At 68.2% G+C, this 57,671-nt stretch carries 47 protein-coding genes and 3 pseudogenes (1 of these 50 running past the window's edge); 34 read left to right on the top strand and 16 right to left on the bottom strand.

Features of this window, described 5'->3' with window-relative positions; genetic code table 11:
- The 4 genes from ADL25_RS30925 to ADL25_RS30910 all read left to right on the top strand — a co-directional run.
- Nucleotides 1-187, top strand: the final stretch of a protein-coding gene (locus ADL25_RS30925) for a maleylacetate reductase (RefSeq protein WP_059131183.1). Its footprint begins 947 nt before the window's first position; only the last 187 of its 1,134 coding nucleotides appear in the window; its start codon lies off the left edge, out of view; it ends in the stop codon at nucleotides 185-187.
- Complete coding sequence (locus tag ADL25_RS30920) at nucleotides 180-1,049, top strand: dioxygenase (protein ID WP_059131182.1); 870 nt, start codon at nucleotides 180-182, stop codon at nucleotides 1,047-1,049. The genes ADL25_RS30925 and ADL25_RS30920 overlap by 8 nt, the downstream gene beginning before the upstream one ends.
- A gap of 442 nt (nucleotides 1,050-1,491) precedes the next feature.
- Complete coding sequence (locus ADL25_RS30915) at nucleotides 1,492-1,980, top strand: flavin reductase family protein (RefSeq protein WP_059131181.1); 489 nt, start codon at nucleotides 1,492-1,494, stop codon at nucleotides 1,978-1,980.
- Between the two features lie 137 nt (nucleotides 1,981-2,117).
- On the top strand, nucleotides 2,118-4,337 hold the full coding sequence (locus ADL25_RS30910) for a helix-turn-helix transcriptional regulator (protein ID WP_159045042.1): 2,220 nt from the start codon (nucleotides 2,118-2,120) through the stop codon (nucleotides 4,335-4,337).
- A 560-nt stretch (nucleotides 4,338-4,897) separates the two neighbouring features.
- Here ADL25_RS30910 and ADL25_RS30905 read toward each other — a convergent pair.
- The gene (locus ADL25_RS30905) at nucleotides 4,898-6,424 is read right to left on the bottom strand and encodes a 4-hydroxyphenylacetate 3-hydroxylase family protein (protein ID WP_059131179.1); all 1,527 of its coding nucleotides are present in this window, start codon (nucleotides 6,422-6,424) and stop codon (nucleotides 4,898-4,900) included.
- Between the two features lie 160 nt (nucleotides 6,425-6,584).
- Between ADL25_RS30905 and ADL25_RS30900 the strand changes: the two genes are divergently transcribed.
- The 7 genes from ADL25_RS30900 to ADL25_RS49230 all read left to right on the top strand — a co-directional run bounded on the left by ADL25_RS30900 (nucleotide 6,585) and on the right by ADL25_RS49230 (nucleotide 12,866).
- Nucleotides 6,585-9,437: a helix-turn-helix transcriptional regulator gene (locus tag ADL25_RS30900; RefSeq protein WP_159045041.1), complete on the top strand. Its 2,853-nt coding sequence runs from the start codon at nucleotides 6,585-6,587 to the stop codon at nucleotides 9,435-9,437.
- Nucleotides 9,438-9,733: 296 nt separating this feature from the next.
- Nucleotides 9,734-10,018: a hypothetical protein gene (locus tag ADL25_RS30895; RefSeq protein ID WP_147318069.1), complete on the top strand. Its 285-nt coding sequence runs from the start codon at nucleotides 9,734-9,736 to the stop codon at nucleotides 10,016-10,018.
- 247 nt (nucleotides 10,019-10,265) lie between these two features.
- Nucleotides 10,266-10,487, top strand: coding sequence for a hypothetical protein (locus ADL25_RS30890; RefSeq protein ID WP_059131176.1), 222 nt, complete (start codon nucleotides 10,266-10,268; stop codon nucleotides 10,485-10,487).
- A 24-nt stretch (nucleotides 10,488-10,511) separates the two neighbouring features.
- Complete coding sequence (locus ADL25_RS30885) at nucleotides 10,512-11,102, top strand: malonic semialdehyde reductase (RefSeq protein ID WP_059131175.1); 591 nt, start codon at nucleotides 10,512-10,514, stop codon at nucleotides 11,100-11,102.
- A gap of 89 nt (nucleotides 11,103-11,191) precedes the next feature.
- Nucleotides 11,192-11,356 carry a hypothetical protein gene (locus ADL25_RS49235; protein ID WP_159045040.1) on the top strand — a complete coding sequence of 55 codons (165 nt, stop codon included), beginning with the start codon at nucleotides 11,192-11,194 and terminating at the stop codon, nucleotides 11,354-11,356.
- 644 nt (nucleotides 11,357-12,000) lie between these two features.
- Entirely contained in the window at nucleotides 12,001-12,693 is a 693-nt protein-coding gene (locus ADL25_RS30875) for a class I SAM-dependent methyltransferase (protein ID WP_059131173.1), read from the top strand.
- The gene (locus tag ADL25_RS49230) at nucleotides 12,690-12,866 is read left to right on the top strand and encodes a hypothetical protein (RefSeq protein WP_159045039.1); all 177 of its coding nucleotides are present in this window, start codon (nucleotides 12,690-12,692) and stop codon (nucleotides 12,864-12,866) included. Before ADL25_RS30875 ends, ADL25_RS49230 begins: the two co-directional genes overlap by 4 nt.
- A 68-nt stretch (nucleotides 12,867-12,934) precedes the next feature.
- Here the strand turns inward: ADL25_RS49230 and ADL25_RS30870 are convergent, their stop codons facing one another.
- Nucleotides 12,935-14,293 carry a hypothetical protein gene (locus ADL25_RS30870; RefSeq protein WP_234381104.1) on the bottom strand — a complete coding sequence of 453 codons (1,359 nt, stop codon included), beginning with the start codon at nucleotides 14,291-14,293 and terminating at the stop codon, nucleotides 12,935-12,937.
- 554 nt (nucleotides 14,294-14,847) lie between these two features.
- On the opposite strand from ADL25_RS30870, the gene ADL25_RS30865 reads away from it, so the two are divergent.
- Both ADL25_RS30865 and ADL25_RS30860 read left to right on the top strand, forming a co-directional pair.
- Nucleotides 14,848-15,867, top strand: coding sequence for a GlxA family transcriptional regulator (locus tag ADL25_RS30865; RefSeq protein ID WP_059131172.1), 1,020 nt, complete (start codon nucleotides 14,848-14,850; stop codon nucleotides 15,865-15,867).
- Nucleotides 15,868-16,236: 369 nt separating this feature from the next.
- On the top strand, nucleotides 16,237-17,667 hold the full coding sequence (locus ADL25_RS30860) for an MFS transporter (protein WP_059131171.1): 1,431 nt from the start codon (nucleotides 16,237-16,239) through the stop codon (nucleotides 17,665-17,667).
- A 484-nt stretch (nucleotides 17,668-18,151) separates the two neighbouring features.
- Here the strand turns inward: ADL25_RS30860 and ADL25_RS30855 are convergent.
- Nucleotides 18,152-20,770: pseudogene (locus tag ADL25_RS30855) on the bottom strand (multifunctional oxoglutarate decarboxylase/oxoglutarate dehydrogenase thiamine pyrophosphate-binding subunit/dihydrolipoyllysine-residue succinyltransferase subunit); the annotation flags it as partial.
- 9 nt (nucleotides 20,771-20,779) lie between these two features.
- A pseudogene (locus ADL25_RS50825) lies at nucleotides 20,780-20,908 on the bottom strand (hypothetical protein); the annotation flags it as partial.
- Between the two features lie 566 nt (nucleotides 20,909-21,474).
- Between ADL25_RS50825 and ADL25_RS30850 the strand changes: the two are divergent.
- Nucleotides 21,475-21,924, top strand: a complete 450-nt coding sequence (locus ADL25_RS30850) for a DUF6884 domain-containing protein (RefSeq protein WP_059131170.1) — start codon at nucleotides 21,475-21,477, stop codon at nucleotides 21,922-21,924.
- 200 nt (nucleotides 21,925-22,124) lie between these two features.
- Here the strand turns inward: ADL25_RS30850 and ADL25_RS30845 are convergent, their stop codons facing one another.
- From ADL25_RS30845 to ADL25_RS30815, 7 genes are all read right to left on the bottom strand, one after another.
- Entirely contained in the window at nucleotides 22,125-22,439 is a 315-nt protein-coding gene (locus tag ADL25_RS30845) for a hypothetical protein (RefSeq protein ID WP_059131169.1), read from the bottom strand.
- 196 nt (nucleotides 22,440-22,635) lie between these two features.
- Nucleotides 22,636-24,036 (bottom strand): carboxypeptidase regulatory-like domain-containing protein, encoded by a 1,401-nt coding sequence (locus tag ADL25_RS30840; RefSeq protein ID WP_234381103.1) that lies wholly within the window; start codon nucleotides 24,034-24,036, stop codon nucleotides 22,636-22,638.
- Between the two features lie 198 nt (nucleotides 24,037-24,234).
- The gene (locus tag ADL25_RS30835) at nucleotides 24,235-25,245 is read right to left on the bottom strand and encodes an ABC transporter permease (protein ID WP_059131184.1); all 1,011 of its coding nucleotides are present in this window, start codon (nucleotides 25,243-25,245) and stop codon (nucleotides 24,235-24,237) included.
- 23 nt (nucleotides 25,246-25,268) lie between these two features.
- On the bottom strand, nucleotides 25,269-26,231 hold the full coding sequence (locus ADL25_RS30830; RefSeq protein ID WP_059131168.1) for an ABC transporter permease: 963 nt from the start codon (nucleotides 26,229-26,231) through the stop codon (nucleotides 25,269-25,271).
- Nucleotides 26,224-27,741 carry a sugar ABC transporter ATP-binding protein gene (locus ADL25_RS30825; protein WP_199839231.1) on the bottom strand — a complete coding sequence of 506 codons (1,518 nt, stop codon included), beginning with the start codon at nucleotides 27,739-27,741 and terminating at the stop codon, nucleotides 26,224-26,226. Before ADL25_RS30825 ends, ADL25_RS30830 begins: the two co-directional genes overlap by 8 nt.
- Nucleotide 27,742: 1 nt before the next feature.
- Nucleotides 27,743-28,840 (bottom strand): ABC transporter substrate-binding protein, encoded by a 1,098-nt coding sequence (locus ADL25_RS30820; RefSeq protein ID WP_059131166.1) that lies wholly within the window; start codon nucleotides 28,838-28,840, stop codon nucleotides 27,743-27,745.
- A 164-nt stretch (nucleotides 28,841-29,004) separates the two neighbouring features.
- A complete protein-coding gene (locus tag ADL25_RS30815) occupies nucleotides 29,005-30,018 on the bottom strand; it encodes a LacI family DNA-binding transcriptional regulator (protein ID WP_059131165.1) in 1,014 nt (337 codons plus the stop codon).
- Nucleotides 30,019-30,175: 157 nt separating this feature from the next.
- On the opposite strand from ADL25_RS30815, the gene ADL25_RS30810 reads away from it, so the two are divergent.
- On the top strand, nucleotides 30,176-32,791 hold the full coding sequence (locus tag ADL25_RS30810) for a glycoside hydrolase family 2 (protein WP_059131164.1): 2,616 nt from the start codon (nucleotides 30,176-30,178) through the stop codon (nucleotides 32,789-32,791).
- A gap of 233 nt (nucleotides 32,792-33,024) precedes the next feature.
- On the opposite strand, the gene ADL25_RS30805 is transcribed toward ADL25_RS30810, so the two are convergent.
- Nucleotides 33,025-33,807, bottom strand: coding sequence for an alpha/beta hydrolase (locus ADL25_RS30805; protein ID WP_059131163.1), 783 nt, complete (start codon nucleotides 33,805-33,807; stop codon nucleotides 33,025-33,027).
- Between the two features lie 250 nt (nucleotides 33,808-34,057).
- Complete coding sequence (locus tag ADL25_RS30800; protein WP_059131162.1) at nucleotides 34,058-34,756, bottom strand: 2-phosphosulfolactate phosphatase; 699 nt, start codon at nucleotides 34,754-34,756, stop codon at nucleotides 34,058-34,060.
- Nucleotides 34,757-34,968: 212 nt separating this feature from the next.
- On the opposite strand from ADL25_RS30800, the gene ADL25_RS30795 reads away from it, so the two are divergent.
- The 5 genes from ADL25_RS30795 to ADL25_RS30775 all read left to right on the top strand — a co-directional run bounded on the left by ADL25_RS30795 (nucleotide 34,969) and on the right by ADL25_RS30775 (nucleotide 40,604).
- Nucleotides 34,969-35,826: a hypothetical protein gene (locus ADL25_RS30795; protein ID WP_147318070.1), complete on the top strand. Its 858-nt coding sequence runs from the start codon at nucleotides 34,969-34,971 to the stop codon at nucleotides 35,824-35,826.
- A 515-nt stretch (nucleotides 35,827-36,341) separates the two neighbouring features.
- Nucleotides 36,342-37,061 carry a GntR family transcriptional regulator gene (locus ADL25_RS30790; protein ID WP_059131160.1) on the top strand — a complete coding sequence of 240 codons (720 nt, stop codon included), beginning with the start codon at nucleotides 36,342-36,344 and terminating at the stop codon, nucleotides 37,059-37,061.
- The gene (locus ADL25_RS30785; RefSeq protein WP_059131159.1) at nucleotides 37,058-38,050 is read left to right on the top strand and encodes an ADP-ribosylglycohydrolase family protein; all 993 of its coding nucleotides are present in this window, start codon (nucleotides 37,058-37,060) and stop codon (nucleotides 38,048-38,050) included. Before ADL25_RS30790 ends, ADL25_RS30785 begins: the two co-directional genes overlap by 4 nt.
- Before the next feature lie 110 nt (nucleotides 38,051-38,160).
- A complete protein-coding gene (locus ADL25_RS30780) occupies nucleotides 38,161-39,639 on the top strand; it encodes a purine-cytosine permease family protein (RefSeq protein ID WP_059131158.1) in 1,479 nt (492 codons plus the stop codon).
- Complete coding sequence (locus ADL25_RS30775; protein WP_059131157.1) at nucleotides 39,636-40,604, top strand: PfkB family carbohydrate kinase; 969 nt, start codon at nucleotides 39,636-39,638, stop codon at nucleotides 40,602-40,604. The genes ADL25_RS30780 and ADL25_RS30775 overlap by 4 nt, the downstream gene beginning before the upstream one ends.
- Nucleotides 40,605-40,762: 158 nt before the next feature.
- On the opposite strand, the pseudogene ADL25_RS30770 reads toward ADL25_RS30775, so the two are convergent.
- Nucleotides 40,763-41,444: pseudogene (locus ADL25_RS30770) on the bottom strand (DNA alkylation repair protein).
- 354 nt (nucleotides 41,445-41,798) lie between these two features.
- Complete coding sequence (locus tag ADL25_RS30765) at nucleotides 41,799-42,416, bottom strand: CGNR zinc finger domain-containing protein (RefSeq protein ID WP_059131156.1); 618 nt, start codon at nucleotides 42,414-42,416, stop codon at nucleotides 41,799-41,801.
- Nucleotides 42,417-42,717: 301 nt separating this feature from the next.
- On the opposite strand from ADL25_RS30765, the gene ADL25_RS30760 reads away from it, so the two are divergent.
- The gene (locus ADL25_RS30760) at nucleotides 42,718-43,443 is read left to right on the top strand and encodes an SDR family oxidoreductase (protein ID WP_059131155.1); all 726 of its coding nucleotides are present in this window, start codon (nucleotides 42,718-42,720) and stop codon (nucleotides 43,441-43,443) included.
- A 317-nt stretch (nucleotides 43,444-43,760) separates the two neighbouring features.
- Nucleotides 43,761-44,714 (top strand): GNAT family N-acetyltransferase, encoded by a 954-nt coding sequence (locus ADL25_RS30755; protein WP_059131154.1) that lies wholly within the window; start codon nucleotides 43,761-43,763, stop codon nucleotides 44,712-44,714.
- A gap of 52 nt (nucleotides 44,715-44,766) precedes the next feature.
- Here ADL25_RS30755 and ADL25_RS30750 read toward each other — a convergent pair whose 3' ends face one another.
- On the bottom strand, nucleotides 44,767-45,273 hold the full coding sequence (locus tag ADL25_RS30750) for a cupin domain-containing protein (protein ID WP_059131153.1): 507 nt from the start codon (nucleotides 45,271-45,273) through the stop codon (nucleotides 44,767-44,769).
- A gap of 138 nt (nucleotides 45,274-45,411) precedes the next feature.
- On the opposite strand from ADL25_RS30750, the gene ADL25_RS30745 reads away from it, so the two are divergent.
- The 12 genes from ADL25_RS30745 to ADL25_RS30690 all read left to right on the top strand — a co-directional run.
- Nucleotides 45,412-45,846, top strand: coding sequence for an RrF2 family transcriptional regulator (locus tag ADL25_RS30745; protein ID WP_059131152.1), 435 nt, complete (start codon nucleotides 45,412-45,414; stop codon nucleotides 45,844-45,846).
- Complete coding sequence (locus tag ADL25_RS30740) at nucleotides 45,843-46,745, top strand: DsbA family oxidoreductase (RefSeq protein WP_059131151.1); 903 nt, start codon at nucleotides 45,843-45,845, stop codon at nucleotides 46,743-46,745. The genes ADL25_RS30745 and ADL25_RS30740 overlap by 4 nt, the downstream gene beginning before the upstream one ends.
- Nucleotides 46,746-47,238: 493 nt before the next feature.
- Entirely contained in the window at nucleotides 47,239-48,795 is a 1,557-nt protein-coding gene (locus ADL25_RS30735) for an ABC transporter substrate-binding protein (RefSeq protein WP_059131150.1), read from the top strand.
- Nucleotides 48,796-48,826: 31 nt separating this feature from the next.
- Nucleotides 48,827-49,855 carry an ABC transporter permease gene (locus tag ADL25_RS30730; protein ID WP_059131149.1) on the top strand — a complete coding sequence of 343 codons (1,029 nt, stop codon included), beginning with the start codon at nucleotides 48,827-48,829 and terminating at the stop codon, nucleotides 49,853-49,855.
- Nucleotides 49,856-49,857: 2 nt separating this feature from the next.
- Entirely contained in the window at nucleotides 49,858-50,748 is an 891-nt protein-coding gene (locus ADL25_RS30725) for an ABC transporter permease (RefSeq protein ID WP_059131148.1), read from the top strand.
- The gene (locus tag ADL25_RS30720) at nucleotides 50,745-51,614 is read left to right on the top strand and encodes an ABC transporter ATP-binding protein (protein ID WP_059131147.1); all 870 of its coding nucleotides are present in this window, start codon (nucleotides 50,745-50,747) and stop codon (nucleotides 51,612-51,614) included. Before ADL25_RS30725 ends, ADL25_RS30720 begins: the two co-directional genes overlap by 4 nt.
- Nucleotides 51,611-52,480, top strand: coding sequence for an ABC transporter ATP-binding protein (locus ADL25_RS30715; RefSeq protein WP_059131146.1), 870 nt, complete (start codon nucleotides 51,611-51,613; stop codon nucleotides 52,478-52,480). The genes ADL25_RS30720 and ADL25_RS30715 overlap by 4 nt, the downstream gene beginning before the upstream one ends.
- 24 nt (nucleotides 52,481-52,504) lie before the next feature.
- On the top strand, nucleotides 52,505-53,845 hold the full coding sequence (locus ADL25_RS30710) for an NtaA/DmoA family FMN-dependent monooxygenase (RefSeq protein WP_059131145.1): 1,341 nt from the start codon (nucleotides 52,505-52,507) through the stop codon (nucleotides 53,843-53,845).
- 271 nt (nucleotides 53,846-54,116) lie between these two features.
- On the top strand, nucleotides 54,117-55,145 hold the full coding sequence (locus ADL25_RS30705; RefSeq protein WP_059131144.1) for an LLM class flavin-dependent oxidoreductase: 1,029 nt from the start codon (nucleotides 54,117-54,119) through the stop codon (nucleotides 55,143-55,145).
- 1 nt (nucleotide 55,146) lies between these two features.
- Nucleotides 55,147-55,914, top strand: a complete 768-nt coding sequence (locus ADL25_RS30700) for an alpha/beta hydrolase (protein WP_059131143.1) — start codon at nucleotides 55,147-55,149, stop codon at nucleotides 55,912-55,914.
- A 106-nt stretch (nucleotides 55,915-56,020) separates the two neighbouring features.
- On the top strand, nucleotides 56,021-56,578 hold the full coding sequence (gene ssuE / locus ADL25_RS30695; protein WP_059131142.1) for an NADPH-dependent FMN reductase: 558 nt from the start codon (nucleotides 56,021-56,023) through the stop codon (nucleotides 56,576-56,578).
- Between the two features lie 481 nt (nucleotides 56,579-57,059).
- Nucleotides 57,060-57,671, top strand: a 612-nt coding sequence (locus tag ADL25_RS30690; RefSeq protein WP_420711382.1) for a coiled-coil domain-containing protein, incomplete at its 3' end; no start/stop codon positions are given.

Here is a 57,671-nt window from a genome sequence, read left to right as displayed (position 1 = left end):
GCAGGCGGCCGAACTCATCGTGCGGGACGGCTACTGGAATCCGCGTCCAGTGGATCGGACCGCTGTCCACGCCTTCTTGGCCCGAGCCTGGGCCGGAGAGACGCCGTCGACGTCATCCGGTGCCCAACACTCTCTTGCCGACTCCGCCACCGGACACTCAATCACCACAGGAGCGCGCCATGCGTGATCTGACCAGTGACACCATCACCGAGGCCGTGATCTCGACCATGGGGGACACCAAGGACCCCCGCGTCGCTGAGATCCTGGAATCCCTGGTGCGGCACCTGCATTCCTTCGTCCGTGAAGTCGGGCTCACAGAGGACGAGTGGGTCCAGGGGGTGGACTTCCTGACACGCACCGGGCACAAGTGCACGCCCACGCGCCAGGAGTTCATCCTGCTGTCCGACGTGCTGGGCGTCACCATGCTGGTGGACGCCCTGAGCAATCGACGCCCGGCCGAATCCACGCAGAACAGCGTCCTGGGCCCCTTCTTCAGGGAGGACAGGCCACGGTACGACGAGGCCGCCGATATCTCCGGGGGTCTCCCCGGCACTCCGCTGTTCTTCGAGGGACGCGTCGTGGACCGTGAGGGGGCGCCGGTGACCGCCGCCGCGGTGGACGTCTGGCACAGCGACGCGGACGGCCACTACGACGTCGATGTACCCGGTCAAGTCGGCCCGGCCATGCGCGCGCTGTTCCGGACCGATGAGACTGGGCACTTCAGTTTCCGGTCCATCCGCCCGAACAGCTACCCGATCCCCGGTGACGGCCCGGTCGGCGAACTCATGAGCGCGACCAGCAGGTCGCTCATGCGTCCCGCCCACGTGCATCTGATGATCGACGCCCCGGGATTCGAGCGTGTGACGAGCATGCTGTTCCCCTCCGACGACCCCTACCTGGACAACGACCCGGTTTTCGGAGTGAAGGAGTCGCTGATCGAGTCCTATGGCAGCTACCCGGCTGACACCGGCCCTTGCCGCGGGCTTACCGACGAGCCGTACACCCTGCTGCGTCACACCTTCGTCCTCGAACCTCTCCACATGGGCTGAGTGCGCCTGCCGGCGCGGTGCAGTCGGCTGCGTCCGAGCGTCATGAAGAAGCCTGCAACGGCACTGTCCATGGACTTGAGAAGGTTGGTCGACGACCGCAGCGGTGAGCCGCCGGCAGGTGTGAACCCCCCCGGCCCAGGACGCGTCGGCTCGGGCATCGGCGATCGGCGTTGCGTTCTTCGCCCCAGGCACCAGGGCCCGGTTCGGCACCGGTGTCATCAAGGTCCCGCTCTGGGACGACCCGAAACTCCGCCTCGTACTCGGCGCAGCGCGATACGTGCGCCACGCGTGCGACGACCTCGCGGACATCATGAGCCCCGCCTTCTTGCCCTGCCCGAACGACATGCCCGCCGATGTATCCAGCGGGACGGTGAGTGCACCCGTTCACCCGGTCTTCCGTGCAACAAGCCACGGCATTCCCGACTTTCAAGGAGGTCCTCCGATGACCGAAACCTTTGACATGGCAGTCGACTTCCGAGCCACGATGAGCCGGCTCGCCACGGGCGTCAGCGTGATCACCACGCGCTCCGGGAGCACACCCATCGGCATGACGGCGAGCGCCGTGTCCGCACTGTCCCTGGACCCTCTCCAGTTGCTTGTCTGTATCGGCAATCACCTGTACACGCGGACCGCGATCGCGGAGCACGGCCGCTTCGCCGTGAACGTACTCGGTGAGGACAGCGAGCACCTGGCGCGGAACTTCGCCGCCTCCAAGCCGGACAAGTTCGCAGGAGTCGAGACCGTCGACGACCATGGCGTGCCGGTGTTGAAGGACGCCATCGCGGCTGTCGTGTGCGACGTCGCGGAGGCGATCCCGGGGGGTGATCACACCATCTTCGTGGGTGAGGTCCGCTATTGCGTGCACAAGGTGGAGTGCCGGCCGTTGCTCCACTTCGCGGGTGGCTTCAGCATGTTGCAGGCTCCGCAGTAGTCCTCGTGGCAGCGGTCCGAACAAGGCCGCTGCGGGAACCGTGACCGGCCCGCCACCGCCCCCGATGTCAGGCTCATGAGAGACGAGCCATGGACGTCGGGGGCGCCGACCGTCTCGACGACTTCTCGGAGAGTGCCATGACGAGCTTCGTTCCGACATTCAAGCTGCATCCTCCGGCGCAGCCTCCGCACCTGCTGTCACGCCCGCGTCTGCTGCGTCGGCTCGACGCGGTGAGGGAGCCGGTGGTGGTGGTCTCCGCCCCGGCCGGTGCCGGGAAAACGGTACTCCTGACCGAGTGGTCGCGCGGTCTTGCGGCTCGCGGGGAATGTGCCTGGCTCAGCCTGGACGCGTACGACAACGCCCCGGGCCGGCTTTGGAACGGCATCTTGCGAGCAGTGCACCACGCACGTCCGAAACTGGCCGCCGGTCTTGACGGTGACGGGTGGACGGTCGACGCATGGCTGGAGGAGATCCTGCCGAGCCTGGTGACCGGGCCGGACCGGGAGGGACCGCTCACGCTCGTCCTCGACGGACTGGAAGCCATCACGGACGCCGACGCGGTAGGTGGTCTGGCGGACTTCCTGACCAGGGTTCCCGACGGCTTCCGCATCGTTCTGTCGACCCGCCACATCCCAGGACGGCCACTGCCGACCCTGCGTGCCCGGGGGCTGGTCGCCGAGATCGACCAGCACGATCTGGCCTTCACTTCCGAGGAAGCACAGGCAGTGCTCACCGACCTGCTCGGATCCTCTCCGACCCTGGACACGTCCAACGCGTTGTACGAAGCCACCGAGGGGTGGGCGGCGGGGGTGTGCATCATGGGACGCAGCCTCGCGCGTTCGGCGAACGAAGGGGAAGCGGAAGGAAAGTTGGCCCACGGCAGGCAAGCGGTCTCCGAGTATCTGGCCACCGAGGTCCTCTATCGGCTGACCACTGAGCAGCGTCGATTCCTGCTGCGCACGAGTGTGCTCGACGAGCTCACTTCCGGGCCGTGCCAGGCCCTCGCCGGGGAGCATGCGGGCGTACTGCTGCGCGAGCTGGCGCGGACCGTGCAGCTGCTCGAGCCCGTCGCCGCCGATCCCCCGGCGTACCGGCATCACCCGGCACTGTCTTCGCTGCTGTCCGACATCCTCACGTCCGAAGGGTCGGACAGCGTCGCGGATCTGCACCGGGCAGCGGCCAAGTGGTACACCCAGCAAGGGGAGACGACTGCGGCGGTGCGGCACTGGACGCGAGGTGGCGACGAGACGGCCGCGGCCGCATCCATTCTCGACGCCTGGGAGAAGGCGATCGCAGCGGGCGGCGGGGCAGAGGTCTCGCATTGGCTGGACCTCCTGTCACCGCGCACGGTCGCCGTCGACGCGAGACTGTGCGTCGTGGCGGCGATGGCGGCTCTCTGCGAAGGTGCCCCGGAAACGGCCTGGCGCTGGCTGGATGTGGCCCGCCTCAGGCAGACGGGACGCGAGACGGTCGGCGATGGCAGCACGGTGTCCGCTGCGACAGCCGTCGCTCAAGCCGTGGCCTGCTGTCTGAAGGGGGAGGTCCGGGCCGCCGATCGCCTCGGCGAATCCGCCGTCGCCGGCACCGTTCCGTTGACTTCCTGGCGTGCCCTGGCCTGTACGGCCCGCGGTACTGCTCTGTTGTGGACCTGCCGGTACGAGGAGGCGGAGGCACTGCTCGGTGAGGCGACCCGTGATGCGCATGCCGCCGGGCACGGCTTGGCGCTCGTCCGCGCGCTGGGCTTGCGGGCGGTGTGCGCACTCCTTTCCGGACGGCACGAACTGGCGCGCATCCTGTGCGACGAGGCCCTCGAGGCGGTTTCCTCGCTCGGCCTCGGCCGGCACTTCGTCTCCGTGTCTGCTTGTGTCGGCCGGGTCGTCCTGCTTCTCGACGAGGGACAGATCGACGAGGCCGACCGCATTCTGACCGGTGCGGAGGCGACACTCGCGGCGTCGCCCCGGACACGATGCGAACCCCACATACGCGCCTTGTGCCACTTCACGCGGTCGCAACTCGAGCGCACACGGCACAACACGGACGCGGCGAGAGCGGCCCGAGAAGCCGGCGAGCGAGCGGCGGCCCCATGCGGCTCGCTCAGGGTACTGACGGATCTGTTCGCCCGAGCCGGCGAGCACACAGTGGTGCCATCTGGGGCCCCCCGTCCCCAGGACCTGTCGCTGCGGGAGCGCCGAGTGCTGCGTGCCCTGTGCGGGCCGCTGACACTGCGTGAGATCGCCTCCGAGCTGTATGTGTCCCACAACACCGTCAAGACGCAGGTGCGCGCGATCTTCCGCAAACTCGACGCGCACGACAGGAGCGAAGCGGTCGCCAGAGCCCGAGAATGCGGCGTGCTCTGATTCGGGAGGCGTGTGCTACCCCGCCCGTGGGCCAAGTCTCCATGACAGCGGCCCCCCTGCCCGCATGTGCCCGCTCGCTCATTTGCGACGGAGGCGATGGGGAAGAGGGCCGGGCCACGGATACCGGTGTGCCATTCTCCACCAGGCCGCGACACCGCCGAGGGGTGTTCCTCATCGGGATGCGACGCTGAGCAACGCGCAGCGGCTCGTCATGCCACGAGGTGCACAACGAGCCGGTTCTGCTGTTCGCCGAAGATGCCTGGCATGGTTCCACTTCCCGGCGGAGGCACTCGAAGGGGGCCCGCTGATCGACGTGCACGACCAAGGCGTCATGCACGTCGATCACCTTCGGGGTGGGCCGGGGGTGGATGATGCCCGAGCCTGTGTCCAAGTTGCGGGCGAACCAGTCCGGCAGGCCGCACGGTTCAGCGACCCGTGTCCCGCACATTGCTGAGCGTCCCGTTCTTCGGCCTCGCAGGCCAACGGTCGACTCGCCGTGTGTCGACACCGCGGCTGGTCCACCGCCCGGGACACCTCAACGACCCCTGAAGACACAGTTCCTAGGCGCCGTGGCGTGAGGCGTCCTGACGTCGGGCGTAGTTCGCCTGCGCCTCGTACGCGGTCTCCTCGTCGTCGCTCACATTCTCGATGCCGCACACCTTGCGCGCGAGATCTGCCATGGCCCCCGACGGGGACATCTCGGCGCGCTTCATGGTGAGGCTACGAATGGCCAGCAACGGCGTGCCGTTGAAGTTCTCGAAGGTGCTGATGCGGTCGCCCCAGTCGGACAGGAACATGTCGCGGATCACTCGGCTGATCTTCAGCCTGTCGTGGGGCCTTCCGACCGGCCCGGTCTGCAGTGCCTCCAGCCACGGCCGCAGTTCGGGACGCTCCCACTGCCCCTCGGTGGGGTAGATGAGGGCGGCACGACCGGACAGGTCGATCAGCTCGTGGACCATGTCACTGATGTGCTCGATGTAATACGCCCGCCCGAAGTCGAACATCAGGACGTTCGGCTTGAAGATGCCGCCAGGAGTGAAGAATCCCTGATCCTCCGAACCGACCACATGCGCCTTGAGTGTCAGGTGGAAGCCGGCGAACCGGGCGATCCGTGCCTGGACCGGCGGCAGCTGGTAGGTGCCGATGTGCTCGGTGATCAGCAGGGCCAGGCCGAGCATCAACTCGGCCTTGACCATCGCACGCACCAGCGAGTGGTAGTGCAGCCAGTCGAAGACCCGTTGCGGGTACAGCGACGCGTGCTGGGGGTTGCCGATGTGGAAGACCCGGTCCCAGGGGATGAGTACGTCCTCGAACACGATGATGCTGTCCAGCTCGTCGCCCCGCGAGGCGAGGGGGTGCTCGACTTCCCCGCCTTCTCGCGCGTTGCTCTCTCGGCAGATGATGGTGACCCCGGGCGTGTTCGTCCTCACCGCCCCGTAGATGATCTGTTCCGAAACGATGCCGGGGCGGTAGAAGACACCGATGTGGATCCAGTCCCCGAAGGCCACGCCGGTGCTGATCGCCTTCACACCCCGCACGGTGATGCCCTCGTCCGAGGTGGCGACCACGCGCAGGGCGGGAGACTCGGCCTGCGCGGAATCGCGCGAGCGGTCCGCCTGCGGGTCGACGAAGGCCGGCGTCGCGTTGAAGTCACCGTCCCGCATCAGGTTCCAGAAGTCGAAGATCCCCTTGGTGAGATCGCGACCGTCGGTCCCGACGGACTGGCTGCTCCAGGGCTCCGGGTCGTCGACGTAGGTCAGCAGGACGTAGTTGTTGACATCCGGAGTGCGCGGGATCGCTCCGCCGCCGAGTTCCCGCTGCACCGTCTCCAGGTAGTGCCGCTTGCGCCGCAGGTCCTCCTTGGAGCGGTGCTGGAACCACGTCATGGACCGCCGGACGCCGTCCTCGTCCACGAACGTCATGGCGTCCTGGAGGTCAGGGCGGTGGTGAAGGTCGTAGAAGTTCGCAATGCTGTGGGCGTACGCCCGGGTCTTGGGGTGTGTGGCCACGTTGTCGACGAGTTCGTCACCCACCCACACCTTGCGGCCGTCGTTCAGCGCCGCCAGGTATTCCTTGCCTGTACGCACGTCGTGCTCCTCTCCGGAGGCAAGAGATCTGAATGGCACGGAGCATGCGCCGGGGCGGGGTGACAGGGGGCCGTGGAGTCGGCGATCACCCGGGTGAAAGAGGCGAAGGCCGGGGCACCGATGTTGAGGGCATCTGTGGAGGTGGGCCATGCTGGGCCTCATGCACAGCAAAGACCCCGCCGACGACCGGGCCGACGGGCGTGGGAACCAGGTCGAGTCCGGGTTGCGCCTGCGAGGACGGGACCGCGAGGTCTTGGCTGTCCGTGACGCCCTGGATGCGGTGCGTGGCGGACGAGGTGCCTGCGTCGTCGTGGAGGGCGCGGCCGGTGTGGGCAAGAGCCGGTTGCTCGCGGAGCTGGACGAAATGGCCCGGCGGTCCGGCTTCGATGTGGTGTCGGTGCGGGCCGATGAGCTCGATCAGTACGCGGCGGGAGCCGCACTTCAGTCCGCTCTGCAGTCCTCCGACGGTTCCCACCACGCGACTGCGGCCACGGACGACCAGCGGCTCTGGTTGCTCGACAGCATCACTGACGCTCTTGAGGTGCGGGCTCAGCGCGCCCCGGTGGCCGTGATCGTGGACGACGCGCAGTGGGCGGACCCGGCGACACTTTTCGCGCTCCGGACCCTGCCCGGACGACTGGCCGCCTCGCAGATCCTGTGGGTGCTGGCGGTGCGGCCGGACACCGAGCGGCCGATCGTGGCCAGGGTGCGGGAGGACCTTGAACGCCTTGGAGCCCGATGGCTGACCCTCGGCCCGCTGCCGCAGCAGGAGCTGCAGCACATCGCGGCCGATGTGCTCGGTGCGATGCCGTCACCGGGTCTGTCCCGGCTCCTGAGAGGCGTTGCGGGCAATCCCTTCCTGGCGATCGAACTGGTGCGCGCTTTCGCCGACACCGATGCGGCCAGGACGGATGTGGGCGAGGCGAGCCTCCTGCACGACGGTATACCCGTCAGTTTCCGGCGGAGCGTCGCCATGCGGGTGAACCAGCTCCCGGAGGACGCCGTGCGCCTGCTCCAGATCGGGTCCGTTCTCGGCCGCGAATTCGACCTGGGAACAGCCGCTCGCATGCTCGGCAGGCAGGTCGGCAGCCTTCTGTCGGGCGTCGAGGCCGCCTTGAACGCCGGTCTGCTCTCAGCCGACGGACCGCGACTGGCCTTCCGGCACGATCTCATCCGGCAAGCCGTCCACGAGAACCTCCCGCCGGCCGTACGGACCGCTCTGCACCGGGAGGCGGCCGACAGCCTGCGAGGCTTCGGGGCGCGATCGGCCGAGGTGGCCTGGCACGTCGTCATGTCGGGCGGTCCGGTCGACGACGATGCCGTGACCACTCTGGCCACGGCTGTACGGGAACTGTCGTCGTCGGCCCCCGACGCGGCCGCGGACCTGGCTCAGCGGGTCGCGGGACTTCTGCCCCCGCACGACCGGCGTCGCATCAGCCTGCTGACCGACGCCGCAGAGTACCTCGGTCGGACTCGCCGGGTTCACGAGGCGCTCGACCTGGTCGACGTCACTCTGCCGGAAGGCCTTGAGCCACTTCAGGAGGCGTATCTGCGTCTGGTGGCGGCCGAGATCCACCAGGCCGCGGGCGACGACGCGGCTGCGATGACGCACCTTCAGCAGGCCCTGGATCTTCCCGCGTTGCCGCCCGAACTGCGCGCTCGGCTGCTCAAGACCAAGGCGACCGGCCACGTGTACCTCGGGGACATCACCGCCGCCGAGCAGACCGGACCCGGGCTGCTCGAGACCTCCTACCGCAGCGACGAGCCTGCCGTCATCGTCAGCGCCTTGGTGTTCCAGTCGCAGACGTCCTTCTACCGCGGACGACTGGCCCACGCCCTGGAGCTGGCCGAGGAGGCCACCCGACGCGCCGGCACCCAGCCCGCCGCGCTCTATCTGCGGCCCCCGCGAATTCCGGCGCTGTGGCTGGCCACCGTGCTCACCGCCACAGACCGTCTCGCCGACACCGAGCGAATTCTGCGGGAGGGACAGCGCGAAGCGGAGGCGCTGGGTCTTGGCTGGTCCCTTCCCCACTGGCATGCCGCTCGTGCCTGCGCACTGCTCGAACAAGGGGCGCTGGACGACGCGGCCGTGGAGGCCGAGGCCAGTCTGATGGTGGCAGACGAACTCGAGATCACTCTGCCGATTCCACAGGCCCGCTCGGTGCTGGCATTGGTGGAGATCAGACGCGGTGACCTCGGCAAGGCCAGGGACCACCTCCGCGTGGCCGCAGCCGGTTCCGGCAACACTCAGCGGTACGGCCCTTTGGTGTCTCTCGCGCGCGCCGGCCTGGCGGACGCGGAGGACGAAGCCGGCGTAGGTGCGGCCGCGCTCACGGAACACTTCGCAAGCCGTGAACCGACGCGGCTTCTTGCACTGCCTCCGTCCCAGTGGCCCGGAATCGCGCGTATCGCTCTACGAGGCGAGGACCCGTCGGTCGCGCAGGCCGTGTCGGACGCACTGCGCAGTCTGACGACACAGGACGACAGCCAGCAGATCATCGGGACGGTCGGCGCCCACGTGGACGGCCTGCTCCACCGCGACACCCGTGCCCTGGCGTCCGCCATCAGCGGCTACCGCAGCACCGGCAGGCCGTTGGCCCTGGCGGCGGCCTGTGAAGACCTCGGCGAGTTGTTGGCAGTCTCGGCCGACACGACGCCGGCGATCCCGTATCTGGAAGAAGCGGGCCAGTTGGCGGCGGGTGCCGGAGCCGAACGGGATCAGGAACGGATCAGGCGGCGCCTCCGCCAACTCGGCGTGCGCAGTGCCCCGGTGCGGAGCCATACGGCCGGTCACCAGGAGTGGGAGAACCTGACCGAATCCGAGCAGAAACTGATCCCGCTCGTTGTGGACGGTCTCACCAACCGCGCCATCGCCGACCGACTCTATGTGTCCGTCCACACCGTCAACACCCATATGAAACACATCTTCACCAAGCTCGGAATCAACTCGCGGGTCGAACTGACCCGGCTGGCGATCGAGCGCGGAGTCGGTGCGGCGGACGGCTTCGTGTGACGTTCGTGGAGTCAGCGCCGCTATGACTGTGCACCGATGCGTGGGCAAGTCGGGCAGGCGGCTGGGCCCGGACCCGAACCGGCGCTTGTCGAACCAGTTCGGTGAGGATGAAGACGCAGCTCGTGACGTGTGGTGGAGATCAACCGGCCTGCCCTGCACGCGATCGCAGAGCAAGGTGCCAAGGATCCCTTGAATGGGTGATGCCTGATCCAGGGGTCAGCCGTGATGGTGGACGCACCGGCGTGGCCCCCGCATGGCACCGTCATCCATCAGGAAGTGACCGCCTCATGAACACGATGCGCACAGTACGAGCTCACAAGCGCGGAGACCCCGGAGAGCCGGCTTTCGAGACCGCACCGCATCATGCCCCGGGGTTCCGGGACCACGCCGCACGCGCAGCCTGCCTCGTCGTCGAGCCGGACCGCGACGAACTCGGCGCCATCAGCGAGTCGACGACAAGCGGACAGCTGAGCCGGCCGATCGAGAGGGTCGTTCCGCTCATCCGGATTCCTGCCGCCTACGAGGCGCTCAACGATGAGCACCAGCGTGGCGAGGTCGTCGCCCATGTCGCGGGCGGATAGTCAACCGCAGCTCAGGGTGGTCGGACCCGTACCGCCCACAAGTCCGAAGCGTGGGTACCGCGGCCAACTCCGCACTTCCGTGGCCGCGAGTGCGGCTCCACACGGGTACACGCTGGCACTGTGGACCGCCACCGCGGTGACATCGTCTCATCAAGGTGGCCCAGGCGCTGCCGACGTTCTGGCTCTTCTCGTCGGCGCGACGCTCGCCTTCGTCGCGTTGGCGGCTCTTGCATACGGCGGTACCTGCATGAGGCCGGACCGTGCCGTCGCGGCGGGCACCCGGATATGGGCCGCCTTCCATCTGCCCATGGCGGCGTGCACCGGGCTCGTCAGTCTGCTGCTGACGCGGTGTTGTTCAGGGCCCCTCCTGTGGGGGCTGGTGGGGACGACCACGACCGCCGTGTACCTGCTGGGTGCCAGCGCTCAGTTCTTCTGCTTTGCACTTCGCCGCATCACCAAGAAGCCATAGAAGTTCACCCCTGAGAGGTTCACCATGTCCCTTGTGCTCGACCCCACAGCTCAGGACCTTCTGTTCCGGGAGGCACGGACCGCCAACACCTTCACCGAGGAGCCAGTGACACAGGATCAGGTCCAAGCCATCCACGACCTGGTCAAATACGGTCCCACCTCGATGAACCAGCAGCCGCTGCGTATCGTGCTGGTCCGATCCACCGAAGCACGTGAGCGCCTGACCGAGCACCTCTCCGAGGGCAACCGCAAGAAGACCGCGGACGCCCCCCTCGTCGCGATCCTCGCCGCGGACAACGAGTTCCACGAGGAACTGCCCAGCCAGTTCCCGCACTTCCCGCAAGCCAAGGAACTCTTCGCCGAACGTGAGACGCGTGAGCAGTCCGCGAGGCTCAACGCGCTCATTCAGGTCGGGTACTTCATCATCGGCGTCCGCGCCGCCGGCCTGGCGGCAGGACCGATGACCGGCTTCGACGCCGAGGGAATCAACAAGGAGTTCTTCAGTGATGGGAAGCACTCGGTTCTTGTCGTCGTCAATATCGGCAAACCGGGCGAGAGCGCATGGTTCCCGCGCTCCCCGCGTCTGACCTACGACCAAGTCGTCACCACGGTCTGACGAAGACAACGGCGAGCCGGGCGGCGCATTTGCCCCGCTGCCCGTGCTCAAATGCGCGACGGTTGGCTTGCAGTGAAGGGACCAAGCTCATGTCCGTGAAGCATTGCGGGGCATACAGGGTCGAAGGTCGCATCTATCTGGTGGACACGGAAGACTACGCCCTTGTGCTCGACGACCACGGCGAGGTGATCGGCGAGGGGTGCGACTTCTCCAGCTACGTACGTGAATACCTGGGGAGCGGCGATCTGGAATAGGTAGTCGTCTCGACCGCCGGTTGGTCAGCCGAAGGGTCCGGAGGGCCGGCGAAGCGCGACGTCGTGGGTAGCCGAAGCGTGGAAAGGCGGTCTCCGACCAGCCATGGAGCATCCGCTGCAACCGAAGAATCCGAGTCCCCGACGGCGTCGTCGACGACATGTCTCGACCTGGACCAGCAGGTGACGTCTCCGCGGCCCCATCGCCGAGAACGGCACGAGAGGACCCGCAACGCGTCAACGGAACCGCGGCCATACTTCCGGGCCGCCTCCGTACCACTCGATCAGCGGTGAGTCCGCCACATCGACCTCGTCCAGGGATTCCGCGCCGGCGCGCTGCAGGAAGACGCTCAGGTCACGGAGGCTGTACGCGACACCCAGGACCTCGTCATCGACCCGGACACGCCGGCATCCCCCCTTCAGCGGGCGCGTCAACGATTACGCGAGGTTCGCTCATGACATCAGCCTCCCTCGACGACGGCATCACAGCACATCGGAGCCGCTTTGATCATCATCGAATCGAGAGCGGGAGACGGCGATGTGCACGCTGCCGCAGCAGCGGTAGCGCAGCGCCCGCCGCAACCTGTCCACCTCCACTCGGCGGCCCGGACATGCAGCCCCAACCCCGTCGACGTACGGTCGGGACTGTGGAGAGTGGCACCGGAGAGCGGGCGGCGCAGGGCTCGGATGCGTGGGCTCGGGTGTTCGCGGCCATTTACGACCCGTTCCTCTGGCTGGGGGAGAGGGTGACCCTGGCCGCTCTTCGGCAGGACTTGATCGGCCGTGCCGAAGGACGGACGGTGGAACTCGGCAGCGGCACCGGCCTGAATCTGCGCTACTACCCCGGCGATCTCGACGAGCTGATCCTCACTGAACCCGAAGCCGCGATGCGTGCGCGATTGGGACAGCGGTTGCGTCGCACCCCACGTCGGGTGCGTGTGCTCGACGCGTCGGCGGAGCGCCTGCCGTTCGCGGACGACACTGTGGACACGGTCGTCTCGACGCTCGTGTTGTGCACCGTAGGGTCACCCGACCTGGCCTTGCGGGAGATCGGGCGCGTACTTCGGCCCGGTGGCCGACTTCTGTTCCTTGAACATGTCCGCTCTCGGTCGCCGCGACTCGCCTCTTGGCAAGACCGTCTCAGCGGCCCGTGGCGGCGGTTCGCGGAAGGCTGCCACTGCAACCGCGCCACCGACCGGCTCATCCGGGAGTGTGGGCTCGAGCTTGAATCCATGGCGGGGGCGTCGTGGCGCGGAATGCCGCCCATCGTCCGGCCGCTGATCACCGGCGTGGCCACGAAGAGCGAAGGATTCCGGGCCACCGGAAGTTCTGTGCCGTGAGCGGGGGCACTCTTTGCATCCCGCGATGCCACATCGGCGGTGTCGCCGTTTCCGGCTCAACGAGGGCGCGGCTGCTGAAGCGGGTGATGGCCGCCGGTGACCGGTGGTTGCTGTACTACAAGGAGCACCGCAACCACCTCGACCACAAGTGGTCCTCAGCGGGCGTCCGTTGACCCGCGACCGATCTGTCTGCAGCCCACCGGCTGGACGTCCGGAGCGAGCGCTGACGGAGGGCTCGTTATCAGGGAGCGATACCGACGCCGTCGATCCGGCTCCAGGACTTCTCCTGCACGGCGGTCATGGCGGGCCAGTTCAGGCCGCCCGGCCGGGGGTTGACGCGTGAAGCGTATGGGCCGGGGTGGAAGCCCGCGTCATAGAAGCAGCCGGTGCCATACGCGCGATCGAAGGCCGGGCAGGATGCCGCGATCGCCTCGGGGGTGGGCTTCCTGTCCGTACGCACCCACTTGTCGAGCGTTGCGATCGAGTTGGCGTATTCGGAGTTGCTCAGTTCGCTGTGCTCGCTCTCCTTGGTGAACGTCTGCACCAGGTACCGTCCCCGGTGTGCACCGTCGAGGGAGGCACGGTAGGCAGACTCGTGCTGTACGAATGCCGTCGGATCGTCGATCGCGTGCATCGTCAGGATGGGGATCGACACCTTTCCGGTGAGGTCGCTGTCGTAGGACAAGTCCCTTGCGGCGGTCGGATCGGCGGTGAACCGCTCCACGCCGGCGTTGAGGGCCTTGTCGTCGTGCGACCCGGAGTACCGGACACCCACGTTGCTGAACGGGTTGCGGCCGCCGAGACGGTTGGTCACGATGTCGCGGAAGGTGAAGGTCGCGAACCGCAGATGCGACTCGAGAGTGCGCTCGGGGATGCCGGTCACGGCCAGGATGTCATCGAGATTGCGCTGCTGCAGTGCTGTCCGCTCCGCCGGGGGAGACTCGTAACCTGTGCATTCCTGAAGCCGGGCGCGCAGTCCGGTGGTCGTCATCGTCGAGTCGGCGCGCAGACCCTTCCACAGCGGGTACTGAGGTTCGGTGGGGCGTGGGTGGTTCTGGCAGTAGTACTGGTAGACCACACGGAGGTCGACGCGGTAGTCGTAGCCACGGGAACCGCCCGCCAGCACACCACTGGTCAACAACGCACCGTCGTACGCGCCGTGTTTGGCGCCGTATGTCTCGACCACCTTGGCCGCGACGTCCCCACCCCAGGACTGACCGTGCACGTAAGTGCGCTTCGGCCTTCCGAACTCGCCTACGAACAGGCGTCGTACGCTCTCGGTGTCCTCGACGGCCATCCGCGTACCGTAGCCGCCGCGCCGGTACGACGAACCGGCCCAGGCATAACCCTCCTTGACCATCACCGCCCAGCGGTCCAGGTCGCCGACGCTTCGTTCGGGGTCCGAGCTGTCGCCGAGGTCGGGGCCGCCGTGGGCGTGGACGACGAGCGAGCCGTTCCACGTCTTGGGAATGGCCATCGCGTAGTACGCGCCGTTGGCGTCCTGGCCGGTGTAGCACGTGGCCGTCCCCGCCAGGCTTGCCGGGCAGTCGGTGGACACGGGATGTCCCTGGTCGGCGTAGGCGGACGGCGCACCGGGCAGAGCGCAGGCCACCGCCCCGGCGAGGCAGACGGCGAGTCCCGCCCGCCGTCGTGTGCCGGACTGCGATCGACGGACAACACGTGCGAGAGTTCTCAGGCTTGCCAAGGCGCGGCTCCTTGTCCTCACAGGGCGCAACGTTGCGCCGCGGGGTGGATGCTAGGCGCGGGCGGGGGCGGGCAGCCACGCCTCCGATCGTTGCGGTCATAGTGTTCGCAACGACGCTGCGTCACCACGCCACGGGCATACTGGGCCGGCCCCCGATGTCCCGCGTGGGCTCGGTTGTCGCATGGACGGCCTCTAGAAGAGGCCCGTCACCACAGGCGGCCCATGGTCGACGCGTATCGGACGGCGCCCGGGCCGTGCTGCCACTGCGGCCGGAACGGGATTCACCGGCCTGATGAGCCTGCTGGGAGGCTGTGCCTCCCAGCAGGGAGTCTGCCGGTCGTGGCGTCGACGCGGGTAGTGGGCGCACGATGGGCGTCGCGAAGCCCGATCAACGGCGGAGCGCTGTCATGCCTGCCGTGTCCCCCTCGTGCATGGCTCGGAGGCATTTGATGAATCAGCACCGTTCCGGAACGGACGCGGTCACCGTGACGGTGTTCGTCTTCCCCGGAGTGCGGCTGCTCGATGTGACAGGTCCCATCGAGGTGTTCTCTTCGGCGAACGAGTTCGGTGGGCGCTATCGGGTACAGATCGCGTCCGAGGACGGGGCGGAAGTGACGACGGCCGCCGGGACCCGCATCAGCGCCGACCTGGCCGTCGACGATGTGCGTGAGCCGTCCGACGTTGTGGTGATCCCGGGCGGTCCGTCATGGGAGACGCTGATCAAGGACGACGCGCTTCTGGATGTCGTCCGCAGACTCCATGAGAAGGCCCGCCGTACGGCATCGGTGTGCACGGGTGCGTTTCTGCTGGCGGCGGCCGGACTTCTGGATCGGCGTCGCGCCGCGACGCACTGGCGGCACTCGGAGCAACTGGCCCTGCGATTCCCGTCCGTGCAGGTCGAACAGGACGCGATCTTCGTACGGGACGGGAGGATGATGACCTCGGCAGGCGTCAGTGCGGGCATCGACCTGTCCTTGGCACTGGTCGAGGAGCACTGCGGCGCGGAGGTTGCCCGAGCGGTGGCCAAGGACATGGTGGTCTTCATGCAACGGCCTGGGGGTCAGTCCCAGTTCAGCATCCGCTCCCAGGTGCCGCACTCCCGTCACGAGATGCTCCGGCGGGTGCTCGATGAGGTCGCCACGAACCCCGGGGCCAACCACACGCTGACGGCCATGGCACGAAGGGCGGGCGTCAGCGTCCGTCATGTGACCCGGCTCTTCTTCGAAGAGGTGGGGACCACTCCGGCTCGGTACGTGGAGCAGGTCCGGCTGGAGGCTGCTCGGGTACTGCTGGAAGCGGGGGACGATTCCATGCCGGTGGTAGCGCGGCACACGGGGTTCGGGTCGCCCGAGTCGATGCGGAGAGCATTTGTGCGTCACTTGGGTGTGACGCCTGGTGCGTACCGCAACAGTTTCCGTACGACCGGCGTGGGCGCGGGGGAGTCGGAGTCCCAGGGGGAACTGCGGTAGGCGCTTCACCACCGGAGACGGTTGCGTCGTGGACTCCGTGGGCCTCTCGGTGGGCCCTGCCGATCGGCCATAACTGCCGGGACGCAGAGCGGACGGCGGCGTTGTCGGCACGTTCTGTAGGCGTCGGCCGTCGGCCGCCCGAGAAACAGCCCTCTGTTGTACGACAGCCCCCGGCGAGCGCTTCGCCGAGCCCTCTCGAGGAGGGCCGGATGTGCGCCATCGCTGTCCTTTGCTGCGGCCAGGCACAGGCGCCGCCCGCGTGTTGAACGCCTCAGGAAATGTCCGTGGACGAGGCCGATTCGGTGCCCTGCCCTCCAGGCGATGCCCGAGGGCACGGCGTCGGCCCGACCGAACAGAAGGCGATCAGCGATGACTTCGACCAGTCCCACGCCCGAAGGCGATCCGCGCAGATGGCGCGCGCTCGGGATCATCTGCCTGGTGCAGGTGATGCTGCTACTTGATGTGACCGTGGTGAATGTGGCTCTTCCCCCCATCCAGCGGGATCTCGGCGTGACGACCACCGGCCTGGCATGGGTCGTCAACGGTTACACCGTCACCTACGGCGGCCTGCTGATGCTGGGCGGGCGTCTGGGTGACCTGCTCGGCCGCAGACGCCTTTTTCTCGTCGGTTTGGTGATTTTCGCACTGTCGTCGGCGAGCGCGGGGGTGGCCCGGCAAGCCGGTGTGCTGGTCGCCAGCCGCTTCGTGCAGGGCGTCGGGGCGGCACTCGTGAGCCCCGCGGCCCTGGCCCTGGTGACGCTGCTGTTCACCCAGCGGCAGGAAAGGGCACGGGCCATGGCCATCTGGAGCGGCCTGGCCGGAGTCGGCGTGGCACTGGGTGTCGTGCTGTCGGGGGTTCTGACCTCCCTCACCTCCTGGCGCTGGATCTTCTTCATCAACCTCCCCATCGCCGCCTTCGCGTTCCTCGCCACGCTCAGACTCGTCTCCGAAAGCAGGGCGACCAAGCGAGGTCGGCCTGACGTCCTCGGCGCGGTCCTGGTGACCCTCGGGCTGCTCCTGATCGTGTTCGGCCTCCTGGAGAAGGACAACCATGCCTGGCTCTCGTTCCTTGTCCTGGGCTGTGTGGGGATCGGTGTCGTCTGCCTGATCGTGTTCGTGTGCGTCGAAGCCCGAGTGGCTCAGCCCCTGGTCCCCCTTGCCTTCCTCCGCTCAAGGAACCGGAGTATCGCCAACGTCGTGCGCATCTGCTACTACGTCGGCTTTGCGGCACTCTTCTTCTCACTGAGCCTGTATGTGCAGCACATACTGCATTTCTCCGCGCTGGCGACCGGATTCTCCTTTGTGCCGTTCGGGTTGGTGATTCTCTTCAGCGCCACCGTGCTGGCGCCGAGGCTCCTTCCGCGCTTCGGGCTTCGGGCCCTGAACGGAGGAGGCCTCGCGATCTCCACGATCGGCTATGTTCTCCTTGCCGGGCTGAGCACACACGGCACCTATGCGGCCGACGTGCTGCCGGGGCTGGTCCTTGTGCCGCTGGGAGGCGGCCTGGTCCTGGTCGGATCCACCATCGCCGGAGTGGACGGCGCCACGGGTGAGGACGCGGGGATCGCCACCAGCATGAACAATGCGTCCATGCAGATCGGAAGCGCGATCGGTCTCGCAGCCCTGGTCTCCCTGGGCGCCGGCCACGCCGCCGTGCTGCGGCACTCGGGCACCGATCCGATGACCGCTATCACGCACGGATACGCCTTCAGCTTCAGCATTGCCGCGGGCGTGACGGCCTTCGGCGCGTTGCTGGGATTCGTCGGGATCCGTCCGACGCGACAGGACGTGAACTCGTGATGCAGGTCCAATTGGGCACTGAGCGTGGTGGATTGTCGTCACCTGGTCCGGTTGATCGCCAACGGTGACCATCCGGCGGGAAGGGTCCGAGGGGCGCACCCCGCGGAAGGCCAGTAGTGCCGGGTTGGGGGGACGTCGTCATGGCCGACATCCCCCCAAGCCCAGCGGGGGGGGCGACCGCACTGCCGTCCTGATCGCCAGGGGCCCACCCCTGGGAAGGGCACCGTCGAGCACATCCGGTCGGGGCTACAAGCCTGTGAGCGTGAGCGGACGCGAGGGCTTGCCGTCACCTGCTCCTGTCGCGGTCGTGCGGCTTCGGGTCGTCCCGTATCTCTCGTGTCCGCGCCGTGGTGGTACGCCGCCGGCTGCCATGGCTCAACGAACTGACCCCCCTCGGCTGTGTTCGAGGGGGGTCGGTAGCGGCGGGGGTGCGCGCTGTGGCGTGCACCCCCGCCTTCTGTTCGGCGGCCGGCGGATGGGGTGGTCAGCGGAAGGCGGCCGCGACCAGTTCCTTCTGCTCGCCGGCGTGGCGTCGGGCGGAACCAACGGCGGGGGCCGGTGCCTGGGCTCGGCTGATGCATCCGATGGGACGCTTCGTCAGTCGCTGCACGCGTGGACCCAGGAAAGGCCAGGCACCCTGGTTCTCGGGCTCTTCCTGCACCCACAGCACCTCGGCGTCGGCCGGATAGCGCCCGAGCTCCGTGCTGAGTTCGTGTTCCGGGAACGGGTACAGGCGCTCCACACGCACGATCGCGGTGTCTGACAGGTTCGAGTTCCGCCGATGGGCGGCCAGGTCGTAGAAGACCTTGCCGGAGCACACCAGCACGCGTTCGATCCGGGCCGGGTCTGCCGTCTCATCCGGCAGGACTGCACGAAAGGCGCCCGTGGTGAACTCCGGCAGTGCGGAGGTGGCCGCCTTCAACCGCAGCATCGACTTCGGAGTGAATATGACCAGTGGCCTTCTGCGCTCGCCGAGAGCGTGTTGTCTGAGCAAGTGGAAGTAGTTACCCGGTAGGGACGGCATGGCGACGGTCATGTTCTCCTGCGCGCACAGTTGCAGGAAACGTTCGACTCGCGCGGAGGAGTGGTCCGGTCCCTGTCCCTCCAAGCCGTGCGGGAGCAGCAGCGTCACCCCGGAGCGCTGTCCCCATTTCTGCTCGGACGAGGCGATGTACTCGTCGACCACGGTCTGGGCCCCGTTGGCGAAATCGCCGAACTGGGCCTCCCACAGCACCAGAGCTTCGGGCCGTGCCAGGGAGTAGCCGTATTCGAAGGCCAGTGCCGCCAGTTCGGACAGCATCGAGTTGCAGGGTGCGAAGTCGACCGATGCCCCGAGGGAGTTCAGCGGTGTGTGTTCGATGCCGGTGCGGCGGTCGGTGAGCACGGCGTGCCGTTGCCCGAACGTGCCGCGCTGGGAGTCCTGTCCTGCGAGCCGTACGGGAACCCCGTCAAGGAGCAGCGAGCCGATGGCGAGGGTTTCTGCAGTGGCCCAGTCGATGGTTCCCGCATCAAGCATCGTGATGCGCCGCTGCAACTGCGGCAGAACACGCGGGTGCACGGTGAAACCCGGCGGCAGAGCGGTTTGCGACGCGATGACGCGCCGGGCGGTCGCCTCCGTGATTGCGGTGCTCACTCCGTCGGCGCCGTCGCCGACGACGGCGAGGAGTTCGGGGGAGTCGGATGCCGACGCCGCCTGGGTTTCCACGAAGGCCCGTTCCAGGCGTTCCCGGTAGTCCCGCAGGGCGCCTTCCACCTGCTGCTCGGTGATGTCCCCTCGGCGGACCAGCGCCCCGGCGTACAGTCTGCGCACCGAAGGCCTGGCATCGATGCGGTCGTACATCGCCGGCTGCGTGATGGACGGATCATCGACCTCGCTGTGACCGTGGCGCCGGTAGCAGATCAGGTCGATGACGACATCCTTGTGAAACGCCTGACGGTAGTCGAAGGCCAGCTGTGCGACGCGCACGACTGCCTCGGGGTCGTCTCCGTTGACATGGAAGATCGGGGCCTCGACGGTCTTCGCCGCGTCGGTGGCGTATGTGCTCGAACGGCCGTGGGCGGGTGAGGTCGTGAAGCCGAGTTGGTTGTTGATGATGATGTGAACCGTCCCGCCGGTGCGGTAGCCCGGGAGCTGTGACATGTTGAGCGTCTCACCCACCACGCCCTGCCCCGCGAAGGCGGCATCCCCGTGGACCAGGACGGGCAGGACGGACGAGATGCCGCCGGCGTCTGCCACCTCCTGCTTGGCTCGGACCACCCCCTCCGCCACCGGCCCGACGATCTCCAGATGCGAGGGATTCGCCACGACGGAGACGGCCATGGCGCCACCGTCGGGAGCACGGTAGGTCCCTTCCGCACCGAGGTGGTACTTCACATCCCCGGACCCCTGGACCGACCGGATGTCCACCTCGTCCTCGAACTCGTGGAAGATCTCCGCGTAGGACTTGCCGACGATGTTGGCGAGAACATTGAGCCGGCCACGGTGTGCCATGCCGATGACCGCCTCCCGGGCCCCGTTCCTGATGGAGCGGCGCAGCAAGGCGTCCAGCAGCACGATCGCGGACTCGCCGCCCTCGAGTGAATACCGCTTCTGGCCCACGTATTTGGTGTGCAGGAACGTCTCGAACGCCTCGGCCGCGCCCAGCCGGTAGAGGATCTGAAGTTGCTCGGCGCGGTCCGGCCGGAGGTGAGTCGTCTCGAGCCGCTGCTGGACCCAGTGGCGTTCTTCGAAGCTCTGGATGTGCATGTACTGGGCGCCGAGGGAGCCGCAGTAGGACTCCCGCAGGACGTGAAGGACGTCGCGCAGCGTCATGGCGTCCCGTCCGGCGAAGTCGTCGACGACGAAGACCCTGTCAAGGTCCTCGGTGCCCAGTCCGAACGCCGTGATGTCGAGCTCCGATTGTCCGTCCCGCTGATGTGTTGTGAGCGGGTCGGTGTCGGCCACCAGATGCCCGCGCATGCGATACGCGTGGATGAGTGCCGCGACGCGGACCGCCTTGACCGCCGAGCCGTCGGCAGGGTCACTCATGGTGTTCGCCTCATGACGCGTTGGCGTCATGGCTGATGGGGACCTGAAGAACTCCCTCCACGCCTCGTCGACCGAGGTCGGGTCATGGAGGTACCGCTCGTACTGTTCTTCCACGAGCCACTCGTTGAGGCCGAATTCCTGCCCATGGAGCACCGGCTGTCCGGCGTGGGGTTGCGACGCCACGGTGTGGATCGCCTTCTTTCCTCGCTGCATACGACCAATGGCGGACGCGGCCGGTTTGGCTGATCGTTTCCATCCTGCCCGGGGCTACCGCCTCCCGCATGTGGTGGGGAAGTAACCCTCTCGGACCGCGTCGTAGCACCGAGGCTATGACAAGGGGGGATATGAGCAGGCCGAGCGAAAGTGCCATAACGGCGGCACATGAGGACATGGCGCCGAGTCTGCGCGGCGTGCGTGGAATGCTTCAACCGTAGTGCTGAGGTCTGTCTGCACGGCACCCAGATGTCCTGATCCGATGGCATGGCGCCCACGTCGAGGGTCGCTGCCCATCGGACGCCGGTTGTGGGTATCGGCCACGACCTCGGGCCACGGCGTCGACTGGAGGGGCGAGTATGGCTGACAGTCGTCGATCTGTGACATTCGGTGACAGGCGTCCATCATCCGAACCGTAGGGCCATTCCTGCGCGCCTGTGAACCGCCGCTCCCGGGCGGCGGTCGGTCCGCAGTCGCGGTTCCCTTCGGTCACGTGACGAGCGGGACCCCATCTGGCGCACCACCAGAGCTGCTCACGTCCGACACCAACAGGCAGGACAACGGGAATGACCGCAGACGGCAACCTGGATTACTTCCGACCCGAACTCGTCGTCATCCCGTGCGGCAGCAGCAAACTGAGCCGAGCTGCACGGGCGGCGGACATGTACATCGGCTCCTACCACCGGGCGTGCCGCAAAGCCGCCGATGCACTGCAACCTGACCGGCTGCTGATTCTGTCGGCACGCTACGGCCTGCTCGACCTCGACGATGTCATCGAGCCCTACGACACACCCCACGGCGCGACCGACGCCATAACGGGCCATGCTCTCCTCCAGCAGGCCGCGGCACGCGACATCGTGTTCCTCGACCCCGTGGTGGCACTCGGCGGCGCACGGCATGTCAATCTCGTCACCTCCATCTGGCCACACGTCCTGGCGCCGCTGGCCGGAGCCGGCGGCATGGGACACCAAATGGCCCGGCTCGCGGCGATGAGCAAGGGTCGGAGGCGGACCTGACGTGATGCCCTGCGCGGCGCCTGGAGGTGGTTCGAACCTTGGCAGCCGCGAGACCCGTGCCACCACGGGGGAGGGGCACAGCAGCATGGCGGGGCGCAGGCCCGACCGGGGCGCCGTCCGGTCGGGCCGCGTGGATCGACAACGTCACTGCACAGTGCCCCACCCAACCGCGACCCCGGTGAAGCTTCCCCGTCGTAGGACTACTTGACCCGCAAGGTCTCGACTTCGGCGGCCAGTACGGCCATATCGCGGACATGCGCGTAGTACTCCGCCGCGTACGCGTCTTCGATCGCGGGGAGTACCCTCTCGAATGCCGCTGTGAGCCTCGTCAAGCCTGCGCGGCGCTTCTGATCGAGCGGGCCGTGGAGGACGCTGGAGGCGTATCCGTAGGCGTCCGCGTCGAGCAGCACCATGTCCTGGTCTTCGATGTCCAGGCCGCGGAAGCTCGGCGGGAACGGCCTGGCCATGTGCTCGGCCATCATCTGAGACAGCGCGTCGAGTTTCTTTTCCAACATGCCGGAGATCCTGTCAGGGCCCGCATGCGGAGGGGCGCGGTTCGACCTCGGCGCGGTGAATCGACCCCAGTTCCCGAATCCCACCTCAACCGGGTCGGCTCGCTCACCGTCGGTCATCTGCTCGGACGTGGTTGCCATCGGCATCACCGAGGAGTGCGCGCGACGCACTGAAAGCGCCCGCTGAAACAGGAGTTGCTCAGTCCACGTCGTGCGTCAGCGTCGGATCAAACGCGTTCTGGCCGCTGCCGTTGAGTGTCAAGAGCGAGGCCTGCGCCGGGTATCCGGCAGTGACGACGGTGTAGCGGTCGCTTTCGAGATCGCTGAAGGAGTAGGAGCCGTCCTCGCCGGTCAACGTCATGGCGACGACATCGCCTGCCGGGCCAAGAAGCGTGACACGGGCATCGGCGACAGGGCGACCGCCGGTGGTGGTGCGGACGGTCCCCCTGAGCACGGTCGATCCGCTGGGCGCCTCCTCCGGCTCGACGGCCCGTCGACGCGCGTGCCCGCCGAAGGACCGACGCCGCATGTGCCTGTGCGCGTGCCGCACGGACTGACCTGACACCACCACCCAGGCGATGAAGAGCGTTCCATAGAGGACCACGGCCACCCATGCGAACACATCCGAACCGGTTCGCACCGCCAGGGCGCCGGTGGCCGTCACACAGGCGCCGACCGGGAAGATGAACGACCACCATGTGGGGGCGAAGGGCAACCCCGCCCGGATCGTGCGTACGGTCAGCCCCGTGGCCAGCACGAGCCACAGCATGGTGAAGCCCCACACGACGATCCCGCCCAGCAGCGCGAACACTGCGGTGCCCCGCGCGTAGGGTGCGGGCAGCGCGCTCGGCGCCGCCGCAGCCAGTGCGCCGAGCGCGGTGACCGACTGGCCCAGCGCCCCCGCACCGATCCATACCGTGGGCACGACCGTTCCGGTCGGTGCTTCGTGGTGCACCAGGCGGCCGTAGATCATGGCCAGCACCAACAGTGCCGCCACAAGGCCGAGTCCGAGCATGGCGTAGCACCCCAGCAGCAGGGCGAGCCGCAACTGCCCTGCCGGTGCATGAGGGACGAGCAGTGCGCCTGTCGCGGCCGACACCATCGGCGGCACCACCGGCATCAGCCAGCCTCCGAACGCCGCGTCCGGCGCGAAGCGGTGCCGGGTGACCATCAGATAGGGCACCGTGCACGCCGTGACAAGGCCGAGCACGGTACCGAGCGACCACAACACCCAGTCCACGTCCAGCGCAGCCTGAGGCCCGATCAGCCTGCGGCCGAGCAGCAGCGTCCCGGCTCCCACCGTGAGCAGTGCCATGGGCGGCGCACCGAAGAACTGGGCCATCACAGGGTCAGCGGCGTGCAACCGCAGCGCCCGCTGGCGCAGGTAGCCGACGGCCAGCAGGGTGAGCAGGAGCGCGGCTGCCAGCCAGACCACCAGGGCAGCGGTGTGCAGCCAGGGGAAGCTCCGCGGCAGGGTGACCGCCGCATTGGCGACGATGCCCGTGCCCATCACGGCCGCGAACCAACTGGGGCCGAGCAGCGAGCGCCTGATCTTGCTGCTCGCAGGCGCCGGCGGCCCGGCACTCGGGGAACGATTCATTCCCCAAACCCTATGGTCGGGGTGGGGTTCCATCGTCGATCATGTCTTGATGTAAGCGCGGCATGGCATACATCGAGCGACCCTCCTGCGGCCGATTCAAGCATGAGACCTGACCTGGCTGCGGATCGCCGGCGCGGTCCGGGAGATCAGGCATGCGTACGGCCGTCCTGCCCAGTGCCCAAGACGAGGTCGTCCGGTTCAGAGGACACGTTGTCGGCGGCCGAGCCAGGTCTGGGCAACGATCACCAAAGCCAGGAAGGCGCCGCTGACCACCTGTTGATAGGCGGAGTCCAGTGATCCGATCTGGTTGATGACGTTCTGGATCACCTTCAGCAGCGCCACGCCCACCAACGAGCCGCTGATGAAGCCGAATCCGCCGGTGAGCAGGGTGCCGCCGATGACGACGGCCGAGATCGCCTCGAGTTCCATGCCTGTGCCGAGGATCGTCACACCCGAGGCGAGCCATGCCGCGTTGAGGGCACCGGCGAGGCCCGCACACAGTCCCGACAGGGTGTAGACCGCGACCTTCGTCCGGGTCACGGGCGCGCCCATCAGGGCTGCGGCGTCCTGGTTGCCGCCGACGGCGTACACGTACTGACCGAACCGGGTGCGCCTGAGGACGAGGGCTCCCAGCGCGAACAGTGCGACGGTGATCCAGACCGGAACCCCGATCCCGAGCAGCGAGCCCTGGCCGAGCTCGACGAAGAACGAGCCCTTGTCCACGAGGTATGTCCGTGACCCCTCGTCAGTCAGCGCGAGGAGGACACCGCGCGCCGCGAGCATGGCGGCGAGGGTGACGATGAACGGGGCGAGCCCGGAGCGTGCGATCAGCAGTCCGTTCACCAGACCGACGAGCCCGCACACGGCGAGCGGCAACAGCAGTGCGACGGCGGTCCCGTACTGCGAACCCCATGCGGCGAGGACCCCGCCCAGAGCGAACAGCGAGCCGACGGACAGGTCGATTCCGCCGGTGACGATCACGAAGGTCATGCCGAGGGCGACGACGGCGAGGAACGCCGACGACAGCGCCATGTTCTCCAGGTTGTCGCCGGTCAGGAAGGTGTCGAAGGTGAGGGAGGCGATGATCATGGCGATCACGAGGGTGACCAGTGCGCCGTGTTGCTGGGCGAGCGCGCTCAGGCGCTCGGATCCGGTCGTGCCGGGCGGGAGGTCGTCGGCGGTGGTGGCGAGGGCGGCTTCGGTCCCCATGGTGGCTTCCCCGGTGTCGGTGGTCATCGCTTCCCTCGCTCACGTGCTGCGTAGACGGCACCGACGATCACTACGGCCTGCGCGATCTGCGTCCATGACGGCGGCAGGTCGTGCTTGATGAGCGTGGTGGTGAGCAGTTGGATCAGTACGGCGCCCGCGACCGTTCCGCCGATGCGGACCCGACCGCCGCTGAGCGGGGTACCTCCGACCACCACCGCGGTGATGGCCGACAGTTCCATCAGCGTGCCCAGTGAGGTGGGATCGCTCGCGGTGAGGCGAGCGGTGGCCAGCACGCCTGCGACCGCCGCCAGAGCGCCCGAACACACGTAGACCACGATCAGAACCCGTCGCACGGGCAGTCCCGCGAGACGCGCGGCCGGCCGGCTGTCCCCGATGGCCAACAGGCGGCGGCCGAACGTGGAGCGTTTGACGACGAACGCCACGAGCAGTGCCAGGGCGGCGGCGATCAGCACCAGATACGGGATGCCCAGCACGTCACCGGAGCCGAGTGCTGCCATACCGGGATTGCGGACGTCCTTGAGCTGGGGGAGCAGGACCAGTGCGAGACCACGGGCGCCGACCATCAGCGCGAGTGTGGCGACGATGGGCTGCACACCCACGAACGCGATGAGCGCCCCGTTGGCCGCGCCGACCAGGATGCCGCCGACGACGGCGATCAGCGTGGCGATCCAGGGCCCGTAACCCAGGTAGAGGGACAGCAGCGACGTGGACAGGGCCATGACCGAACCGACCGACAGGTCGACGCCCTCCGTGCCGATCGCGAGGGCCATGCCGAGGGCGACGATCAGCACTGGGGCGACCTGCACGGCCTGGGTGCGGAAGTTCTCGGCGGAGGCGAAGTGCGCGGTGAAGGCGAAGTTGAAGACCAGCAGAACCATGACACCGCCGTACACGCCGTAGTTCTGCAGGAGGCGCAGCGCCCGGTCGCGGTCCACTGTGACGCGGGCGAGGCTGACGTCAGCCATGAGGTCCTCCCTCGGGTACGTCGGCGATCGCGCGCATCAGTTCGTCCTCGGTGACGGCGTCTCCGGTGAGTTCGCGTACCACGGCACCGTCCTTGAGCACGACCACACGGTCGCTGCCCTCGATCAGTTCCTCGGTGTCGGAGGAGATCAGCAGGACGGCCAGGCCCTCGTCGGCGAGTTCGTCGACAAGAGCCTGTACTTCCGCCTTGGCGCCCACGTCGATTCCGCGGGTGGGCTCGTCGAGCAGCAGGACTTTGGGGTGCAGGGCGAGCCATCGGGCGAGGAGCACTTTCTGCTGGTTGCCGCCGGACAGTTCGCCGACCTTCTGGTGGGGACTCGAGGCCTTGATGCGCAGCCGCTTCATGAAGGTGTCGACGATACGGTCGATCCGCGCGTCGTCCACCAGGCCGAAGCGCGACAGGCCCGGCAACGCCGCGAGTGCGATGTTCTCCCGCACCGACAGACCCGGCACGATCCCTTCGGTCTTGCGATCCTCGGGCAGCAGGCTGATCCCGGCGCGGATCGCCGCCGGGGTGGAGCCGGCGCGTACCGGTGCACCGGCCACCACGACCCGGCCGCTGTCGACCGGCAGAGCGCCCGCGATGGCCCTGGCAGTCTCGCTGCGTCCGGAGCCGAGCAGACCGCCGAGTCCGACCACCTCGCCGGGACGCAGGGACAGCGAGACGTCATGCAGCCGATGACGAGCCGTCAGTCTCTGTGCCTGCAGCACCGGTTCGGCGGCGGCGTCATGGGACCCGGCGAACTTCGTCAGACCCTCTCGGCGGACCTCTCCGATCTCCCGTCCGAGCATCAGCGACACCAGATGCAGCCGGTCGAGGTCGGCGAGCCGTCCGGTGTGCACCACCGTGCCGTCGCGCAGGACGGTGACCGCGTCGCAGATCTCGTACAGTTCCTCCATGCGGTGGCTGACGTAGACGACCGCGATGCCTCGTTCGCGCAGCGTGCGTATCACCTCGAACAGCGTGCTCACCTCGCGGGGCTCCAACGACGAGGTGGGTTCGTCCATGATCACGACTCGGGCGTCGACAGCCACGGCCCGGGCGAGCGCGACCATCTGCTGGGCGCCGACACCGAGTTCACGCAGGGGGCGGCGTACGTCGACCCGGATGCCGAGGCTCCGCAAGGTCTCCTCCGCCTCACGGTGCATACGGCGGAAGTCGATCAGGCGCAGCCGGCTGCGTGGTTCGCGGCCGAGCAGGAGGTTGCGGGCCACGCTCATCAGCGGGACGAGGTTGACTTCCTGATAGATGGTGGAGATGCCCGCCTGCTGAGCCTGCAGGGGAGTGGCGAAGCGGACAGGGGTGCCGTTGTATGTCACCTCACCGGCGTCGGGCTGGTACACGCCGGTGAGGACTTTGATCAGTGTCGACTTGCCGGCGCCGTTCTCGCCGACCAAGGCGTGCACCTCCCCGGCGCGTGCGGCGAAGTCCACATCGGACAGGGCCCGCACGCCGGGGAAGGATTTGCACAGTCCCGTGACCGTGAGCATCTCAGTAGGCCTTGCCCAGGTCGGCCTTCGCATTGCTCTCGGTGTAGGAGCTGTCCTGGATGACGATGTCCTGAGCCACTTCCTGACCCTGGGTGAAGGTGTCCAGCGTCTGGAATGCCAGCGGTCCGAAACGCGGGTTGGACTCGATGACTCCGTCGATCCACCCGTCCACGATGCCCTGAACGGCGTTGCGGGTTCCGTCGATCGTCACGATCTTCACGTCGCCGGGCTTCTTGCCGGCGCCCTTGAGGGCGTTGACGGCGCCCAGTCCCATCTCGTCGTTCTCGGCGTAGATGCCCTTGATCCCCGGCTTGGACTGGATCAGGTTCTCCGTGACGGACTGGCCCTTCTCGCGTGCGAAGTCGCCCGTCTGCCGGAAGACGATCTTGAGTCCTGGCGCCTTCTCCTTGATGCGGTCCTCGAAGCCCTTGGTGCGTTCGGTGGTGACGTTGTTGCCTGCGGCGCCGAGCAGGATGGCGACTTCTCCCTTGCCGCCGGTCGCTTCGATCATCTGGTCGGCGGCCCGCCGGCCCTGCTCGACGAAGTCGGAGCCGATGAAGCTCACGTAGTCCTTGCAGGCGGCGGCGTTGATCTTGCGGTCGATCGTCACGATGGGGATGTGCTTGGCGGATGCGGTGCGCAGCACCGGCTCCCAGCCGTCCGAGTTGAGGGGGGCGATGACCAGCAGGTCGGCGCCCTTGGCGATGAGGTCCTGCACGTCGCTGATCTGCTTGGAGAACTGCGATTGGGCGTTGGCGGTGAGGAGCTTGACGCCTCGCTTCTGGGCTTCGGCCTTGATGGACGCCGTCTCCGCGATTCGGAAGGGGTTGGCTTCCTTCTCGGACTGGGAGAAGCCGACCGTGGCGGACTTCAGGTCCACCTTCGAGCCACCGTAGGAGTCGATGGTGCAGCTCGGCCCTGAACCGCCGCTGGGTGAGGCGACGACCTGGCCGGGATCCTCCTGCTGGGCGGAGGCCTTGTCGTTGCCGGAGCTGTCTTCGGACTTGGCACATCCGGCGGTGAGCGCCAGACCGGTGACGAGGCCGGTGGCGAGCAGTGTCCGCACGGAGGCGCGACGCAGTGGTGCGATGTGCTTCATGAGTACCCCAAACGGCGTGGCCCCGGCGCTCGGAGCGCTCACGGGGAAGGACGGCTCTTGCGGTCAACTCGGCGTGCACGTCGTTCAGAGGAGGTTTTTACATCGTTGGAAGGAGCCTGTAAACCCTGCCGTCCGAAATCTCGGCCCAACGGAACGGACGGCCGTCAGCGACGGCCGAGGGTGCTCTCCCGCTCCACCAGCCGGAAATCCGCGATGAGTTCACGACCGCCCGGCTCGCTGCGCCCGGACAGGCTGCGCAGCAGCGAGGCGACCGCCATGCGCGCGATGGCCTGTTTGTCCGGCGAGACGGTGGTCAGCGACACGGCGCCGAATCGGCTCTCGGCGATGTCGTCGAATCCCGCCACGGCGATGTCCCACGGCACCCGCAGTCCGCGCTCGTGCAGCACCCGCATCGCTCCGATCGCGATCAGGTCGTTGAACGCGAACACGGCATCGGGCCGCACGCCCGCGTCGAGCAGCCTGGCCATGGCCCGCGCGCCGTCGTCCCGGTCCCAGCCGTCGACCGGAACCACCAGCTCGTCCGGGGCCGGCACCCCCGCCGCCGTCAACTCCTCACGCCAGCCGACGAGTCGCAGGTGGGCCGGGCGGTTCGCGGAGTCCGTACGGGCGCCGAGGTAGGCGATGCGGGTGCGGCCTCGGCTGAGCAGATGGCGGACTGCGGCGCGCGCGGCGGCCACGTTGTCGATGGCGATGTGGTCGTGCGGAGCGTCGTACTCCCGCTCGCCGAGCAGGACCAGAGGCACGTCGTCCGGCCGGCCCTGGAGGTCCTCGGCCTCCAGCTCCAGGGGGCTGAGGATGAGCCCGTCGATCACCCGGGCCCTGAAGCCCTGGCTGACGAGGACCTCCTGCTCGCGCCGGCCACGGGTGTGGTCGAGCAGGACCGTGAAATCGTGCTCGGCGGCAGCGTCGATCACCGCGCCGGCCAGCTCGGCGAAGTAGGGGTTGCCGAGCTCGGGGACGGCGAGCGCGATGATGCCCGTGCGGCCCTTGCGCAGGTGCCGAGCGGTGAGGTTCGGCCGGTAGCCCAGTTCGTCGATGGCCTGCTGGACGCGGGCCCGCATCGCCGGCGTGACGTGCGGATAGTTGTTCACGACGTTGGACACGGTCTTGATCGAGACGCCGGCTTTTTCGGCCACGTCCTTCAGGCTGACCCGCAAGGGATCTCCTCGGCATCGATGGGAGCTCCTGACGTCGGAGCATTGTCATGGCCCTGGACAGCGGCCGGGAGCCGTGCTCTCATGCCAACTGCCGTGCTTCCAACGTTGTACAGACTGAAGCAGTGAGCCGCCACCCTTCCTCAGTCAAGGAGGATCCGTGCGCATCAGACCAGTCGGACGTCGTCTGACTTTACTGCTCGCGGCTGCCCTGAGCATTGCAGGGCTGGCCGCGACACCGACCGCCACCTCAGCCGCGACACCCGTGGACGACCCCGTCGAAGTCCACGGCCTCAAGGGGGAGTACTACACCCAATCCGCCCCAGGAGCCTTCGACTTCGCCCAGCTCAAGGCCACCGGATTCGACCCGCAACTCGAATTCGGGTCCCTGGAGTCCCGCCTGAACTCGGCCACCGGACAGTCGGACGACGTCAGCGTCCGCTGGACCGGGCGCATCGTGCCGGAGAGAACGGGCCCCACCACCTTCTCGATCATCGGAGACAACGGATTCCGGCTCTGGGTCGACGGCCGTCTCGTGATCGACCACTGGGTCGACGACTGGGACCGCGAACAGAGCGGTGAGCCAGTCGAGTTGACGGCAGGCAAGGCGTACGACATCAAGGTCGAGTACTTCGAGCACTACGGGGGCTCCAACCTCCACGTGCGCTGGACCCCGCCGGGCGGGACCAAGGCCGCGATCCCGCAGTCGGCGTTCCTCCTGCCCGAGGGCTACGACTACGACGGCGCCATCGCCACCACCGTCCAGCGCGACGGCCGAACCCTCCAACTCGACTTCGCACAGGCGCTGAACGCCCCGCCGACCGGGCTCATCAACCATCTCGACGCGGTCATCGGCGGAGCCACCTGGCCACTGGGCACCGCCCGCCTCGACCCGGCCGACCCCAAGTCCCTGCTCGTCTCTCTGAAGGAACCCGTCGTCGGCAACAAGACCGGCACCGCGCCGGGCCTCGCGGACGTCCGCTACGACGGCCAAGGCGGGCTGACCGACAAGAACGGCAAGGAAATCGGAGCATTCTGGAGCAGCGGCGCCAACCATTCCACCTACGAGCTGCGCACCAAATGGGCCGACGACGTCACGCCGGCCAACGCCCACCGCGAGTACCCGCGCCCGCAGCTCACTCGCGACGCCTGGCAGAACCTCAACGGCAGCTGGCAGTTCGCCGCGGCGACAGCGGGCGAAAATCCGCCCGTCGGCCGCAAGCTCGCCGAGCAGATCCTCGTCCCCTACCCCGTCGAATCCCAGCTCTCGGGCATAGAACGGCACGAGGACCGGATGTGGTATCGCCGCACCTTCACGGTGCCCCCGGGCTGGAAGATCGGCGACAACAAGCGGCTGCAACTGAACTTCGGCGCCGTCGACTGGCAGGCCGAGGTCTATGTCAACGGCACCAAGGTCGCCGAACACAAGGGTGGCTACGACAAGTTCAGTGCCGACATCACCGACGCCCTCAAGCCCGGCCGCAGCCAGGAACTCATTGTCGGTGTCTACGACCCGACGGATGCCGCGAACGGTGAGAACCCGCCGATCGGCAAGCAGCGCCTCGACCCGAGCGGCATCTGGTACACCCCGACCTCCGGAATCTGGCAGACGGTATGGCTGGAGCCCGTGGCGCGTGACCACGTCGACCAGCTGAAACTGACCCCGCATGTCGACAGCGGCACCCTGACCGTCGAACCGCAGGGCGTACGCGACGGCGTCAGCGTCACCGCAACGGCCTACGACGGCAAGCACAAGGTGGCCGCCGCCACCGGCCGCACCGGCCAACCGCTGACCTTGCGGATCCCGCACGCACGCCTGTGGTCACCCGACCACCCGTTCCTCTACGACCTCAGAGTGAGCGTCGGCGCCGACCGCGTCGACAGCTACTTCGGTATGCGCTCCATCGAGGTGCAGAAGATCGACGGCGTCCCGCGCACGGTCCTCAACGGCAAACCGGTCTTCATGATGGCCACACTCGACCAGGGGTTCTGGCCGGACGGCCTGTACACCGCACCGAGCGACGAGGCCCTCGCGTACGACCTGAAGATGCACAAGAACATGGGCTTCAACGCCGTCCGCAAGCACATCAAGGTGGAACCCGACCGGTGGTTCTACTGGGCCGACCGACTGGGCCTGCTCGTGTGGCAGGACATGCCGGCGATGACCGCGGGTGTGAACCCCTCCACGGCGGCCCGCACCGAGTACGAGCACGAGATGAAGGAGATGATCGACGAACACATCAGCAGCCCGGCAGTGGTCATGTGGGTCGTCTTCAACGAGGGCTGGGGCCAGTACGACATCGGCCGTGTCGCTTCGCAGGCCAAGTCCTGGGACCCCAGCCGTCTGGTCAACAACATGTCGGGCCTCAACCTCGGCAACGACGGCGGAGCCGGCGACATCATGGACGAGCACGGCTATCCGAGCCCGGCCCTGCCACCGCACCCGGACGGTCAACGGGCCCTGGTCAGTGGAGAGTACGGGGGCTTGGGCCTCGGAATACCGGGCCACGCCTGGTCGGTGCAGCAGTCGTATGTCGACGTCGACCCCACGACCTATACCGACGACTACCTGCAGAAGCTGACCGAAGTCCACGCACTCGCGTGCCGCGGCGGCAACGGAGCGGTCTACACACAGATCTCGGACGTCGAGGGCGAGCTCAACGGTCTGTTGACGTACGACCGCAAGGTGGTCAAACCCGATGTAGCACGGGTGAAGGCGGCCCAGGACGCCCTGATCGACGATGCGTCACGGCCGGTGCCGGCGGGGTGCGCGTGACACCCGGGCGGAACCTTCCGACGACGAGTCGGACGGCAGACCGTCGCCGTCCGTAACCATCACCGAGCCGGTCCGCTCGCGCCCGCACCGGCCGGGCGCGGGCGGACCGACGAGAAACGGCGCAGCCTGCCGCCACAGCCCGCCCCATGTGCCCAGGCACAGGCAGCACCTCAGGAACTCGGCGCCGCCGATGCGACGCCCGGCCGAACGGCGGGACGCCGCAACAGCCCACGTCAGGACAGCAATTCACGTCCCGCCGACGAGGCGACCGTCCGGCCGAAGTGCCGGGCGAAGAAGCGGACCGCGCTGTCGGCCTCGAACCGGGGCAACTCCTTGTGCCTGCCCGCGTTGGCGTGCAACGTCTTCTCCTTCGAGGCGAAGGCGTCGAACAGGGCCAGACCCGCCTCGCGCGGAATGTGCTCGTCGTCCCACTGCATGTCGAACTCGATCGGGATGGTGATCTGCCGGGCCTTCTCGGCGAGCACATCGGGCCAGTGCTGACCGAAGACCGCGGCCGTGATCCTGGGTTCGACCGCCACCAGCGGCACCCCGATCGCGGTGCCCATATTGATACCGAAGTAGCCGACCGGCCCGTCGGCGCCGATCTCCGGAACCTCCTGGAGGGCGTCCAGGGTCGCCCGCCACTCGGGCACGGCGAGTTCCGCCAGATGCGCGTTGTAGCGGACGACGATCGGGCCTTCCGGTTCGCCCGCGGACCTCGCCCGGTACAGGGCGGCGATCTCCTGCTCGTCATGTGCCGTGCGCGGCCGGTCGCCGTGACCCGGTGCGTCGATGACCGCGACGTGGAAGCCGCAGCCGGCCACGAGGCGCTGTGCACGGCCCGACATGGCCGGTGCCTTCTTGTGGGTTCCGCCGCCGTGCCCCATCAGTACCAGAGGCGCACGATCGGCGCCCGCAACCGGCGACCAGAGAACGCCGGGGATCTCACCGACGGTGAAGCCGCGCTCGAGCATGCCGTTCGACGACGACTCGGCAGTGAACTGCAAGGAATGCATAGGTTTTTTGCCTTTCGGAGGTGCCTTGTTGTGGAGGCACTCCCGGCGACACCTATGTCGATCGCCCGGCCGTGACGAAGAGCGGGAGCACCCACGTCGATACAGCGTTCATGGGTCTCACCTCCTCGCGTCCTGTCACGGTGACCAGGACGCTACAAGACCGATCCGCGTCCCGTCCAACTCTTTCCCCGCCCAAGCGCACACGTTCCGGCGACCCGTGCCAGGTGCCGCCGAGACCTCACAGGTTCGGCTATGACCCCGTACCGGTGCCATGGCTGAAGGCTCCGTCGGTGAGGACGGGCACGATCGCGCTCGCGTTGAGCTCGGTAGCGACGACCACATCGTCGGCGAATCCGCTCATGGCCAGTTCGATGCCGGAGGAACAGGCAGCCACGGCACCGGCGACGTCGGGAGTGTGTGTGAAGCAAGCCCGTGCGGCAGCCGCCTCGGGGGACAGTGGGCCGGCGCCTGTCGACTCCAGTTCGGCGATGATCGCCCCGGCGCCCAGCAAGTCCTCCAGCGCAGGTCGCAGGCTTCCGTCCGGCCACCGCTCACCAGCAGCGACTACCGCGAGGGGACGATCATCGGTCCCGTAGCCGCGCCGGGTCAGCCATTGCCCGACAGCCGTGGCGTTGCGCAGACAGCCCGCCACCACCGATGAATCGCCTGCCGCCGCGGCGATGGCGGATCCGTTGGGAGAGGGGAGCACGAGCCGGGGGGGGAACGGTGCTTCCCGGAGTGCCGCCGGAGACAGCGACCACGGTGAGGTCGAAGTGGCGGCTCGTCGCCCTACGGCCGGCACCGCTGCCTTGCTTCGGGCAAAGGCGGAGGCCGTCTCGTCACGCCAGGCATAGGGGAAGACCCGGGTTCCTGCCTCGACGGCCACGGTCACCGACGTCGTGGACGACAGCACGTCGACCACCACCAGGCACGCGGCATCCTGCGCCAACTGCTGGGCCCGTAGGGCCCCACTCGAATCGGACTCCGTACCCCTGCTGCAGGAACCAGTCGCTCATGGCGATCGAGTCTGGCATCGGTTGGACCAGCCGGGAGGGCTGTCCGGTGTTCGCGGGCGTGGCCGTCGACCAACCTCGACGAGCGCGGCTCGTCGCCGGAAATGCGTTCGTCGCCCGTAGCCCGGCGGCGCCAGCCTCGCCGGTCATGGGAGCACGAGCGCGGTACGTGGTGGTCGAAAACGGCACCTGCAAGCGGTACTTCTCGCGCTGGGCCGCCAACCGGGTGGTGGACGATCTGCTGCCCGGTCCGGCCGCGGCGACACGCTGCTTCCGTGCGAACCGGGAGACCGACGGATGGCTCGACGGCGTGTGGTGCGAGGGCGCCGCACTCGTCGACGACGACCGCCGGACCCTGCTCTGGTTCGCCTTCGCCGGCAGCTGGGCCGACCATGTCGCGGCCCGCGCCGTACTCGCCCGCACATGGCCCGGCTGGGACGTGCGTTTCGCGCACGACAGCATGGGCGATCTGACCCATCACCTGGGCCTTGGCAGGGATCTGACCCGGTCGCCTGGTTGGTTCGAGACCTTCGAGCCATCCTGGTACGCGAACCTCGAGGACACCGAACCCTGGTCCGTCGTCTCCGTCCGTCCGTCGGACGGAAGCGTTCGCGCATGGGGCAGCGGTCGGGAGCCCACCGAGCACCTCACCGACGGCCCCGGCCTGATCGACCTGATCGTGGTGTCACCGGCCACCCCTCCGCTCACGGACATGCCGTACGGCGGCGTCCACTTCGACCCGCAAGCCCGAACCGTCTCGCTCTGGGCGGTGCAGACCGCGGTCGGCGTACACAACTGGCCCTTGCCGGGCCGGGAGAACTGGGACCTGGAGTTCCGTGGTGACGACCACACCCATCAGGCAGAGCTGCTCCCGGCCGACTTCCCCTTCCCACTGCGGCCGCGCTGCGACAGCTCGGCGACGGCCTCGCCACCCCGCCGACCGACAGTGTCTCGATCGTTGTCCAGGCTGCGGCCGTGTCCGGTCCGGGGGGCACCACGCCCGTAATCAATTTTGCTGCGCTGGTGCCGCACGAACCGGTGGGCCCCACCCCGGCCGAACTCGCCGAGCTGGGCGCGACGCGCGATCAGCTGATCGCAGAGGCGGAGGTGTACTGACCACTACCTCAGAGGTCTACTGACCACCACCTCATGGGTCCCTTCGCCCTGGAAGGGTGGCTCGGTCGCGACAACGGGTCGACGGGCCAGGCGCGACAAGCATCTTCTCGATCAGCTGTGGCCTTGGAGCCACTGCGGCGCGGAGGCCGACGGCATCGGGCGGATTGATCATCGGTGCGGCGTGCGGCCTGCGGCGTGCGGCGTGCGGCGTGCGGCGTGCGGGTGCCGGGTGAACCCGTGCGGGCCGGGGAGTGTGGCCGGGGGCAGAGACAGCCGAGTGGGTCAGGCCGGCGCTCCCTTCCTCGGGTGTCCGGGTCCGCCGTGACGCAGGTGTCACTCTGCACCCGGGAAGAACATTCACGCGCACTGGTAGACCAGGGCAACAGTCACATGTACTGTCTAGACATGCCTGGACAGGTACACAAGCATCATCGCATCGCCCGCGTTCTCGCCGACGAGATCAGAGCCGGGGTGCACGCCGACGGCAGCAGACTCCCGGGGGAGTACACACTCACCCGGCGGTTCGGCGTCAGCCGCACCACCCTGCGGCAAGCACTTCAGGTTCTCGGTGAGGAAGGACTGATCTCCACTCACGCCGGAATCGGCTCCTTCGTCACCTTCGACGGAACGCCGCTCGACAACCGTCTCGGCTGGACCCGGGCGCTGGCCGAGCAGGGGACTGAGCTCACGACCGAGACGCTCCGCTTCGAAGAGGTGACCGACCAGGAGCTGGCCGCCGAACTGGGACTTGTCTCGACGGCGTTCATCGCCCTGGACCGGGTCAGGCGGCTCGTCGGCGGGCAGGGCGTATCTCTCGAGCGCAGCAGGGTCCCTGTCACGGAGGAACTGGCCGGGCTGCCCGAACGCGGCCTCGACGGCGGCTCACTCAGCCGCGCGCTGGTCGCCGCCGGTCGAGTCGCCGACTCCGGCGAGGGACGGGTGTCGGTTCGCGGGCTCGACGTCGAGGAGGCCGCCGCACTTCACCGCTCGCCCGGGGAGCCCTTCCTGCGGCTCACCCAGGTGTACCGGGCCGCCGACGGCTCGGTCGTCGAACAGGTCACCAGCCTTCTCGACCCCGCCCGATTCGAACTCCACGTGAGCTCGGGCCGAGGAGGCCGGCTGTGACCGACCGCCTCGACCGCGCCCTCGGCGCCTACTACGGGCTCGCCCTCGGTGACGCTCTCGGCATGCCCACACAGGTGATGTCCCGCGAGGAGGTCGTCCGGGTCTACGGCACCCTCACCGGCTTCGAGCCGGCCCGACCCGACAACCCGGTCAGCGCCGGTATGCCGGCCGGGTCGGTCACCGACGACACCGACCAGGCCGTCATCGTCGGCCGACTGCTCGACGAGGGCCGTGGCAGGATCGACCCCCTGCGGCTCGCCCATGAGTTGCTGGACTGGGAGAAGGAGATGAAGGCCAAGGGTTCCTTCGACCTCCTCGGCCCGTCCACCAAGGCCGCCCTGGACGCGGTCGCCCGTGGTGTCCCGACCCAGGAGGCGGGCAAGCACGGCACCACCAACGGTGCAGCCATGCGCGTCACACCGGTCGGGATCGCGTTCGCCGTCGACCCGCTGGACACCTTCCTGGACCATGTCGTGGAGTCCTGCCAAGTCACTCATGACACGGGCATCGGCATCGCGGGCGCGGCGGCCGTCGCCGCCGCCGTGAGCACGGGTGTCGGCGGCGGATCGTTGGACGACGCCGTGACCGTCGCGGTGACCGCCGCCCGGGCCGGTGCGCAGCGCGGGCACTGGGTCGCCGGGGCCGACATCGCGTCCCGTATCGAGTGGGCGTGGGACCTGGCCCTTGGTCTCCCGGAGGCCGAGGCCCTGGACCGGATCGTCGCGCTCGTCGGCACCAGCGTCGCAAGCCAGGAGTCGGTGCCCGCCGCGTTCGCGGTACTCGCCGTGGCCGGCGGCGATCCCTGGCGAGCTGCCCTGCTCGCCTCCAACCTCGGCGGCGACAGCGACACCATCGGCGCGATCGCCGGTGCGGTCGCCGGGTCCGTCACCGGGCTCTCGGGGCTGCCCCCAGAGGCCGTCCGGACGCTTCGCACCGTCAACTCCCTCGAACTGGAACCTCTGACCGCCCGGCTGCTCACGCTCCGCTGAGCCGCCCGCACACCCGTAGCCGGATGGAAATCCCGAGTCCGACTGTTTCACCCGGCACACCCGCTTCGCCCACCACCCGTCCCCTCCGCATCCTGCAAGGAGGTTCCGTCATGGCCGTTTCGAAGACGAACGATCGCGTCGGTGCCATCGAGACAAGAGGGATCGAACCGGTCCCCGACCACGAGCGGCACGGCCAGGCGAGCCAGATGTTCTGGACCTGGTTCGCCGCCAACATCAGCATCCTCGGCCTCCCACTCGGCGCGACCCTCGTCGCCTTCCGCGGACTGAACATCTGGCAGGCGGTCCTCGTCGCCGTCGTCGGCGCCTTCGGTTCGTTCGCACTGGTGGGAGCCCTGAGCCTGGCGGGCAAGAAAGGCGGCGCACCCGCACTCACCCTCTCCCGCGCGGTCTTCGGACAGAGGGGCAATGCGGGACCGACCCTGATCACCTGGCTGAGCCGGGTCGGCTGGGAGACGATCAGCACCACCACGGCGGCGTACGCGCTGCTGGCGCTGCTGAACACCGCGTTCGGGGTCGGCCAGAACACCGTGCTCACGCTCGTCTGTCTGCTGGTCTTCATCATCTGCACGCTGCTGATCAGCGGACTCGGCCACGCCACCATCATGTGGATCAACAAGTGGGCCACGGTCGTCTTCGGCGTCCTCAACCTCATCGTGATGGGCTTCCTGGTCGCGACCGTCGACTGGTCCAAGGTCCTCGACGCCGCAGCGGGGCCGACCAGCGGAGTGATCGCAGGTGTCGGCTTCGTCGCCGCGGGTACCGGTATCGGCTGGGCCAACGCAGGTGCGGACTACGCCCGCTATCTGCCCCGCACCATCCCTGGCCGGCGGCTGATCACGGCCTCGGCGTTCGGTGCGGGCATCCCGCTCGTGCTGTTGATCTCGCTCGGCTCGCTGCTCTCGGCCGGCGACCCCACGCTCGCCACCGCCTCCGACCCGGTCGCCGCCATCAACGCGATGCTGCCCTCATGGATGGCGATCCCCTATCTCGTCGCGGCCTTCGGCGGGCTGCTGATGTCGAACCATCTCTCCACCTACTCCGCCGGGCTGACGATGATCACCCTGGGGTTGCGGGTCCCGCGCGCCGCCGCGGTCGCCCTCGATGTGGTGGTGATGTTCGCCGGCGGTATCTACCTCATGTTGATCGCCGAAGACTTCTACGGGCCCTTCTCGACCTTCCTGACCCTCCTGGCCGTACCCATCTCGGCGTGGATCGGGGTGATCGCGGTGGACTCTCTGCGTGGGCGCACATACGACTCCGAGGCCCTGATGGACACCACCCGCACCAGTCGGTACTGGTACTCGGGCGGGTTCCGGCTGCCCGCCGTCCTCGGCTGGGCCGTCGCCATCGTGGCCGGCCTGCTCTTCACCAAGGCTTCGACGAGCGCGACCGACGTCTGGTTCGCGGGCCCGCTCTCCGACACCTGGTTCGGTGTGAACGGCCTCGGCTGGGCGATCTCCATGGTCGTCAGCGGCTTGATCTACGCGTTGTTCGGGCGCCGCACCGGCTCGGCCGCCGGCAGTGCCGACGGATCCACGTCCCCCGCTCTTGAGAGGGCCGGACGATGAGCAGTCGCCTGGTGCTCGTCGGGAATGTCATCGCCGACCTGGTGATCGAGGTTCCCACGCTGCCCGAACGCGGCGGAGACGTCATCGGCACCCGCAGTGGAACGACCGTCGGAGGCGGTTTCAACACCCTGGTCGCGGCCCGCCGCCTGGGCACCGAGGTGGCCTTCGCCGGTCTGCACGGCACAGGGCCGCACGGTGACCTCGTACGCGCGGCGCTCGCGGCCGAGGACATCACAACGCTGCTGCCCGCCCGCGCGGAGGGTGACACCGGCTTCACCGTGGCCCTGATCGACGGCGGTGGCGAGCGAACCTTCGTCACCAGCTTCGGGGTGGAAGCGACACTGACGCAGTCGGACGTCGACGTGGTCGCCACGCGGCTGCGTCCCGGTGATCTGGTGCAACTCTCCGGCTACGGGCTGGTGATGCCGGGCAACGGTCCGCTGCTGTCCGGTCTCACCGCCGGACTCCCTGCCGACATCACCGTCTGCCTCGACCCCGCGCCCCTGGTCGCCGACATCCCCGCGTCCGTTCTCGGGCCGGTCCTCGCCCGTACCGACTGGCTGAGCGCCAACGCACGTGAGTCGCGCCTGATGACTGGGCACACGGACCCGCGATCGGCGGCCGTGGCGCTGCGGGAACGACTGGCGCCGGGCGCGGGTGTGATCGTACGGGCGGACAAGGACGGCTGCTGGCTGGCTGCTCCCGGCCAGGCTCCGACACATGTACCGGGGTTCCCGGTGGACGCGGTAGACAGCAACGGCGCGGGCGACGCACACATCGGTGCGTTTCTGGCCCTGCTCAGCCAGGGACACGATCCGCTGACGGCGGCACACGGCGCGAACGCCGCGGCGGCCTACGCCGTGGGCCGCCGCGGACCGGCCACCGCACCGGACCGGGTTGCGCTGGGGGAGTTCCTCGGTGAACATCCCCTCGCGGAGAGGCTGTTCGGCGGCGGAGGCCACTGAGAGCTGCGCTGCCTCAGCCGGGCGCGTCGCGCGAAAGAACGGGGGACCGCAGCCAGTGACTCGGCCGAATCCGTCGGACGGCGTCGATCCAGCCCCCACAGTCCGGCGGCATCGGCTGCTCGATCAACCCCCGGCCCGTTACGCCGGGTGACCGCCGATCAGGCAGTCGCCCGATCGTGCCGACGGCGGACCATCTCGGTGATCCATGTGGGAGCGAAGGGCGAGGTGCAGCCGGGGGACGTCGGGTAGTCCTTGAGCACTTCCAGGCGCTCGCCGATGTCGAGTGACGCGAGCGCGGTGTTCGGCGCGCTCGATGCCGATCTGGGCCAGGCAGTGGTTCATCGCCCACTGCAGGCGGTCAGGGGCGTCTTTCATCTGCGCCTCGATGACGTCGAGCAGTCCCTGGAGGTCGAGGCCCTCGGGCTTCTTGGCCACGCGTTCGGTGGTCAGTGCCCAGCCGGCACTCGCGATGACGGGATGCTGATCGGCGGACCAGGCAAGCCGCAGTTCTTCGCAGTAAGGGCTCTTCTTCACGGCGTAGTTCACGAGCCAGTCGTGCACCTTGGGGGAGCGTGCCTGGCGCAGCATGACGTCCAAGGCGTCACGCTCGAACGCCTTCGGGCGGCAGATCAGGATCGCCAGGAGTCTCGCCGCGGTGTCATCCGTCTCCCACAGCCGGCACGCGATTTCCTGCTGCGTCTTGAGCCGCTTCGCGAGCGCGCGCAGCTTGCTGAGGTTCACCCCGTGAACGTCACCGTGTCTCTCGTTCACTTCGCGTGCCTTGGGGTCCTCGAGCTCGGCCAGTTCGGCCATCACCTCGGTCAGTGTCGTCTGGGCCATCCCGGCCCCCTCTCTCGCGCGTGAGGCGCAGCCTGTGACGGAAGCCGGCCCTTGGTCAGGAAGCTGCGATCCGGCTCGCACACTTGAACCGCGCCGGCAAAGATCGACCGGACGGGATCTGGCCGTCCGTGGCCGACGAGACCGTCCACTCGATGACGGGGAGCGGAGATCGCCGTGCATTCGTTCAAGTGATTGAGTCTGCGGCTCCTTGATGCGGTGTCGGCGAGCGTGTCCACGCCGTCGTGGCCGCGTTCCGACTCACGCGCAGATGCGCGCCCCGTGGGCTTGAACGTACCCGCTCCGTGGCGGGGTTGAGGCGCTGCGCGCAGGGTGTTCCGGTACAGCCGAGAACGGTCAGGCGGCAGGCGTGGGTTTCGTCGCGCAGTTCTTCTTCTGCCGGTCGCGATAGGCGTGCGTAGCCGCCTGCTGGCTGCACCGGGTGCTGCAGTAGCGGCCGGAGGAATTGCGTGTGCGGTCGTAGAAACCGCGGTAGCAGGAGGAAGAGCTGCACATCTTCATCCGGGCCCATACGTCCCGGGCCGCAAGGTCGACGGCGGCGGCGAGCAGCGCCTCGAAGGCGCCGACGATTCCGGTGTGCGAGGGCCGGAATGTGCAGCCGTCGGCCTCGATCACGGGGGTCAGTGGGTAGCGCTGGCCGTAGCTCCGGAGCAACTGTTCGGCCTCGCCGAGGAGTTCAGCCCCTTGTTCGCAGCCGACGTGGCTGCGGAAGACGGTCGTCAAGGCGCCGCGGAGTTCCCGTGTCGCGGCGGCGTCCGCGTCGGTGACGATCATCGCGCCGTCGTCCATGGAGTATGAGGAGAGCCACTGCGAGAGCGCCGTGCGGTCGTCGAGCAGGTCGCGTGCGCGCCCGGGCTGAGACTGCGTATTGACGAAGGCCAGCAGCAGGTCGGCTGTGGCGAACGGGGCCGGAGACGCGTTCTCCGGTGCCGTCGGCGCGGACTGTTCGGTCATGACTCTCCTTGTGTCGGGATCCATGGTAGACCACATCGCAGAGACATGAGCTAATGCTTTACGCATATGGCAATCAGCGGCTTGACGGCGGAGATGTGAGGTGCAAACCTCAGAACGACATTACGTCCGACGGTGGCGCTCTGGGGTGCGCCGCCGGGTGGTCGACTGTCGTCGGCATCAGCAAAAGTCATTCGCATATAGCCATCGCGCACCCGCATGGCCCATGGCGTACTCGAGTCCTCCTCGAGGGACTCTCGGTCCCAGGGCGTCACGGCCGTGCGTGAAACATGTTGGAGTACTCATGTCCTCGAAGATCGTCCTCATCACCGGAGCGAGCAGTGGGCTCGGCGCGGCCACGGCTCGTCGTCTGGCCGGAGAGGGACACCACGTCGTGGTCGGCGCTCGCCGGGTGGACCGTCTTGACGCCCTGGTCAGGGAACTGCAGGAGGCCGGCCGCAAGGCGGACCGCACCGCCGTCGACGTCACCGACCCCGACAGCGTGAAGGCCTTCGTCGAAGGTGCCCACAGCAGGCACGGCCGGGTCGACGTCCTGGTGAACAATGCCGGTGTGATGCCGCTGTCGCGGTTGGACGCCGCGCGCCTGGACGACTGGAACCAGATGATCGACGTCAATATCAGGGGTGTTCTGCACGGTATCGCCGCTGCGCTGCCGCTGATGAAGTCCCAGGGGCACGGTCACATCATCAACATGGCCTCCACCCTGGGACACTACGTCGCGCCCGCCACGGCCGTGTACAGCGCGACCAAGTACGCCGTGCGCGCGATCTCCGAGGGTCTGCGCAAGGAGAACAACGACGTTCGGGTGACCGACATCAGCCCGTCCTTCACCGAGTCCGAACTGATCCAGGGCGGCGACCCCGGGACCATGGCATACATCCGCTCGATGGCAGACAGCCTTCAGTTGCCGGCTGCCTCGGTCGCCGACGCCATCGCCTATGTCATCGGCCAGCCGAACGACGTCGACGTCAGCGAGATCGTGGTTCGACCGCGCGCCGAGGTCGCCTGATCCAGCGGCCCCCGCGTTCCATGGCCGGATGGCCGGATGGACGGGGGAGGTGGTGATCTGCTCGGGCCGCGTACGCGGTACGCGGCCCGAGCAGATCCGGCGAGGCGTGCGAGACGGGCGCCTGTCGCGCCGGTTGCTGTGGTGGGGCAGAGCGGTGTCCGCGGGACTCATGGGAGATCGACGGGCATGGCTGCCCGGCCTTCCATGGGCCTCGGCGCCGCGACCGTCCACCTCGGGCACGGCACCGTTGCCTGTCGCGATCGGCGGACGGGAAAACGGTTCGACGGCATCGCCGAATCCTGACATCGTGGCCGGCCATGACGAGCGTCGAGCTTGTGACCGCCGCGGATGTGCAACTCATGCAGGGGCTGGCGCAATGTGTCACCGCCACCCGTCCAGATCTGGTGAACAGCGACGCGACGTTCGGCGAGCTCGCCTGGAACTGGGGCAAGGGGCATGTCAGTGACGGCGCGAGTTGGCGGCGTCGCCTGTGGTTCTCGGGCGGGCATCTGGTGGCATGGGGCTGGGCCCGTCTTCCCCACCGGTTGCGGCGGAGCGACGGGTCCGTGAAGGACGTCACGGGCGCCTATCTGGCGTATCAGATCCATCCCGACCACGCGGAACTGGTCGACGAGGTGATCGACTGGTACGACGGCACGGCGAAGAACCTCGAGCGTACGGTGATGCCGAGCGCCGCCGATGAGTTCGCCCTGGATCGGTGGGCGGCGCACGGCTATGCGACGGATCCGGCCGCACTGGGCGACGCCGGCTCGTGGACCCAGCTCAACGAGCGCGCCCTCACCGACATGGAACAGCCGGTACTGCCGGACGGATTCCGGTTCCGCACCACCGACGAGGCAGGGCCGAAGGCCGCGATCCAGGCCCATCTGGATGCCTGGGCTCCTTCGGCCTACACGGCCGAGGGCTACGAGGGTGTCCGGCGGACGCCAGTGTATCGAGGCGACCTGCACATCCTGGTGGAGGCGCCGGACGGAACGATGGCATCCTCGACGATCATCTGGCTCGACGAGGTGAACAGGACCGCCGAGTTCGAGCCGGTCGGGACTCACCCCGGCCACCGGCGTCGTGGGCTGGGCAGGGCGATGCTTCTGCACGGGATGCAACTGGTGCGGGCGGCCGGGGCCACTCATGCGACGGTCGCCTGTCTGGGCGCGCCGGGGCACCCCGCGGCGCGCGGGCTGTACCACAGCGTCGGGTTCCGGGAGTTCACGCGGGATGCCCCGCTCATCAAGACCAGGGCCGGGGGCTGACGAACCGGTCGTTCGGGCAGCCGTCGACGGCCGGCACGCCTCGGCGCGTTGATCAATCTTCCTCGGCGGGAAGGGCGTACAGCCCGGTGAGGTTGACCACGATCGCTTCCTGGGTGCTGCGGGCGATGACGACCACCGCCTCTTCGGAGGGGTCCGGGTTCTCCTCCCGGTGCGGTACGAACGGTGGGACGAAGATGTAGTCGCCGGGCCCGGTCCGCAGTCGAATCTCCTCGGGTTCCTCTCCCGAGCCGTCCAGGAAGACGAACTCGGGGTGGCCGCTCACGACGTAGATGGCGGTCTCGGATTCGCCGTGATGGTGGTCGGAGGAGGAGGTGGCGGGGGCGACGTGTGTCTGCCCCATCCACAGTTTCTCGGATCCGACGGTCTTTCCGCTGACGGCGGCGAACCTGCGCATGCCACCCGTCTGGGCGGTGTCGCCGTCAAGGGAGTCGGCACGGATGTGGTGCAGACGGTTCCGCAGCGGGGCCGCCGGACTCCCCGCGGTCTCATGGAGATGGGGGTGGAAGCCTTCACCAGGGGTCGTCGAGGGCTCGCTCATGACGGGGACGCTAGATGTGGGCAAAAAAGGATGTCAAGTGGTGTCCATTGCCGTTCACCTGCGGCAACGTTCCTGCAATGCAGAGGAGTAGGGGAAACAGGCCCGGTCGCCGCAGGAGCCGTCGGGCATGATGGGCGCATGCATATCTCCGCGAAGGCGGACTACGCCGTGCGGGCTCTTCTGGAGCTCGCCCGTGCGCCGGCCCGGCCGCTCACCTGCGAGGTCATCGCTTCCTCGCAGCAGATTCCGTTCCGGTTCCTGAAGTCCGTGGTGGGTGAGCTGCGCAGAGCAGGTCTGGTGCGCAGTCAGCGTGGCTGCGAGGGCGGCTACTGGCTCGGCAGGCCCGCCGAGGACATCACCCTGCTGGACGTCGTGCGGGCCGTCGACGGTGAGGTGATCACCCTGCGCGGTGAGTCGCTCGACGAACTCGCCTATCCCGGCCCGGCCATGGGGCTGCCCGGCGTGTGGCGACAGGTCGAGGCGGATGCGGCGGCCGTCCTCGGCGGGGTGACGCTGGCCTCGTTGCTGCCCGCGGAGGCGGTTGAACGGTCGGCCCACAAGGGTGCTGCATGACACAGGTGCCGGAGCTGCCCACGGTGGAAGTGGTCGAGTACACCGACCCGTTGTGCCCCTGGGCCTGGGGATCGGAACCGGTCTTCCGTCGGCTGCGGGCGGCACTTGCCGGGCGAGTGCACTGGCGCCGGGTGTATGGCATCCTCTTCGATCACGACGACGATCCGCCACCGGACCCGGCGGCGGAAACCGCCTGGTACGTGGACTACGTCGCGGGGATCAGCGGACACACCGGGGCGCCCCACGCGGTCCGGTTGCAACGGGTGGCGGAGAGTTCCTGGCCGTCCTCCCTTGTCGCCAAAGCCGCGGAACTGCAAGGGAATGCCGTGGCCGAGCGGGTGCTGCGGCGGCTGCGCGAGACCGTATTTGTACTCGGTGAGCCGGCGGACACCACTGCGCTGGCTTTGTCCGCGGTGCGGGGGATGCCGGGCCTGGACTGGGAGCGGCTCTCGCACGACGCGGCCTCCGTTGCGGTGTTGGAAGAGGTGCGAGCCGACCGCGCCGAGGCGCGGCGCCCGGTGCCGGAGGTATTGTCCGGCCTGGGTGGCTCGCCGCACCCCGGCACAGCCAGGGAGACCGCCGAGGGCGGTTACCGGTATGCGTTGCCCACGCTGCTGTTCCGCGTCGCTTCCAAGCGCCGTACGGTGCCCGGCTGGCGGTCCTGGGAGGGGTACGCGGCGGCCGTCGAGGAACTGTGCCCGGGGCTGCTGTCGGCTCCGGTGGCGCTGTCCGCCGGTGCGGCGCTGGAGCGGTACGGGAGTCTGACCGACCCGGAGGTCCGCCTGCTGACGCAGGGCCCGTGGCCGCCGCAGCACGTGGTGCGGGCGGAGACCGGTAACGGACCGTTGTGGCTGCATCCGCGGGAGGCCGCGGTCCACCCGGCCACCACCCCGCGCTGATTCGCGGTCGTGGCACGGCTCGGAGTTGATGTCAGGGCCAGTTCCACTGAATGAGACACCAATTGGTGTCCATTGACAGCCGCTTACGGCCCGCACCAAGATGTTGAGCATGCTTACGACGCACCCCGGTGTGGTGTGCCGCTACGTGGACCTGCGGCGCACCAGCAGCGCGCTCTGTCGCTGATCGCCCGCCCTTGGCACCCAGGCGCCTGACCGTTTCCGTCAGTACCGGCCGCCCACTGCTCCACTGAGCACGGCCTGTCGCCGCGCCCGCACCTCTGCGCTTCGTCACCCCTGTCTTTCCGTATCCCGGTCCGCCCCGCGAACCTGCCGACGCGCCATGCCCTGAACGCCGCATGTCCGACGTGTGCACCGAAGCAACCGTCGGCCTGCCGTGCCGTCAGGCGCAGTCGTCCGGCGCGGGTCCGTGCCGTCCCTCGTTCCCGTCCTGCCCGCTCATGACGGGGACGAGGCCATCAAAGGAAGTAGCCACATGCCCGGACGACTCATGCCTCGCCACCCCGCCCCGCATGCGAGCCGCCTGCGACCCACAGCCCTCGCCACAGTCCTGCTCACCGTGCTCGTCGGCGCTCTCAGTGCGTGCGGGGGCACCGCGTCCTCAGCAGGCGGCGCCGCCACGCTGAAGTGGGCCTCTTCCTACTTTCCGACCCACTGGGACCCGGTGGTCGGGGGAAGTGGCGCCCAGTTCCGTGAACTGGCCCTGGTGTACGCCTCGTTGACACGCACCGACGAGACCGGCAAGGCGGTCCCGGACCTCGCCAAGAGCTGGGAGTACAACAGCAAGGGCGACGAGATCACCTTCCATCTGCGCCCGGGCCTGAAGTTCAGCGACGGCTTGCCCGTCGACGGCGCGGCGGTCAAGGCGGCCATCGAGCGGGCCAAGAAGCAGAAGAACTCCGCGCTCTTCGGTGACCTGACCTCCATCAAGTCGGTCGACGCCAGCGGACTGGACGCGGTTGTCCACCTCACCCAGGTCGACTACCAGATCCCCCAGCTGCTCGGTGAGCGCGTCCTGCAGATCGCCAGCCCCAAGGCGGCGGCCGACCCCGGCAAGCTGGACCAGAACCCGGTCGGCGCGGGGCCGTTCACCATCACTCAGCTGATCCCCGGTACGAAGGCCGTTCTGAGGAAGAATCCCAACTACTGGGACGCGAAGAACATCCACATCGACAACGTCGAGCTGACCTCGGCACCTGATGCGTCGACCGTCGTGTCCGGGCTGCAGACCGGGGTGTACAACTTCGCCGACATCGAACCGAGTCAGGCGGCCGCCGCCAAGAAGGCCGGGCTGGACGTCTTCGTGCAGCCCGGTTTCAACGCCTCGAACATCAGCCTGAACGTCAACAAGGCGCCCTTCGACAACAACAAGGTCGTCGATGCGGTTCGCCATGCGATCAACCGCCAGGAGTTCGTCGACAAGCTGACCTTCGGCTACGGCCAGGTGACCGATCAGCCCTTCCCCAAGGGATACGTGGCCTACGACCCGGCGTCGCAGAACAACTACCCCTACGACCCGGGCAAGTCGAAGAAACTTCTTGCCGAGGCGGGTTACAAGGCCGGGGACCTCAAGCTCGATCTGGTGATCCCCGCCGAGGATCCGCAAGCCGAAATCGTCCAGTCGCAGTTGGCCGCGGTCGGCATCACCGTCACCATCAAGATCGACAAGAACTGGGCCACCCCGTTCTTCGCCAAGAACCTCACGTTCTCGCTGTACTCCACCACGGGCCGCGACTCCGCAGTCCAGACCCTCACCGCCCACTTCGGCCCCAACGGGCCGCTGAACCTGAGTTCGCCCTACGAGCCGGCGGGCTTCGAGGCGGCCGTCGCCAAGGTCCGCCGGACACCGCTGGAGGCGCCGGACTACACCACCGTCCTTCGGGCGGCGACCCGGGCCGGCCTGCAGAGCAAGGCGCTGGTCTTCACGTACTCCGCGCCCAACCTCATCGCCAAGAGCAAGGCGATCTCCCGCCTTCCGAAGATCCCGGCCCACATCGACTGGACCGGCGTGACGATCTCCGGCAGCAAGTGACTTCCACCCACCACAGAGAGGAGGCAGCCCCATGACGACGACCACGGTCCAGGCCTCTCACGTCCACCGCCACGGGGTCGCCCGGCCGGGGGTGCGGCACGCGCTGGGCCGCGTCCTGGCTGTCCTCGTCCGGTCGATCGCGATCTTCGTGCCGGTGTTCCTGGTCGCGACGTTCGTGACATTCGCGCTGCGCTCGCTGAGTGGACTCAGCCCCGCGCGGATCCAGCTGGGGGAGGACGCGACACGCGAGGCGATCCACAGGGTGGAGGCCCAATGGGGCCTCGACAAGCCCTTCTTTGCCCAGTACTGGGACTGGTTCAGCGGCGTCCTGCACGGACAACTCGGCGCCAGCTGGACCAACGGCGCCGACATCTCCACGCTGATCGGTCTCGGCCTGGGCGTGAGCCTGTCGGTCGCGACGTTCGCACTTCTCATCGGAGTTGTCGTCGGGTTCGTCCTCGGCACGCTGGCGGCCCTGCGGCGCACCACCTGGCTCGACCGCGCGATCACCGGATTCGTGACGGTGATCTCGGTGATGCCGGCCTTCGTCGTCGGCATCGTGCTGATCGAGATCTTCGCGGTGGGACTCCACCTGTTCCCTTCCGCGGGATACGTCCCCGCGCAGCAGGGAACCGGCCCCTGGCTGGCGCACATCACCCTCCCGGCGCTGGCCTTGAGCTTCGACGTGGTCGCCGACGTCGCCCGCCAGTTGCGGACCAGCCTCGTCGCGGCCTACCGCGAGAACTATGTGACGGGCGCCGTGGTGCGAGGACTGAGCCCCCGGCGGATCTTCTTCGTCCATGTGTTGCGCAACGGCCTAGGCCCGGCGCTGGCCACCCTCGGTCTGAAATTCCCCGCCCTGGTGGGTGCCTCCGTCGTCACGGAGTGGATCTTCGGTCTGCAGGGCTTCGGCAGGTTCGCCAACGACTCCGCCCAGGCGGGCGACGTGCCGGCCGTGCAGGGCGTCCTCGTCGTGTCGATCCTCCTGGTCGTCACGTTCAACCTGATCGTCAACCTGGTGCTGGCGCGCGTCACGCCCGCTTCCCAGCGAGGAGTCTGACCATGATGCGCCGCATCCTCTCCCTCACCTCCGGACGGATCGCCCTCGGCGTCCTCGCCGTGATCGCGCTCCTTGCGCTCTTGGGACCGCTGCTGGCCCCGCAGGATCCGCTGGCCACCAGCGGCCACACCCTCGCGAACCCCTCGAGCGCCCACTGGCTGGGCACGGACAACCTCGGTCGCGATGTGCTGAGCCGTCTCCTGGACGGCTCCCGTGTGAGCGTGGCCGGATCCCTCGAAGTGGCGTTGACGGCGCTGGTCGTAGGCGCGATCCCCGGCATCCTGTCGGTCTACCTGGGCCGGGCCTTCGAATGGGTCACCCTCCGCCTGGCAGACACGCTGGTCGCCCTGCCGTTCCTGCTCTTCGCGGTCGCCGTGATCGCACTGCTCGGAAACGGCCTCACGCAGGCCATGCTCGTCACCGGCGCACTGGTGTCACCCCTCTTCTACCGGGTGTCCCGCGCCGCGACACTGGCCGTCGCCCGCTCGCAGTACGTGGAGGCCGCGCTCATCTCCGGGGCCTCTATCGGCTGGGTGGTGCGCCGCCACGTCTGGGCCAAGGTGCTGCCGTCGATCGCCGTCGCACTCGCCCAGACCATCGGCGTCGGCTTCATCATCGTCTCGAGCCTGACATTCCTCGGCATCGGCATCCAGCCTCCCAAGCCCACTTGGGGCGGCCTGCTCGCGTCCGACCTGGGCTACCTGAGCTACCAGCCCTGGGCGCCGCTCGTCCCCGCACTCCTGATCATGGTCACCGTCTGGGCCGCCAACCTGCTCGCCGACACCCTGCGTGATGTCTCCGGCGAGGCAGGCCGAGCCCTGATCAACAACCGGAAGGCCCACGCCGACCGCCGCAGCAAGTCCGACCTTGTAACCACCGGAGGCGCCCGATGACGACGCTGTCCGAGAAGACGAAGAGCACCGCCACGGACAGGACCCCGTCGGCTCCGTCCGTGCTCGCCGTCCGCGATGTGCACATCAGCGACCGGGTCACCGACCGCGAGATCGTCCACGGAGTGACCTTCGACCTCACGCCCGGCACATCCGTCGGGATCGTCGGTGAGTCCGGCAGCGGCAAAACCCTCACCTGCCGTGCCGCCCTGGGCATCCTGCCCCCGCACTTCGAGGTCTCGGACGGCTCGATCGAGATCTGCGGCACCGACATCACGACCCTCACACCCCAGCAATGGACGGCACTGCGCGGCGCCACCATCAGCGCGGTCTTCCAGGACCCGGCCTCCTACCTCAACCCCTCCATCCGCGTGGGACCCCAGATCGCCGAGGTCATCCGCATCAAGAAGGGGTTGAACCGCCGCCAGGCACGGCACCGTGCCGTCGAACTGCTGCAGGCAACGCAGCTGCGGGAGCCGGAACTCGTCTACAGCCAATACACCCACGAACTGTCGGGAGGCATGCTTCAGCGTGTCCTGATCGCGGCAGCGATTGCCGCCGACCCGCAGATCCTCATCGCCGACGAGGCCACCACCGCCCTGGACGTCACCGTCCAGGCCGAGATCCTCGACCTGCTCGCCGACCTGCGGGAACGCACAGGGCTGGCCCTCGTCGTCGTCTCCCACGACCTCGCCGTCGTCGCCCAGATATGCGACAAGGTGCTCGTCATGCGGCAGGGAAGCGTAGTCGAGCACGGTCCGACACGGACGGTGCTCCACGACCCGCAGCACGAATACACCCGCCTGCTCATCGCCGAGCACGAGCAGTACGGCCTGGAGAAGTTCCGCACGCCGCAGGAGGCATCGTGACCGCCCAGCTCCCGGCGCCATCGGCCGCCGGCACCGAAGGGCCCCCGGGCGCCGTACTCGAGGTGACCGACCTCGAGGTGCACTACGGGCTGCGCCGCCGACGCCGACAGGCCCTCCACGGGGTCTCGCTGAGCGTCGCACCCGGCGAAACCGTCGGTGTCATCGGCGAGACGGGCTCAGGCAAATCCACCTTCGCACGCGCCGTTCTCGGTCTCGTCCGCGCCTCGGCAGGCCGGATCGTCATTGGCGGCCACGACGTCAGCGCCTACGGAAACCGCCAGTGGCGCGGGCTGCGTCGCCGCGGCGTCGTCCAGTACGTCTTCCAGGACCCGCTGCGCAGCCTCGACCCGGACCTCACCATCGGGGAGTCCCTGGCCGAACCCCTGCTCGTCCACGGAGTTCCACGCGACGAGGCGGCCGAGCGCGCCCGCGCATTCCTCCCTCGTGTCCGCCTGTCCGACGAACTTCTCGACCGGCTGCCCGGGGAGCTCTCCGGCGGACAGCGGCAGCGCGTCGCGGTGGCCCGGGCCCTGGTCACCGAGCCCCGACTGGTCATCCTCGACGAGCCGGTCAGCGCCCTGGACTCCGCCAACCGTGTCCAGGTCCTGGAGATCCTCAGAGAACTCCGAGCCACCGGCGTGGCCCTCGTCTTCATCTCCCACGACCTCGGATCCGTCGCCGGGATCGCCGACCGCATCGCCGTGCTCCACCAGGGCGAACTCGTCGAGGTCGGCCCCGCCCGCGACGTCATCACCCATCCGCAACACCTCTACACCCGCCTGCTCGTCAGCTCCGCGCCGACCCTCCGTACGGCCCCGGCCGACCGGGAGGAGCGCAAAGCCCTGCGCGCGCTGCTGCACGCCTGAAGCGCACCACAGAGAGGAACAGCCATGCCCCGCAAGATCCACCTCGCGCTGCACCCGTACGGCGTCGGCGGCCCCGGCCAGCACGGACTCTGGAAAGACACCCGCATCGCCAAGAACGCCAGCATCGACATCAACTACTACATCGCCCAGGCACAGGCGGCCGAGCACGCGCTCTTCGACGCCCTCTTCATCGTCGACAGCCAGTTCATCAACGCCACCTACCCGGCGCACTACCTCAACCGGCTGGAACCCCTCACCCTGCTCTCGGCGGTCGCCACCCACACCCGGCACATCGGCCTGGTCGGTACGGCAAGCTCCACCTACAACTCACCGTTCAACCTCGCCCGCCGATTCGCCTCGCTCGACCACATCAGCGGCGGCCGCGCCGGCTGGAACGTCGTGACCAGCTTCGACACCGGCACCTCCAAGAACTACGGACTCGACGAGCACCTCGACTACGCCACCCGCTACGGACGCGCGCTGGAATTCGTGCATGTCGCCCGCGGCCTGTGGGACTCCTACGAGGACGACGCCTTTCCCGCCGACGTGGAACGCAACGTCTTCCTCGACCCGGCCAAGCTGCACGCCCTGAACCACGTGGGCGAGCACTTCAACGTCGCGGGCCCGCTCAACATCTCCCGTTCGCCCCAGGGCCAGCCCGTCATCTTCCAGGCCGGTGTCTCCGACGAAGGCCGCGACCTGGCCGCCCGGGTCGCCGAGGGCATCTACGCGCCGGGCGGTCCGCTGCAACAGGCCCAGGACTACTACGCCGACATCAAGAGGCGCACCGCCTCCTACGGCCGCGATCCCGAGCACATCAAGATCTTCATCCACGGCGGCCCGATCGTCGCCGGCACCGACGAGGACGCCCGGCGCCGTGAGCGAGAGATCTTCGAGGAGGACAACGACTTCGACCGCAACCTCGCGCTCCTCGGCCGCTCCTTCGGCGCCTACGACTTCAGCGGGCACGACCTGGACGCGCCCTTCCCGGACGTCGCGCATCTCGCCGAGAACGGCGGCCGGACGGGTGCCGCCAAGCTGATCGAGCGGGCCAGGGCCGAGAACCTCACCTTGCGCCAAGTCGCCCGATCCATCAGCGAGTTCCGCCGCTCGCCGTTCGTCGGAGCGCCCCGGACCGTCGCCGACTCCATCGAGCAGTGGTTCAACGCCGGCACCTTCGACGGCATCAACCTCGCCTTCCGCACCGACGACGACCTCAACCTCTTCGTCGACGGCGTCGTACCGATCCTGCAGAAGCGCGGGCTGTTCCGCACCGAGTACGAAGCCGACACCCTGCGCGGCAACCTCGGTCTGCCGATCCCGGAGAACCGCAACACCCGCGAGCCCCAACTCGTGAGCGACTGAGGACCGGGCGATGACGGGGCTGTCGGCGGTGGGCGGGCACAGGTCGGCTCCCACCTTCGCGGACCGTCGATGACAGTGAAGGCACCGACGGGCCTGCGCAGGCCCGGCGGCCCTCGCCACGCTGCCGGAGCAGGCGACCGCAGTCCCGAGGCCACCGCCGACCGCCGGGCCCGAACCGTGCGCGATCGAGGGGGGACAGCGCGCTGGTGCTCCACCAGTGCATGAAGCTCCCGCCACGACTTGGACGTCGATCGACTGTGAAAGGCAATTCATGACCACCCAGGCGCCGCGCTTCAGGCTCGGTTTCCTCACCCATGTCCAGGGCCGAGGTGACGACTTGCGCCAGACGTACCGCAACGCTCAGGACCTCTTCGTCGTCGCGGACCGACTCGGCTTCGACGTCGGCTGGGTCGCCCAGCATCACGTGCCGCTCGGCGGTGGCGGCCTCTCCTCGCCGTGGCCCTTCCTCGCACACGCCGCCGCTCGGACGAGCCGGATCCGGCTCGGAACCGCCATCACGATCCTGCCCCTCGAAGACCCTGTCCGACTCGCCGAGGACATCGCCGTCGTCGACACGCTCAGCGGCGGTCGAGTCGAAGTCGGTGTGGGCAGCGGCTCCAGTGACGTCGAATACGCCGCGTTCGGCAAGAACGTCGCCCACAAACGCCGACTGACCAGCGAGCACCTCGTGCTGCTGCGGCAGGCCCTTGCCAACGAGGAGGTACGTACGCCTGGATTCCGGATCCAACCCGAAGCCGCCGACTACACCGACAGGATCTGGCAGGGCGTCTTCAGCGGCGCAGGTGCACAACACGCCGCTGCTGCGGGCTCCAACCTGCTGCTCAACCGGGCGGCGTACGGATTCGACGACCTCACGGACGAGGTGCAACGCCCATGGGCAGAGGCGTTTCTCGCCGCGTGGCGGCATCCGCGACGTCCACGGATCGGCCTGTCACGGTTCGTCTTCCCCGCCAAGGACAAGAGCGCAGCCCTTCTGCAGATCGGCGACGACGTGCTCCGGGCGGCGCATCGCCTCGCCGAGAGCGGCACCTTCCCCAAGGGCCTGGACCTTGAGGAGGCACTGCGCCGGTTCCACACGTTCTACGGCCATCCCGACGACATCGTCGCCGCGTTTCGGCAAGAGAAGGTCCTGCCCGTCGTGACCGACCTGATCACCCAGTTCAACCCCGCTGTCCCAGACCACGATGCTGCGATCCGTGCCCTCGAGATCATCGCGACCGAGGTGGCACCCGCACTGGGCTGGAAGCCCGCGACTGAGCTCCGGCCCGCAGGAGAGTGAGATGACCGAGTACACCGACCACCACGGCCCTGAAGGCCTTCGCACACGGGGCACGATCGTGGTCGTCCCCGGCCGGGGGGAGACCCGGAGAACATACACACGGTTGGGCAGGCGGCTTGCCTCCGACGCCTACCGCGTCCGCGTCATCGACACCCCGGACATCGACGCCGACGACCTGACCGGTTCACTGAACCGGTTCGGTGCCAGACTTGCCGACATCGTCGAGGACACCGCGGCCGACGACGGTGTCGTACACCCTGTCGTAGTGGTGGCGGCCGACACCGGAGCCACGGCTGTGGCGGCGTTCCTCGGCCGGGCAGACGCTCCGGCTGCCTGGCAGCCTGACGCCGTCGTCCTCGCGGGGCTCCCGGGCCACACCGCAACCGACGTCGGTGCGTGGGAGAACGAACTCGAGGTCCGCACCTCCTGCCCGACCCACCGCGGCACGCTGACCCAGGACGACGAGGTCCGGCGAGGGTCGCTCAACGACGCCGTGCCGGATGCCGTGCTCAGGGAGGTGTACAACGGCGAAGTCGCCGTGCCGGCACTGTTCCTCATCGGCGACGCCGACCCGCTCGCGGACCACGATGCGCTCGCTCGCACGGCGAAATCACAATCCCGTGCCCGCCTGTCGGTGGTCCGCGGTGCGCACCACGACGTCCTGAACGACCTGCAACACCGCTCGGTGGCGGCCGAGATCGTCACCTTTCTCGAGACCGTGCGCAACAACCTTGTGCCACTGATCGGCGTGGAACTGAGCGCCTGGTGACGCCTCCGTCCCACGCAGGCGCCGGTGAGAACAAGATTCCGAGGTGTGCCATCCGCACCGCACCCTCGCCTTCGCAGCTGTGAACCTGAATCCGAAAGGTCCTCCTATGGCCGCCATCCTTTCCGTCTCCGGCAGCCCCTCTGCCACCTCCCGCACGGCTCGACTCCTGCGTCACCTGGACGAACGGCTACGGCAACAGGGCCATGACGTGGTCGCGTTGGACGTGCGCTCACTCCCCGCCGACGCCTTGCTCGGCGCGGACATCCGGCATCCGGCGATCGCGGAGGCAGCCGCTCTGTTCGACCGGGCGGACGGTGTTGTGATCGGCACCCCTGTCTACAAGGCCGCCTATGCGGGTCTGTTGAAGTCGCTGCTCGACCTGCTCCCGCAGTACGCGCTGACCGGCAAGACCGTGCTGCCGCTGGCCACCGGTGGCAGCACGGCCCACGTCCTGGCCATCGACTACGCACTTCGTCCGGTCCTGAGCTCCATGGGCGCCTCGCACATCGTCCAGGGCTGGTTCACGGTCGACAAGGACATCAGCGTCGGCGACGACGGCACGCTGACCGTGGCGCCGGGTGCCGCCGAGGCGCTGGCGCAGGTGACGGACAGCTTCTCCGCGGCACTGGGCGGCCGTGCCACCGTCCTGGCACCCACTGGCTGACGTCACGTCCAACGCTGCTGCGAGCGCCCGGTGGCGGCCGCGGACCCGGATGCCATCCGATCCGGGTTCGCGGCGCCGTCGCGCAGCTCCGGCAGCAGCTGGTGGTCGGCGACGGTCCTGATTTTGGAGCTGGTCTAGGCGACCTCCGGAGTCCGGCGCGGGACTTCCATGTGCGGGCCGCTACGACAAGGCGAACACGGGGTGCCGGCCTCCACCGGTGAAGGCCCGGTCGAAGTGATGGTCTCGGCGATGTCGCACAACACGACGGGGCGTCACGCCAGTTGCGGCACGCGGGTCTGATGTGGAGGACCCACGGGCGTCCGGAATTTTCTTGCCAAGATTTGAAGTTCCGACAAGAAAGTCATTAGAGTCGGGCCTCGAACCCCCGTCCGGGCGATCACTCACAAGGGGTGGTTGGCGGCGGAGGGGCCCGCCCGCCGGCGTGTCGGTAGGCGGCTGAAGGAAGAAGGAGCTCGCCTCCGTGGCGTCCCACCGTCGACCCAAGCAGCCGAGCCGCGCACGTGTGACCGTGCTGACCACCGCGGCGGCCGCAGCCGTTGTCCTCAGCGCCCAGGCGGCCGACGCGGCTCCCGGCGCCAAGCCGAGCAAGGACGAGGTCAAGTCCAAGGTCGACAAGCTCTACGAAGAGGCGGAGAAGGCCACCGAGGCGTACAACGGGGCCAGGGAGAAGCAGGGCAAGCTGGAGAAGGAGATCTCCATCCTGCAGGACAAGGTCGCCCGGGGGCAGGACGAGCTCAACCAGCTGCGCGACAGCATCGGCACGATGGCCAGCGCCCAGTACCGCAGCGGCAGCATCGACCCGTCCATCCAGCTCTTCCTGTCGGCGGACCCGGACGACTTCCTGGACAAGGCGTCGACGCTGGACCAGCTGAGCGGTCAGCAGGTCGAGGCGCTGAAGAAGATCCAGGAAAAGCAGCGCGAACTGGCCCAGGAGCGGCAGGAAGCCAGCGACAAACTCGAGGACCTGGCCTCGACCCGCACCGAACTCGGCAAGAAGAAGAAGGAAGTCCAGGGCAAGCTCGCCGACGCGCAGAAGCTGCTCAACAGCCTCACCGCGCAGGAGCGCGCGGCC

The organism is Streptomyces sp. NRRL F-5122 (assembly GCF_001507435.1).
Classification (GTDB): Bacteria; Actinomycetota; Actinomycetes; order Streptomycetales; family Streptomycetaceae; genus Streptomyces; species Streptomyces lannensis.
The sequence above is the reverse complement of the archived record's forward strand: the minus strand, read 5'-3'. Positions and strand labels throughout refer to the sequence as shown.

Excerpts from the sequence above, each read along its gene's own strand:
- ADL25_RS30895 (WP_147318069.1), top strand. The coding sequence starts at position 9,734 with ATGCGCACAGTACGAGCTCACAAGCGCGGAGACCCCGGAGAGCCGGCT.
- ADL25_RS30820 (WP_059131166.1), bottom strand. The coding sequence starts at position 28,840 with ATGAAGCACATCGCACCACTGCGTCGCGCCTCCGTGCGGACACTGCTC.
- ADL25_RS30720 (WP_059131147.1), top strand. The coding sequence starts at position 50,745 with ATGACGACGCTGTCCGAGAAGACGAAGAGCACCGCCACGGACAGGACC.
- ADL25_RS30745 (WP_059131152.1), top strand. The coding sequence starts at position 45,412 with ATGCATATCTCCGCGAAGGCGGACTACGCCGTGCGGGCTCTTCTGGAG.
- ADL25_RS30780 (WP_059131158.1), top strand. The coding sequence starts at position 38,161 with ATGGCCGTTTCGAAGACGAACGATCGCGTCGGTGCCATCGAGACAAGA.
- ADL25_RS30700 (WP_059131143.1), top strand. The coding sequence starts at position 55,147 with ATGACCGAGTACACCGACCACCACGGCCCTGAAGGCCTTCGCACACGG.
- ADL25_RS30775 (WP_059131157.1), top strand. The coding sequence starts at position 39,636 with ATGAGCAGTCGCCTGGTGCTCGTCGGGAATGTCATCGCCGACCTGGTG.
- ADL25_RS30755 (WP_059131154.1), top strand. The coding sequence starts at position 43,761 with ATGACGAGCGTCGAGCTTGTGACCGCCGCGGATGTGCAACTCATGCAG.
- ADL25_RS30830 (WP_059131168.1), bottom strand. The coding sequence starts at position 26,231 with ATGGCTGACGTCAGCCTCGCCCGCGTCACAGTGGACCGCGACCGGGCG.
- ADL25_RS30710 (WP_059131145.1), top strand. The coding sequence starts at position 52,505 with ATGCCCCGCAAGATCCACCTCGCGCTGCACCCGTACGGCGTCGGCGGC.
- ADL25_RS30860 (WP_059131171.1), top strand. The coding sequence starts at position 16,237 with ATGACTTCGACCAGTCCCACGCCCGAAGGCGATCCGCGCAGATGGCGC.
- ADL25_RS30910 (WP_159045042.1), top strand. The coding sequence starts at position 2,118 with ATGACGAGCTTCGTTCCGACATTCAAGCTGCATCCTCCGGCGCAGCCT.
- ADL25_RS30890 (WP_059131176.1), top strand. The coding sequence starts at position 10,266 with ATGAGGCCGGACCGTGCCGTCGCGGCGGGCACCCGGATATGGGCCGCC.
- ADL25_RS30705 (WP_059131144.1), top strand. The coding sequence starts at position 54,117 with ATGACCACCCAGGCGCCGCGCTTCAGGCTCGGTTTCCTCACCCATGTC.
- ADL25_RS30825 (WP_199839231.1), bottom strand. The coding sequence starts at position 27,741 with ATGCTCACGGTCACGGGACTGTGCAAATCCTTCCCCGGCGTGCGGGCC.
- ADL25_RS30835 (WP_059131184.1), bottom strand. The coding sequence starts at position 25,245 with ATGGGGACCGAAGCCGCCCTCGCCACCACCGCCGACGACCTCCCGCCC.
- ADL25_RS30765 (WP_059131156.1), bottom strand. The coding sequence starts at position 42,416 with ATGACCGAACAGTCCGCGCCGACGGCACCGGAGAACGCGTCTCCGGCC.
- ADL25_RS30760 (WP_059131155.1), top strand. The coding sequence starts at position 42,718 with ATGTCCTCGAAGATCGTCCTCATCACCGGAGCGAGCAGTGGGCTCGGC.
- ADL25_RS30805 (WP_059131163.1), bottom strand. The coding sequence starts at position 33,807 with ATGCATTCCTTGCAGTTCACTGCCGAGTCGTCGTCGAACGGCATGCTC.
- ADL25_RS30920 (WP_059131182.1), top strand. The coding sequence starts at position 180 with ATGCGTGATCTGACCAGTGACACCATCACCGAGGCCGTGATCTCGACC.
- ADL25_RS30730 (WP_059131149.1), top strand. The coding sequence starts at position 48,827 with ATGACGACGACCACGGTCCAGGCCTCTCACGTCCACCGCCACGGGGTC.
- ADL25_RS30750 (WP_059131153.1), bottom strand. The coding sequence starts at position 45,273 with ATGAGCGAGCCCTCGACGACCCCTGGTGAAGGCTTCCACCCCCATCTC.
- ADL25_RS30845 (WP_059131169.1), bottom strand. The coding sequence starts at position 22,439 with ATGTTGGAAAAGAAACTCGACGCGCTGTCTCAGATGATGGCCGAGCAC.
- ADL25_RS30840 (WP_234381103.1), bottom strand. The coding sequence starts at position 24,036 with ATGAATCGTTCCCCGAGTGCCGGGCCGCCGGCGCCTGCGAGCAGCAAG.
- ADL25_RS30865 (WP_059131172.1), top strand. The coding sequence starts at position 14,848 with ATGAATCAGCACCGTTCCGGAACGGACGCGGTCACCGTGACGGTGTTC.
- ADL25_RS30900 (WP_159045041.1), top strand. The coding sequence starts at position 6,585 with ATGCACAGCAAAGACCCCGCCGACGACCGGGCCGACGGGCGTGGGAAC.
- ADL25_RS49235 (WP_159045040.1), top strand. The coding sequence starts at position 11,192 with ATGTCCGTGAAGCATTGCGGGGCATACAGGGTCGAAGGTCGCATCTAT.
- ADL25_RS30735 (WP_059131150.1), top strand. The coding sequence starts at position 47,239 with ATGCCCGGACGACTCATGCCTCGCCACCCCGCCCCGCATGCGAGCCGC.
- ADL25_RS30850 (WP_059131170.1), top strand. The coding sequence starts at position 21,475 with ATGACCGCAGACGGCAACCTGGATTACTTCCGACCCGAACTCGTCGTC.
- ADL25_RS30795 (WP_147318070.1), top strand. The coding sequence starts at position 34,969 with ATGGGAGCACGAGCGCGGTACGTGGTGGTCGAAAACGGCACCTGCAAG.
- ADL25_RS30740 (WP_059131151.1), top strand. The coding sequence starts at position 45,843 with ATGACACAGGTGCCGGAGCTGCCCACGGTGGAAGTGGTCGAGTACACC.
- ADL25_RS30885 (WP_059131175.1), top strand. The coding sequence starts at position 10,512 with ATGTCCCTTGTGCTCGACCCCACAGCTCAGGACCTTCTGTTCCGGGAG.
- ADL25_RS30725 (WP_059131148.1), top strand. The coding sequence starts at position 49,858 with ATGATGCGCCGCATCCTCTCCCTCACCTCCGGACGGATCGCCCTCGGC.
- ADL25_RS30915 (WP_059131181.1), top strand. The coding sequence starts at position 1,492 with ATGACCGAAACCTTTGACATGGCAGTCGACTTCCGAGCCACGATGAGC.
- ADL25_RS30790 (WP_059131160.1), top strand. The coding sequence starts at position 36,342 with ATGCCTGGACAGGTACACAAGCATCATCGCATCGCCCGCGTTCTCGCC.
- ssuE (WP_059131142.1), top strand. The coding sequence starts at position 56,021 with ATGGCCGCCATCCTTTCCGTCTCCGGCAGCCCCTCTGCCACCTCCCGC.